Source organism: Lichenicola cladoniae, assembly GCF_013201075.1.
Lineage (GTDB): Bacteria > Pseudomonadota > Alphaproteobacteria > Acetobacterales > Acetobacteraceae > Lichenicola > Lichenicola cladoniae.
In genome coordinates, this window is sequence record NZ_CP053708.1 from 3,331,502 (window position 1) to 3,387,896 (window position 56,395).

Consider the following 56,395-nt stretch of genomic DNA (forward strand, 5'->3'; position numbering starts at 1 on the left):
AATTTGCGTATCCGCGCGACGGCAACGTCCACGGCCGAGGCCGGCTCCCGCTCGACAGCCTGTTCGCTCGCCTGGCTCATTAGGGATGGTCGCCGGTGTGCATCATGCCATCTTGACTAGCAGCCATCGCGATCCCGGACAAGTATGTTATGGGACAATATGATCGTCAAACGGGACAAACCAATTGCTCTCCCCTCCGATCGGCATATGTTGTCCCATAAAAAGAGATCGACATGCTTCAGACGTGGCGCTGGTTCGGACCGGATGATCCGGTGACCCTGAGCGATGCAAGGCAAGCCGGGGTCGAGGGCATCGTGACCGCGCTGCACCACATCTATGACGGTCGCGCCTGGAGCGTGTCCGACATCGAGCAGCGGATCGGCCTGCTGAAGGCGGCGGGATTCGACTGGTCGGTGTGCGAGTCGATCCCGGTGCATGCATCGATCAAGCTGGGTAGCGGATCGAGCCGCCGCTCCATCGATGCGTGGAAGGACAGCCTGGCCAATCTCGGTCGCGCCGGGGTACCGGTGGTCTGCTACAATTTCATGCCGGTGGTCGACTGGACACGGACGGATCTTCGCCATCCGACCAAGGCCGGCGGGCTGGCCCTCCGCTTCGACATGGCCGACTTCGTGGCGTACGACGTCCATGTTCTCGAACGGCCCGATGCCGGACAGGACTATGCCGCCCCCCTGCTCGACGAGGCCCAACGACGGATCTCGGCGATGGACGATGCCCGCATCGCGACGCTCGAACGGACCATCATCGCCGGCCTGCCCGGTGGCGAGGACAGCCACACGCGGGACGGCATCCGGGCCAGCATCGCGGCGTTTGCCGGCATCACCCCGGACGACATGCGCCGCAACCTCGTTGCGTTCCTCGAAGAAGTGGTTCCGGTGGCCGAGGATGTCGGCGTGAAGCTGGCCATCCACCCGGACGATCCACCATTCTCGTTGTTCGGACTGCCGCGGATCGTCTCGACGGCTGCGGACGCGCGATTCATCCTCGATGCGGTCGACCATGTCGCCAACGGTCTTACGCTTTGTGCCGGCTCCTACGCATCACGCGTAGACAACGACCCGGTGGCACTCGCGAACGAATTCGGTCCCCGCATCCACTTCGCGCACCTGCGCAATGTCGTGCGCGACGCAGATGGTTCGTTCATGGAGTCCGATCATCTGGGCGGCGACGTCGACATGGTCGGGCTGGTCTCCAGCCTCACCCGCGAGGAGCGGCGCCGCGCCCAGGCCGGCGACATGGCCCCGATCCCGATGCGTCCGGACCACGGCCATCTGCTGCTCGACGACATCGGCAAGGCCGTCAACCCGGGTTATTCCTGCATCGGCCGGATGAAGGGCCTGGCCGAGCTCAGGGGCGTCATGGCTGCGGTCGATCGCCTTCTGCCGGTATGATGGCGACGATGCAGCATAGTCAGGGCTCGCCGGGATGACGTGGTCGGCGCCGGACTATTCGAAATTCGAGGCCGAGCGTAACCGCCCGGTCCGCGATCTGCTGTCGCAACTCACCGGCGATCCCGCCAGCATCATCGATCTTGGCTGCGGGCCCGGCAACTCGACCGAACTGCTGGCCGCCCGCTTTCCAAATGCGACGGTGACCGGGATCGACAGTTCGCCGGACATGATCGACGCCGCAGCCAAGCGTCGCCCGGACATTCGTTTCGAGGTCAGGGATATCGGCGAACGACACGATGCGGACGGACGGTTCGACCTGATGTTCGCCAACGCGTCGTTGCAGTGGCTGCCCAATCATGCTGCGCTGCTGTCGGTGCTTGTCGACCAGCTTGCGCCCGGCGGCATGCTGGCCGTGCAGATGCCGGACAATCTCGACGAGCCGGCGCATCGCCTGATGCGCGAAACTGCGCTTGACGCAAGGTGGGCGGTGAAGCTGGCCGACGCTTCGAAAGCGCGCGACAGCCTGCATAGCGCGGAATGGTATCTCGAAACCCTTCGCGGCCTCGGCACCCAGGTCGATGTCTGGCGCACGACCTATCATCACGCGCTGGCGGGCGGGGCAGCCGATATCGTCGGCTGGTTCAAAAGCACCGGGCTCAGGCCATTCCTGCAACCGCTCGACGAAGACGAGCAGGCCGCCTTCCTGGCCCGCTACGAAACGGCGATCGCCCGTATCGTCCCGTCAGCCAGCGATGGAACCGTCCTGCTGAGGTTTCCGCGCCTCTTCTTCACCGCACGCCTGGAGACCCATCGATAATGCTACTAGGCCGGCGAGCCGACGCGGCTCTCGTGCGCTCCCGAAGAAGGAGCTCTCACTCGGCCTAGCGCATTCTCGAACGGTCTCCGCACCTGTTGCGGACAACAGTAAGAGGGTCTTCGGTGCGTCAGCCGCCGACGAGCTTGACGGAATCGCCGACCAGGCCGCGGGCGAATTCGTTGGCCGAGAATGGACGCAGATCCTCCGCTGTTTCGCCGACGCCGACCGCGTGCAAGGGCAGGCCAAACGTTTCCGCCAGCGCGACGACGATGCCGCCGCGGGCGCTGCCGTCGAGCTTGGTGACGACCAGTCCGGTCACGGCGACCAGTTCCTTGAACACGCGCACCTGCTCGATCGCGTTCTGGCCGGTGGTCGCGTCCAGCACCAAAATCACCGAGTGCGGCGCGGTCTCGTCGAACTTGCGCAGCACGCGGATGATCTTGGCGAGTTCCTCCATCAGCGCGCCCTTGTTGTGCAGCCGGCCGGCGGTGTCGATCAGCAGCAGGTCGGCATTCTCGGCGCGCGCCTTCTTGAGCGCCTCGAACGCCAGGCCGGCGGCATCGGCGTTCGGTGGTCCGGAAATCACCGGCGCACCGACGCGCTCGCCCCAGATCTGCAACTGCTCGACGGCGGCGGCCCGGAACGTGTCGCCGGCGACCAGGATGGTCTTCACCCCCTGGCGGCCGAACTGCAGCGCCATCTTGCCGATGGTGGTGGTCTTGCCGGTGCCGTTGACGCCGACCACCAGCACGACATGCGGCTTCAGCGCGGGGTTCGGCACGAACGGGATCGCCACCGGCTCGAGCACACGGGCGATTTCCGCCGACAGGGCCACGCGCACCTCCTCGTCGGTCACTTCGCGGCCGAACCGGGTGCGGCGGAATTCGTCGATGATGCGACCCGCGACAGCGGGCCCGAGATCGGCCGCGACCAGCAGCTCCTCGAGCTCGCCCAGCGCCTCCTCGTCCAGCTCCCGCTTGGCGAACACCGCGGTGAGGTTGCTGCCAAGCTTCTGCGTGCTGCGCGACAGGCCTTCCTTGAGCCGGTTGAAGAAACCCATCGCCATCGATCTAGATCCTTTCCGCCATCAGCACCTTGGCCGACGGCGCTATCGCCCGCGCCGCGATCACCTGACCGGGCTCGCCGGCAGGCTGCTCGAACCGCACCGGCGCGAAATGTTCCGAATGGCCGCCAGTTGGTGTTTCCAGCAGCACGCGCAACTCCCGCCCGGCGAAACCCTGGTGGAACGCCTCGGCGTTCGCCGCGCCGGCCTCGCGGAGCCGGCCCGCGCGCTCGCGGCGCACCGGAACCGGAACCGCCGGCATGCGCGCCGCCGGGGTACCGGGGCGCTCGCTATAAGGGAACACATGCAGATACGGCAGCGCGTGTGTACGGACGAAGCCGAGCGTCTCCTCGAACAGCGCATCGTCCTCGGTCGGGAAGCCGGCGATGAGGTCGGCGCCGAAGCCGATCCCCGGACGCAGCCTCCGCGCCTTATCCACCACGCGCGCCGCGTCGTCGGTCAGATGCCGGCGCTTCATCCGCTTGAGCACCAGGTCCGAGCCCGCCTGCAAAGACAGATGCAGATGCGGCATCAGCCGTTCCTCGTGCTCGATCAGCAGCCAGAGGTCGGCGTCGATCTCGACCGGATCGAGCGAGGAGAGCCGCAGCCGCTCCAGCTCCGGCACCAGCGCCAGCAACCGGCGGGCGAGCTGGCCCAGCGCTGGCCTGCCAGGCAGGTCGCCACCGTAGGAGGTGATGTCGACCCCGGTCAGCACGACTTCGCGGTAGCCGGAGCGCACCAGCGCCCGCACCTGCTCGACAACCGCGCCGATCGGCACCGAGCGCGACGGACCACGGCCGAACGGAATGATGCAGAAGGTGCAGCGATGGTCGCAGCCCTGCTGTACCTGGACGAAGGCGCGACTGCGCCCGACGAACTCGGTGACCAGGTGCGCCGCCGTCTCGCGTGCCGCCATGATGTCGGACACCGCATTGCCGGAACCGAGCGCCGCCTCGGTCCAACTTGCGGCCTGCAGCTTGTCCTCGTTGCCGAGCACGCGGACCACGCCGGGCAGCAGGCTCCAGGGAGCCGGATCGAGCTGCGCCGCGCAGCCGGTGACGACGATGCGGGCATCGGGACGATCGCGATGCGCGCGCCGGATCGCCTGCCGCGCCTGGCGTTCGGCCTCGGAGGTGACCGCGCAGGTGTTGACGATAATGACGTCGTCGAGGCCGCCGGCGTGGCTGCGCATCACCTCGCTCTCGTAGGTGTTCAGCCGGCAGCCGAAGGTCAGGAGTTCCGGGGGCGTGCTCATCGGTAATCGTCCAGCTCGACCAGTCCGGTGAAGGAGATCACCGCCGGCCCGGTCATCAGGATGCGTCCATCCCCGGTCCATTCGATGCCGAGCACACCGCCCTCCATCTCGACGGCGACACGGCGCTCGGTCACGCCGCGACGCACGGCGTTGACCACGGCGGCGCAGGCGCCTGATCCGCAGGCCAGGGTCAGGCCGGTGCCGCGTTCCCAGACCCGCAGGCTGATGCGCTCGCGCGACAGGATGCGGGCGAAGCCGATATTGGCACGCTCGGCGAACAGCGGGGCGGCCTCCAGCAGCGGGCCCACTGCCGCCGGGTCGGCCGGGTGGTCGAAGAAAGTGGCGTGCGGGTTGCCCATCGAGCAGCCGGCCGGGTCGTGGAGGAGCGGCAGGTGCAGCGTGTCGGCCTCGCGTGCCAGCGGGATGTCGCGCCAGTCCAGGCCCGGCCGGCCCATATCGACCTCGATCAGCCCGTCCTCGAGAACGCGGGCCGCGAGCAGGCCGCCATCGGTTCGGATGCGAAAGTCCGGTCCGGCGCCCTGCCCGGCCAGCAACGACGCCACGCAGCGGGTGGCGTTGCCGCAGGCGCCGGACTCGCTGCCGTCGGGGTTGAAGAACCGCACCCGGACGTCGTCCGAGCCATGGTCGGGTGCGGCGATCAGGACGAGCTGGTCGCAGCCGATCCCGGTATGCCGGTCGGCAAGCCGGGCGATCATCGCCGGCGTCAGTCCGAGCGACCCGGCGCGCTCGTCCAGCACGATGAAATCGTTCCCGGCGCCGTGCATCTTGTTGAAAGCGACTTGCATGGCCGCTCCTATAGAGGATCGTCTAGTCTGGCGCGACGACTTGAAAGGACCTGCGATGGACCAGAGCGTGATGGCAGCCCAGATGCACACGCAGGCGGGCCTGCAACTCGACCGGCGACCACTGCCGCCGGAGCTGTGGTCGGCGCTGCAGGCCCGGTTCGGCGACCGGCTGACCCGGACCGCCGCGGAACTGGATCGGCACGGGCACGAGGAAAGCTGGCATCCGGGAGTGCCGCCCGACGCGGTCGTGTTCGCCGAGAGCACCGCCGAAGTCGCCGAGCTCATGCGGCTGTGCGCGCAGCATCGCGTGCCGGTGGTGCCGTTCGGCGCCGGCACGTCGCTCGAGGGCCATGTCGCCGCGATGGCAGGCGGCATCAGCCTCGACCTGTCGCGCATGACCCGGATCATCGACGTGCGTCCCGAGGATGGCGACTGCAGCATCGAGGCCGGCGTCACCCGTGAGCAGCTCAATACCCACTTGCGCGATGTCGGCCTGTTCTTCTCGGTCGATCCCGGCGCCCCGGCGACGATCGGCGGCATGGCGGCGACCCGCGCGTCCGGCACCAATGCCGTGCGCTACGGCACCATCCGCGACGTGGTGCTGTCCCTGGTGGCGGTCATGGCGGACGGGCGGGTGGTGCGCACCGGCGGCCGGGCCCGCAAATCCGCCGCCGGCTACGACCTGACCCGCCTGCTGATCGGTTCGGAAGGCACGCTCGGCATCATCACCGAGCTGACCGTCAGGCTGTTCCCGATCCCCGAGAGCATCGCCTCGGCGGTGTGCACGTTTCCCAGCGTTCAGGCGGCGGTCGAATGCGTGATCGGGCTGATCCAGCTTGCGGTGCCACTGGCACGGATCGAGTTCCTGGATGCGGCGGCGATCGACGCGGTGAACCGCTATTCCAGCCTCGACAATGCGCTGGCGCCGACCCTGTTCCTGGAGTTCCACGGCAGCGAGGCCGAGGTCGCGGCGCAGGTCGCCACGGTGCGGGATGCCATCGCCAGTCACGGCGCCGGCGAACTGCACTGGGCGACGCGTGCGGAGGATCGGGCCCGGTTGTGGAAGGCTCGGCACGAGGCGCTTTGGGCGGTGAACGCGACACGGCCGGGAAGCCGGAGCTGGACCACCGACGTGTGCGTGCCGATCTCGCGCCTCGCCGAATGCATCGTCGACACCACTGCCGACATGCAGGAGCTGCCGTTCCGCGGCGCCATCGTCGGCCATGTCGGCGACGGCAACTTCCACTGCCTGCTGCCGCTCGACCCGACCTCGGATGCCGAACTCGAGGCGGCGGCCCGGTTCAACGACCGGCTGGTCCGGCGCGCCCTGGCGATGGAGGGGACCTGCACCGGCGAGCACGGGATCGGCCATGGCAAGCTCGGCTTCATGGCGCTGGAACATGGCGAGGGGCTGGCCGTGATGCGCGCGGTCAAGCATGCGCTCGACCCGGACGGCATCCTCAACCCGGGCAAGGTGCTGCCTGCGGGATAGAGGGTGGACCTTGCGGCTGGGACGCAGTGCCGGGACACTGCCGGCACGACTGGACCAGGAACCAATTCATGCCGCATCCGCTTCGCCTCGCAGCCGCCCTCTCGTTGATGTGCGGAATGATGGTCCCGGCCACGTTCGCCGCCGACCTGCCGGCACCGGGCGGCATGGCGATGACGGCTCCGCACCCGGACAGCGCAGCCGACCATGCCATGGAGGCGGGAATGGCCCGGATGCAGCACGACATGCAGACCGCGCCGACGACCGGTAATGCCGACCATGATTTCGTTGCCATGATGACGCCGCACCATTCCGGCGCGATCGACATGGCGAAGGTGGAACTGCGCTACGGCAAGGATCCGGAATTGCGCCGCCTGGCGCACGAGATCATCGGCGCGCAGGAGCGCGAGATCGCGCAGATGAACGCCTGGGCCGCCGCCCATCCGGGCCCGGTTCGGGCGACGAAGTGAGATCACGTTGCTGCCGTCTGCTCGGCGCGTGGTGCTTCACCGTCATGGGAGGACATTTCGCGATGTCGGCTGAACCACACTACGAGGTCCAGGGCCGCACAGTCACCCGGATCGAGGCCGACCTCGCAGCCGGCCACGTCACGTCCGAACATCTGGTGAGCCTGTATCTCGCACGGATCAAGGCCGTCGACGCAGCCGGTCCGACGCTGCATTCGGTCCTGGCGATCAATCCGGATGCGCTGGCCGAAGCCCGTGACAGCGACCTGCGGCGAAGCACCCGCGCGCCGCGTCCGCTTGAAGGTGTTCCGATCCTCATCAAGGATAATATCGACGTTGCCGGTCCGTTGCCCACGACCGCGGGCTCGCTGGCTTTGACGGAGAACGTCACCGGCCGCGATGCACCGCTGGTCCGGCGGCTGCGCGAGGCGGGTGCCGTCATCCTCGGCAAGACCAACCTGTCCGAATGGGCGAACATGCGCGGCAACCGCTCGATCAGCGGCTGGAGCGGTGTCGGCGGCCTGACCCGCAACCCCTATTCGTTGGATCGCTCGCCGTGCGGTTCCTCCTCCGGCAGCGGCGTGGCGGTGGCGGCATCGCTGGCGCCGATGGCGATCGGCACCGAGACCGATGGCTCGGTCACCTGCCCGGCCAACGTCAACGGCCTGGTCGGCCTGAAACCGACCGTCGGGCTGGTGTCGCGCACCCACATCATCCCGATCTCATCGAGCCAGGACACCGCCGGGCCGATGACCCGCACGGTGACGGATGCCGCGCGCCTGCTCACGGTGATCGCCGGCAGCGATCCCGACGATGCGGTGACCCTCGCCGCCGATGCGCATCGTACCGACTACATGGCCGCACTGGACGCGCATGCCCTCAAGGGCAGCCGGATCGGGGTGATGCGCTTTGCCGCCGGCTATCATTCCGAGCTCGACGCGTTGTTCGACCAGTCTCTCGACAGGATGCGGGCGGCCGGGGCCACCCTCGTCGAGATCAAGGATTTCCCCGGGCTGGACACCATCTCCGGCTTCGAGCTGACCGTGCTGCTCACTGAGCTGAAGGCCGGCCTCAACGCCTACCTGGCGACCACACCGCCCGCCGTCCGGTCGCGGACCCTGGCCGAGCTGATCGCCTTCAACGAGGCGCATCGCGACCGCGAGCTCGGCCTGTTCGGGCAGGAGCTGTTCATCAAGGCCGAAGCGACACAAGGGCTCGACGACCCGGCCTACCGCACCGCCCGCGACACGGCGCGCCGGCTGGCCGGGCCCGAGGGCATCGACCGGCTGCTCGCCGCCGACCACCTGGACGCGCTGGTGGCGCCGACCGGCGGTCCGGCCTGGACCGTCGATACGATAGACGGCGACCATGATGGCGGCAGCGCCAGCATGCTGCCGGCTGTTGCCGGCCTGCCACACCTGACCGTCCCGATGGGTCTGATCTCGGGGCTGCCGGTCGGGATGTCGTTCATCGGCAGCGCCTGGTCGGAAGCCCGGCTGCTCGCACTGGGCTATGCCTTCGAGCAGGCGCATCCGGTGCTGCCGAGCCCGCATTATCCGCACTCGATCGGCAGCAATCCGGCTGCAGCCGCCCTGCTCGCTCCCATTGCCGCGACGCCGCGATCAAAAATGTGAACGCGTCCCAGCATCGTTGCAGCAACTTGTGAACAGACCCATCGGGAAACATCGGATAGGCCAGTTCTCGCGGCAATGATCCATCGCGGCAAGGCGTCGCGGCGGTGCTACGAATGGCGGGGCGATGCAACAGATTCTGACATACCGGGAATGTCGTTACGTGGTCGGACCGGAAAACGATCGAGGCCGGGCCTGGATCATTTACCCGGACAACGGTCCGGAAGCCGGGGCCGAGCGCGGTACCGCGCGCAGCGAGGGCATGCGTGGCTCCTTCAAGGTTGCAGTCCATACGGCACAACATGCGATCGATCGCTGGCTCGAAGCTCCGGCGGCTGAATGACGGCCCAGTAGGCCGAGCCAGGCCATCGGACGACACTGAAACCGGGCTCTGAGCCCATCGCGAGCGCTGGCGGGATGGGGCCATGCTCCACTCGCAAGTCGGTTTTCCTGGCTATTCGAGCCAGGGCTCTTTATGTGCGCTCCTTCAACCCGATCGCATCCGCCCTCTCCCGAACCGCTTGTTCTGCGGGGCGGTCGGCCGCGCGTCCTGATGGATTGCCCTGTATGCCTTTTCCCGCGACCCACCCTACCCTCGCCAGCGCCCTGCTCGCGCGCGGCTATGAGGAGCCGACACCGGTCCAGCTCGCTGTGCTGCAACCGGAGACGGAGGGGCGCGATCTGCTCGTCTCTGCACAGACCGGTTCCGGCAAGACCGTCGCCTATGGCCTGGCTGCCGCCCCGACCCTCATGGGCGATGCCGACCGGTTGCCGCGCGCCACCGCGCCGCTCGCCCTGGTGATTGCCCCGACGCGCGAGCTGGCGATGCAGGTTCATAAGGAACTGGCATGGCTCTACGCCGACGCCGGCGCACGGATCGTCGCATGCATCGGCGGCATGGACGTGCGCCGCGAGGCCCGCGCGCTTGAAGGCGGTTGCCACATCGTCGTCGGAACGCCCGGCCGCCTCTGCGACCATCTGTCACGCGGCCGCCTCAACACCGGATCGCTGCGCGTCGTCGTGCTCGACGAGGCCGACGAGATGCTGGACCTCGGCTTCAAGGACGAGCTCGAGCAAATCCTGAGCGCCACGCCGACCGATCGGCGCACGCTGCTGTTCTCGGCCACCATCGCCCGGGAGATCGCCACTCTCGCACGCAAGTATCAGCGCGACGCGATGCGCATCGATACCGTGTCCGGCACCCGCCAGCACGCCGACATCGACTACCGCGCCGTGCTCGCGGCTCCGAACGAGGCCGAGCATGCGGTCGTGAACGTACTGCGCTGGTTCGAGAGCCCGACCGCGATGGTGTTCTGTTCCACCCGCGACATGGTTCGCCACATGCAGAGCAGCCTGCAGGAGCGTGGTTTCTCCGCCGTCGCCCTGTCCGGCGAACTCAGCCAGGCCGAACGGACCCGCGCCCTTGATGCGCTGCGCAGCGGCGGCGCCCGGGTTTGTGTCGCGACCGACGTTGCGGCCCGCGGCATCGACCTGCCCGACCTCGGGCTGGTCATCCATGCCGCCTTGCCGAGCGACAGCGCCACGTTGCTGCACCGGAGTGGCCGCACCGGCCGCGCCGGGCGCAAGGGCACCTGCGTCCTGGTGGTGCCGGCGATCCGCCGTCGCAAGGCCGAGCAGCTGCTGGCCGGCGCGCGCGTGCAGGCCCATTGGAGCGGCGCTCCGACCGCCGACGAGATCCGCACCCGCGACGGCGAGCGCTTGCTGGCCGACCCGATCCTGACCGAGGAGTTCACCCCCGAGGACCAGGCGCTCGGACAGGCCCTCCTGGCCGGACGCAGCCCCGAGGAAATCGCCGCGGCGCTGGTTCGGCTGTATCGCGCCAACCTGCCCGATCCGGAAGAAATCCGCGCGATGTCGGTCGGACCGGAGCGCCGGCCCCAGGCCGTGCATGGCTCCAACGAGCGCTATGAGCGTGCCGAGCGCCCGGCGCGTGCTCCGAGAGCCGACCGATCCGGCGATGACCGTCCACGTCCCGAACGCTCGAACGACGATCGCCCGCGTCCGGAGCGCTCGAACGACGACCGCTCGAACGAGCCGAGCGTCTGGTTCGGGATGCCGATCGGTCGCCAGGACAAGGCCGATCCGAAGTGGCTGGTGCCGCTGATCTGCCGTCTCGGTGGCGTGACCAAGCGCGATATCGGCTCGATCAAGATCTTCGACGGCGAGACCCGCTTCGAGATCACCCAGTCGATGGCCGAGCGCTTCACTGCCTGCATCGCCGCGACCGACGATGACGAGGTCACCATCTCGGCGTCGTCGGCACCGACCACCGGCACGTCTCCGCGTCCGCAGCGCGATGCGTCCGGCCCGGGCTACAACAAGGAAGCCTACAACAAGGGCGCGCCGCCGCGTCGCAGTTCTGCTGCTCCCGCCGATCGCCGACGCACCGCGCCCAAGCTCAACTCGTCGCGCAAGCGCGCTTCCTAGCGCGTTTCGCATCCGCCGCCTCCGCGGCGGATGCGGTCAGTGCCGGCCGCTGCCGTTAAAGAGTCGTCAGTCCTGTCAGGCTGGCGATCTGCAACGCAATCGTGATGCGCCCCATGAAGTTGGCTGGCATTGAACGTCCTCACCGCGGTAGAGCTCGTAGCTGCTTGATTATCTCAGTCCAATGAAACGACGCCGTTCATCCGACGCTAAGCACACAGATAAAATCTATAAGGACAAGATTTGTGTGCGTGCTGCTGGTTGAAGACGAATTCCTGATCAGGGAAATCATGTCTGAATGTCTGCAGGATGCTGGCTATGACGTCGTCGACGTCGAGAACGGTGATCGCGCAGTTGAACTGATCAAACATCCGCCGCGGAAGTTCTCGATCCTGATCACCGACTTCCATATGCCGGGAGATGCGGACGGTTCGAAGGTGGCGGCACAGCTTCGGCTCGCAATCCCGGGAATACCAGTCGTGATCGCATCGGGTCGACCCGAAGCATTGCAGGCGGCGTGGCAAACCGAGCTCGGGTACAAGCTGCTCAGGAAGCCTTATCTTCCGAGCGAGTTGGTCAAACTGGTGGAGACACTCGTAGGCCATCCCTCGGCCAAGAGCAGCGAGCAAGGCCGCATCACGTAGTGGTGACCTTGGCACTGATGTGCCCTAATGATGCTAATGTGATCATGTCGCGAGGGCCAACCCCCACGCTGACGTAGTGCGTGCGGCACGGGCTCACGATCGTCGATTTACGTCATCCGAGGTGGACGCTGACAGCTGGAATGGCCATCCGCATTCGAACGTCTCGTGCTTCGACCCTGCATACCCGCTCCACCAGGAGCAGGCATGTCCAGCAAACGCCGGCCCAAGTGACAGGCATCGTATCATGACACCCGACATCATCCCGGGTGCCGGGCAGCCGCTGTTCGCAGATGATCCCGGAGATGGTTCGTCCGGCCCGGCATTTCCGATCGTCGGCGTGGGCGCCTCGGCCGGCGGCATCGAGGCACTGGAAGGGTTGTTCCGAGGTATTCCGGAGCGCCCCGGCTTCGCGATGGTGATCGTCACCCACCTCAATCCGCAGCGCGGCAGCGTTCTGCACGAGATCATCGCCCGCTACACCAGCCTCGACGTCCGCGTCGCGGTCGATGGCGCGGATATCGAGATCGACAGCGTACACGTGCTTCCCGCAGACGCCATCCTCGGCATCAGGAACGGACGCCTCTCGGTGACCCGGCAGGACAACACGCATCGCGAGCGCAAGCCGATCGACGTGTTTTTCAGTGCTCTGGCGATCGATCATAACGAACTGGCCGCGGGTATCGTCCTGTCCGGCGGGGATGGCGACGGCACCATCGGGATCAAGGCGATCAAGGAACGCGGCGGTCTCACCCTGGCCCAGATCGCCGACGGCACCGGACCACAGCATCCGAGCATGCCGGAAAGCGCCATCTCGACCGGCATGATCGACTTCGCGATCCCGGTCGAGGAGATGGGCGCCAAGCTCGCGCACTTCGCCCGAAGCGTCGGCAATCCCGGCGGTGTCGAGCCACGCTCGCTTCATGGCGAGGAGGCGCTGCTCGAGGATGCGAGACACGAGATCTACGCCGTGCTGCGTAGCGAAATGGGCCACGATTTCGCCGGCTACAAGATCAAGACGTTCGCCCGGCGTGTACAGCGCCGCATGCAGATCGTGCAGCTCGATGCGATCGAGAGCTACCTCGAGCGCCTGCGCCGTGATCCGCAGGAGGTCGCCGCGCTGTTCCGCGACCTGCTGATCAACGTCACCAACTTCTTCCGCGACGGCGAGGCGTTCGAGGCGCTGGCCGAGCAGGTGATCCCGAAGCTGTTCGAGGGACGCAGCGACGACGACACCGTGCGCCTCTGGGTGCCGGGCTGTTCCACCGGCGAGGAAGTGTTTTCGCTGGCGATCCTGGTGTGCGAACACCTGGAGACACTGACCGTCGCGCCGCGTGTGCAGCTGTTCGCGACCGACATAGATGAGCACGCGCTGACCATCGCCCGTGCGGCGCGCTATCCGGCAGCCCTGCTGGACAACGTATCCGGCGAGCGGAAGGCGAAGTTCTTCGTGCTCGACGGCAGCAGCTACCTGCTGAACAAGTCGGTGCGCGACCTATGCGTGTTCTCGCCGCACAGCGTGATCCGGGATCCGCCGTTCTCGCAGATCGACCTGATCTCCTGCCGCAACCTGCTGATCTATTTCGGTGTCGAGGTCCAGAACCAGGTTCTGCCGACCTTCCATTACGCGTTGCGCCCGGGCGGCTACCTGTTCCTCGGGACCTCGGAAAACATCGGCCACTACGCCGACATGTTCGGCTCGGTGGACAAGAAGCAGCGGATTTTCCGCAGCCGCGCCGGCGGATCCGGCGCGGTCCGCCTGCCACTGGCAATCACCACGCCGCGCTGGGTCGGCCGGGGCGGCGAGATCGCGGCGCGTGCCGGAGCATCGGGCAGCATGGCGCTGCGCCAGGCGGTCGAGGCGCAGGTGCTCGAGCGGTTCTCGCCGGCGCATGTCGTGGTCAACCGCGACGGCGACGTCGTGTTCTACTCGGCCCGCACGGGCAAGTACCTTGAGGCGGCGGCCGGCCAGCCGACCCGGCAGATCCTGACCATGGCGCGCAAGGGCCTGCGGCTCGACCTGTATGCGGCGTTCCGCGAGGCGGTGGAGACATCGCGCTCGATCAGGCGCGAACGGCTCGCGGTCGAAGGCGATGACGGTCGGGTCCAGCGCGTCACCCTGACCGTCGATCCACTGCGCGACCGGGCCGATACCGACCCGCTTTTCCTGATCCTGTTCGAGGACGAGGGCCCGACCCAGACCTGGGAAGATGCGTTCGGTGGCCTGGGTCCGCTCGACGACGGTGCTGCGATCCAGCTCGAGCGGGAACTGCGCGACACCCGCGAGCGGCTGCAATCGATGATCGAGGAATACGAGACCGCGATCGAGGAGCTCAAATCCTCGAACGAGGAACTCGTCTCGGTCAACGAGGAGGTCCAGTCCAGCAACGAGGAACTGGAAGCCTCGAAGGAAGAGCTGCAGTCGCTCAACGAGGAGCTCCACACGGTCAATGCCCAGCTCACCGGGAAGATCGATGCGCTGGACCTCGCCAACAGCGACCTGCAGAACCTGTTCGACAGCGCCGACTTGGCCACGGTGTTCCTCGACTCCAAGCTGGTGATCCGCAGCTTCACCCCGTCGGTGACGCGGATGTTCAACATCCTGCCGGGCGACCGCGGCAGGCCGATCACCGATCTCGCCAGCCGGGTCCATTTGCCGGGCTTCATCGACGACCTCTCCTCGGTGCTCCGGGACGGAAAGGCGATCGAGCACCGGGTGGACCAGGATGGCGGCACCGGCAACTACCTGATGCGGCTGTCGGCCTATCGCGACCTCTACCAGAGCGTCGAAGGCGTCGTGGTGACGTTCGTCGACATCACCACGCTGGCACGCGCCGAGACGCGACAGGCGGTGCTGATAGCCGAGCTGCAGCACCGGACCCGAAACCTGCTGGCGATGGTGCAGGCGATCGCGGTGCAGACGCTGGGCAAGGGCGGCAGCATGGAAAGCTACATGCACCGGCTATCGGCACTCGGCCGGGTGCAGAGCCTCATCAGCAAGGCGACCAACGAGGATGTCGACCTGGGCGACATCGTCCGGCTCGAGCTCCAGGCTCATGTCGCCGACGACGATCGGATCACCGTCACCGGCCCACCGGTGACGCTGCGACTGGAGCAAGTACAAACTTTTGCGCTGGCCCTGCACGAACTCGCGACCAACGCGTTGAAACACGGAGCCTTGAAGGTCGAGACCGGCCGGTTGGCTGTCACATGGTCGATCAGCGACGAGCAGGCCGGAGGGCCCTACCTGGTGCTGGACTGGATCGAAACCGGCGTCACGATCCTGCCGGAAATTATCGAGCGGCGCGGCTACGGCCGGCAGCTGATCGAGCGGGCGCTGTCGTTCGCGCTTCGCGCCGATACAAGGTTCCTGTTCGGCGACGAAGGGGTTTCGTGCCGGATCGTCATGCCCCTGAAGGATCAACATGGCTGAAGCATCGATCGGCTCTTCAGGATGCCTGCAGAACCGCCGGGTGCTGGTGGTCGAGGATGACTTCCTGATCGGCGATGCCCTCTCTGAACTGCTCCAGGACGTCGGTGCCGACGTCATCGGGCCGATCGGCTGGGCCACCGAAGCCCTGGCGATGGCCAGCAGGCCCGGCCTGGTGATCGACATCGCATTGCTCGATGTCGACCTGCACGGCGAGCGATCGTACCCGATTGCCGACGCGTTGATCGGGCGGGCGATCCCGTTCATCTTCACCACCGGCTACCATTGCGACATCGTCGAGGCGCGATACCGGAGCTATCCGCGCTGCGAGAAACCGCTGAGCGGGCGGGCGCTGGTGGCGACCCTGGCCTCGATGCTCGACGGGCTGCCGACGGCCGCCCTGCTGCAGCCCCCTGCGCGTTTCGGAACAGTCCGACAGGAGACGGGTGACTACTGACTGATCAGGTTCCAGGCCTGGGCGCTGGCGGCCTGGCAGGCATTGCCGATGCCCTGGCTGCTGATCTGCTTGTCGAGATTGTCCATCATGTCGTTGATCGGCTTCCGGTCGAAGCGGTCGCCCTGCAGCGCGCGGCACTGTGCCAGGATCTGCGCCGTCATCGGCCCGGGCTTCACCTGCCGCCCCTCCTCGCACAGCGCTTTCGATGCCTCGGCATAGCGGTGCAGCCGCGCGAAGCTGTCGCATCCGGCCTCGTTCATCGTCGGCTGAAGTGGGGGCTGGGACTGGGACTGGGACTGGGACTGGGACTGGGCGTGGCTGAGTCGGATGGGCGCAAGAGACCCGATCACGGCCAGCGTCATCAACACCGCCCTGGGCCCGATCCTCGCCGACGCACGATATCGCTCGATCATCTGGTTCTCCTGCGGCAGGCCGCGGCCGATTGCCTCGGTTGGTCGCCGGCGGCACAATAGGTCAGCTTCCGCCGCGGATCATCAAGGAGCCGACATCATCGCCCTGATCCCGGTTACCGCGCGGATCGCCCTGAACGAGGACGAGCTGCATGAAACGTTCATGCGGTCCTCCGGCGCCGGCGGCCAGAACATCCAGAAGGTCGAGACCGCGGTCCAGCTTCGCTTCGATGCACGGCGGTCGCAGAACCTGCCCGACCCGGTCCGGGCGCGGCTCGAACAGCTCGCCGGGCAGCGACTGACCAACGATGGTGTTATCGTCATCACTGCGCAACGTCATCGCACGCGTGAACGTAACCGTGTAGACGCCCAGGAACGTCTGTTCGCGTTGATACGCGAAGCTGCCCTGCCGCCTCCCCCGAAACGCAGGCCGACCAGACCGACACGAGGCTCCAAGGAACGCCGCCTGGAAGGCAAGTCGCAGCGATCGGACACCAAGCGCATGCGCGGCCGGCCCGACGGCGACTGAACCAGGGCCCGATCACTCCTCTCTCAACCAAGGATCGACACCTTGTCCGATTACGTCAAACCCGCCCAGATCGTGGGCAGCATGATCGAGTCCGGCGTCATCAAGGCCCGGCTGCCGGCGGCCGACCTGCTGGTCCGCGCCATCCTCGCCGGCGCCTACCTGGCGTTCGTAACCTCGATGGCCTTCCTGGTCGCGGCACAGACCGGCCAGTTCATCGTCGGCGCCCTGCTGTTCCCGGCCGGGTTCGCACTCATCGTGGTGCTCGGCATGGAACTGCTGACCGGCAATCTCGGCGTGTTGCCGACCGCCCTGTTCGCGGGCCGCATCGGCTGGGGTGCCATGCTCCGCAACTGGGGCCTGGTGTTTCTCGGCAACCTGCTCGGCAGCCTGCTGTACGCGGTGCTGTTCTGGATCGCCGCGACCGATGCCGGCAACACCACCGGCGGGGCGATCGGCGACAAGCTGCGTGCCCTCGCGGTCACCAAGACCACCGCCTACGAGGCGTTCGGCATGGCCGGGATGCTCACCGTGTTCGTCAAGGCGATCCTGTGCAACTGGATGGTCAGCCTCGGCTCGGTGATGGGCCTCGCCTCGACCTCGACGTTCGGAAAGATCCTCGGCGCGTGGCTGCCGATCTTCATCTTCGTGAGCCAGGGCTTCGAACATAGCGTGGTCAACATGTTCGCCATTCCGGTCGGCATGATGTTCGGTGCGCATGTGACGATGGTGGACTGGTGGGTTTGGAACGAGATCCCGGTGACGATCGGCAACGCCGTCGGCGCCTTCGTCATGACCGGCGGGGCGCTCTATTTCACCTACGGACGCGGCATCGTCGCCTCGTCGCAGGATACGACCCAGGCCTCCGGCATGCGCGGCTGATGCGTCCCGTGCGACATGCGGGATCATTGCCGCATGCCGCACGACGCGGCGCTACAGCCAGGATGCGTTCGCCCAGCTAGCCGAAGATGCCGACACGCGTGGCATCCCGGAACAGCCCGGAAGTCGAGCAGATGATTCCCCTATGCGTCGTCTGGGCAATCGGCAACGGTCACACCCCGTCATCGACACCCAGGGGTTGAGATCGGCCTACGTTCGTTTGCCATGAACGAAACCGGACGTCGGACGCAATGCGCCGACCTCGATGCCGTTCCAGTTGCGCAGGACCGGACGCATGCAGGCATCCAGCACTGCATGCTGCGCCGGCGTCGCATCGACATGCCGCGCGACCAGCGCCGCGATCGCGACCTCGGCGGCGCGGGCTGCACCGTCCGCGCATTTGACCGCGATCCCCAGGCCCTGCTCCGGCAGCGACACGACGTGGATGCCCTCCGCTCCCATCTTGCTGAACACCGACAGGCCGAACGCCTGCATCAGTCGCGTATCGAAACGACCTTCGCCGGCGACCAGGACCGGGTTGGCCGCGACCGCCCGGCGCAGTCGGGTTGCTGCTTCGGCACGATCGGGATGCTGGCCCGTGCCGCTGCCGAAGCGTGCGAAGCCGAGCGCCAATGCCCGCAACGGGATTGCGTAGGTCGGGATCGAGCAGCCGTCGATCGCGCGGTTGTTCTCGTCCATGCGGGCGCCGGTCATATGCGCGGCCGCTTCCGTGACCTGGCGCATGACTGCATGCTCCGGACGCACGTAGCCCAACAGTGTATCGCCGTTGTCGCAGGCGAGGCAGACGAACCCGGCATGCTTGCCCGAGCAGTTGTTGTGCAGCGCGGACGGCTCCTGCCCGGCCTCGAACAATGCCCGCTGCCCGGCCCGGCTGGTCGGCCAGTGGATGCCGCATTCGAGACAATCCGGGTCCTGGCCCGCCTTGCGCAGCATCGAGGCGGCGGTGCGTGCGTGGACGGGCTCGCCGACATGCGATGCGCAGGCCAGGGCCAGTTCGGCATCGGACAGGCCGAGACGATCCGCGGCACCGGTCTCCACCAGCGGCAGGGCGAGCAGGGCCTTGACGGCGGACCGCGTGAACACCGGCGCCTCGATATCGCCGGCCCGGAACAGGATCACGCCATCGGCATCCACCACGACGGCGCTGCCCATGTGCGACGATTCCACGCGCCCGCCGCGGGTCACCTCAACCAGATGCGCGTCCAATGCTGCCTCCCTGCCGATTTGGCCGAATCGCTCGATGAAACCGCGTCGATGCTGCGGCTCTTTACAGCGGACACGACGTCGCGACAGGAGAATATGACCATGCCCAAGGCCTTGTTCGTGGAGATCGAAGCGAAGTCCGGCAGCGAGGCCGAGACCGTCGACTTCCTGAAAGCCGCCCTGGACACCGCCAGGAACGAGCCCGACACGCGCGACTGGTACGCGCTTCGATTCGACGACCGAAATTTTGCGATCTTCGACACCTTCGATGGCCAGCTCGGCCGGCTCAAGCATATGGCGGGCGAGATCGGGCGCAGCCTGGTGTTCAAGAGCTTCACCAGCCTCAACGGCCTGCCGGACATGTCGTCGTCCGAGATCGTCGCCGCCAAGCTGGCGAACGGCACCACGCAGGCGAAGCTGGCGCTCTATGTCCCGATCGAGACCAGGCTCGGCCAGGGACGCGATTTCGGGGAGTTCCTCGTCGCTGCAAAAGCGCTGGCCGATGCGGAAGCCGGCACGCTCGCCTGGTACGCCCTGAGGATCGGGCCGAACAGCTTCGCGATCGTCGATTTCTTCGGCGACGAGGCAGCGCGGGATGCGCACCTGCAGGGAAAGATCGCCGCCGGCCTCGGAGAGCAGGTCGGCCGGTATCTCGATGCCATGCCCGAAATCCGCAAAGCCGAAGTGCTGGCCAGCAAGCAGTCGGGCTGGGAAAGCCTCGCGTCAGCCGAGAAGCAGATGCATCCCGAACAGCCTGTCCGGATCGGTCCAGAACGCGTCTGAGCGCCACCCGGCCCTGGCGGCCAGGCTGATGAAGCCTTCGCGGGTGTGCTTGTAGCTATCCTCGGTGTGGATGGTTTCGCCGGACGAGAAACGGATCGTGCGGCCCGCCAGCCGCACCGTCTGCGCCGTCAGGCTCTGCAGGTGCATCTCGATCCGCCCATCCTGCTCGTTCCAGATCGCGCGATGAGCAAATGCGTCCGGCTTGAAGTCGGCCTCTGCGACGCGGTTAACGTGGTTGAGGATGTTGCGATTGAACGCTGCGGTTACGCCCTGTGCATCGTCGTAGGCCGGGATCAGGCGCGCCGGATGCTTGCGCAGATCGGTGCCGATGACGAAGCAGGACCGTTGTTCGACCGAAAGGGTCTGCCGGGCCTGTTCGAGGAAGCGGACCACCATGTCCGGCCTGAAGTTGCCGATCGTCGAGCCGGGAAAGAAACCCATCGCCGGGAACGCCGCAACGCTAGCCGGCAGCACCAGGGGCTGCAGGAAGTCGGCAACGACGGGTGCCAGGGTCAGGCGGGGATGGCTTGCCTGCATGCGGACCGCAATCGCGGCCAGCGCGCCGGGTGCGATGTCGATCGGTACGTAAGCTTCAAAACGCGAGCCCTCCGCGTCAAGTAGCCGGACGCCCTTGCTCTCGTCGGATGCGCCGTATTCGACCAGGGTAGCGCCTCCGCTGGAGGATCGCGGCGCATGGGCCGCGATCTCGCCGGCATGCCGGTCGAGCAACGCCACTTCGGCGCGTGTCACGTAATACTCGGGAAGCTGGGTGATCCGGTTGAACAGGTCGCAACCGGCCTCGTCGTAGAAGAGCTTGGCGGGCAGGGTTTTCTGCCGGCTGCCGAGGCCGGAAAGGATCTCGTCCAGGACCGAGACACCCGGGCCGGGCAAAGGCTGTGTGATGTCGTCGAGCATGCAGGCGATTCCCTGTGTCAGGCCGCGGCAATCGGCGAATAATGGCCTAAAGGTCGCGTGCCAGACGCAGCCCGGTGACCTGCCATCTCTTCTCGGGCTGGAAGAAGTTGCGGTAGCTGGCGCGATGGTGCCCGGGCGGAGTGGCCGAGGAACTGCCACGCAGCACCATCTGGTTGATCATGAACTTGCCGTTGTATTCGCCGATCGCCCCTTCCTGTGCCCGGAACCGCGGATAGGCCAGGTAGGCGCTGTTGGTCCATTGCCAGACATGACCGAAGAACTCCGGCAACTCATCGGATGCCGCCTCAAGTTCGCACTCGGTGGGCAGCCTGGCATCGGCCCAGCGCGCAAAGGCGTCGGCCTCGTACCAGCTCACATGCCGGACCGGTTGCGACGGATCGACCGGCGCCAGCCCCGCCGGCGATACGGTCAGCCAGCCGCCCTCCCCGTCCGGGCGCCAATGCATCGGCGCATCCAGGGCATCGCGCTTTGCCTGTTCCCAGCCATCGGACATCCACAGCTTCGACGTCCGGTAGCCGCCGTCGTGCATGAATTCGAGCCACTCCGAGTTCCGCACCAGCCGGTTGGCCAGCGCGTGCGGATGCAGCACCTGGTGATGACGCGGGAACTCGTTGTCGAAACCGAAGCCGTCGCCGGTATGGCCGATGCCCACCAGGCCACCGACACGCTCGAGGAAGCGGGTCGGACCGGCCGCGTTCGGCAACGGCTCCCAGCCCGGCAGCACCGCGAGACCCCCGTTGATCCAGGCCAATGGATTCTGTGCGAAGGCATGCAGCATGTCGGTGACTAGCAGTTCCTGGTGCTGCTGTTCGTGATGCAGCCCGAGCGTGACCAGTTCGTCCAGCCGGTCCGCAGTGTCGGGATCGGCGAGCAACGTCCGCATCGCATCGTCGACATGCGCACGGTAGCGGGCGACCTCGGATGCGTTCGGCCGGGTGACGAGGCCGCGGGTCGCGCGCGGATGCCGGGCCCCGACAGCTTCATAATACGAGTTGAACAGGAAGCTGAAGCTCGGGTCGTAGGGCACATAGCCCGGTGATTGTGGGTTGAGCACGAACTGCTCGAAGAACCAGGTCGTGTGCGCGCGGTGCCATTTGGCAGGGCTCGTATCGGCCATCGACTGGATCACCTGATCCTCCGGCGACAGAGCGGCGCTTAACGCTTCCGTATGGTCCCTGACCCTGGTGAACGCGTCGGCCAGCGCAGTGTTGCGACTGGTGTCGGTCGTCATGAAAGTCTGTGCCATTGGTCGCCCCGCCCCGCCCCGATGAGGTCCCAAGCCGGCTCTGCCCGACTGGTTCCCGCAGCGTGATACCGGTCCCGAACCGGCGCCCCGGGATTCCCGGAGGTATCGCGCTGCTCTAACAATGGGTCACCTTCCCCGGAACACAATGATCCGGCCCGTTAAGCTTGGACATCACCCGTGAACCAGCCCCGTCACCACCCAGCCCCGGACAGCAGGCCGCTGTTGCTGTCCCGCCGCTTTGCGCCGCTGTTCTGGTGCCAGTTCATGGCCGCGTTCGGTGACAACCTCCTGCGCAACGCGCTCGGGCTGCTGGCCTTGTGGATGCCCGGTGCGGGCGGCCATGGCTGGATGGTGGCGGCCGCTGCCGGTGCGTTCGTGGCGCCGTCGATCCTGTTCTCCGGCCTGGGCGGCGAACTGGCGGATGGCAGCGACAAGGCGCTGCTGGTCCGGCGCCTGAAGCTCGCCGACGTGCCGGTAGCGCTGGCGGCACTGGTCGCCCTGGCGCTCGGATCGGTGCCGCTGCTGTTCGCCTGCCTGATCGCTGCCGGCATCCTGTCCGCCCTGTTCGGACCGGTGAAATACGGGATCCTGCCGGACCAGTTCGAACCGGGCCGGCTGCCCGGCGCCAATGCGCTGATCGAGGCCGCGACGTTCGGTGCGATCCTGGCCGGGGCACTCGCCAGCGGCCTGATGCTCGATACCGCAGGAGGGCTCGAGGCACCGGCGCGGATCGCGGTCGGGCTGGCCCTGGTCGCGGCCACCCTGCTGGCATGGGCCTCGTCGCGGCTGATCCCGCATACGCCGCGCGAGGCTCCGGCACTGCGTCCCAATCCCAACATCGTCGGCTCCACCATCTCGCTGCTGCGCGGGCTCGGCAACCGGCCGATCCGTCGCGCGTCGCTGGCCAATGCCTGGTTCTGGATGGTGGGAAGCACGGTGCTGTCGCTGATGCCGGGGCTGGTGCACGGCCGGATGGATGGCAGCCCGGCCCTGGTCTCGCTCTGCCTATGCGTGTTTGCCGCGGGCATCGCCGTCGGCTCCGGCCTCGCCTCTTTCCTGAGCGGCGGGCGCATCATCCTGCTGATCGCGGTTCCCGGCGCGCTGCTGACCGGGCTTGCCCTGCTCGACCTCGGTCTCGTGTCAGTGACCGGCGTGCATCATGTCGATCCGGCGCTCGGGCATGTGCTGGCGGACCTGTTTCTCGCAGCGGCCGGCGGCGGCCTAATGGCAGTGCCGACGCTGGCCGCGGTCCAGGCCTATGCCGCACCGGACCGCCGGGCCCGTGCGGTCGCCGGCCAGAATGTGCTGTCCGCCCTCGGCATGGCCCTGACCGCGCTGCTGCTGATCGCCGGGCAGAAAGCCGGGATGACCGAGCCCGCCCTGCTGGGGATCGCCGGCGTGGCCAGCGTCCTGGCCGGGCTCGTGATGCTGGTCCGGCTGAGCCCGAACCCGGCGGCCGAGTTCGTCTGGCTGCTGTTCCGGCTGTTCTACCGGGTCGAGCTTCGGGGTGCGGAGAACCTTCCCGGAAAGCGGCTGTCGATCGACGGTGCGACACATGCCCCGGTCATCGTCACGCCGAACCATGTCAGCTGGCTCGATGCAGCCCTGATGTTCGCGGTCATGGACCGGCCGCTGTTCGCGATCGACGGCGGCGTCAGCCGGCTCTGGTGGGTGCGACCGTTCCTGCGCGTCGTGGAAGCGGTGCCGGTCGATGCCGCTCACCCGCTATCGATGCGCCGGATGATCGAGCAGATCCGGTCCGGACGCCCCGCGGTGATTTTCCCGGAAGGCCGCATCACCACCACCGGTGCGATCATGCGGGTGCAGGACGGCGCCGCGATGGCCGCCGACAAGGCCGGTGCGACGATCGTGCCGGTCCGGATCGAAGGCCTGGAGGCGACGATATTCTCGCGGCTGAACCGGGCGCAGGTGCGTCGCCGCTGGTTCCCGCATGTGCGGCTGACGGTGCTGCCGGCGCGGCGGCTGGAGATCCGCCCGGGCCTGACCGGCCGGATGCGCCGGGAGGCGGCGGGCCGGGCACTACAGGACACGCTGTCCGACATGCTGCTGGCAACCACCGAAACCGGCCTCACCCTGTTCGAGGCGGTGGCGCGTGCCGCACGCATCCATGGCATGAGCCGGATCGCGGTGCAGGATCCGATTCGCGGCACGCTCAGCTATCGCAAGCTGCTGGCCGGTGCCGCCGTGTTGGGGCGCAAGCTCGAACCCTATGCGAGTACGGACCGGCGCATCGGGCTGATGCTGCCGAATGCCAATGCCGCCGCGGCCTCGATCCTGGGGCTCGCCTCCGCCGGTATCGTGCCGGTGCTGCTGAACCCACGCGCCGGCCTTGCCGCCTTGCAGGCGGCGATCGACGCAACCGGTTTCACCACGCTGGCCACCTCCCGCCGGCTGGTCGACAAGGCAAGGATCGGACCGGTGATCGAGGCGCTCTCGGGACGGGTCGACATCCTCTACCTGGAGGATCTTCCGGTCGGGTTTCCGGACCGGCTGCGCGGCCTGCTGCAACGCGGCCGGCCGCTGGTGGCGGGCGGCGACCCGGATGCGGCCGCAATCGTGCTGATGACGTCGGGCACCTCCGGCACGCCCAAGGGCGTGGTGCTCAGCCACCGCAACATCCTCGCCAACATCGCCCAGGTCGGATCGCGGATCGATTTCGGCCCCGCCGACAAGGTGCTGAACGTACTGCCGGTGTTCCACGCCTTCGGCCTTACCGGCGGCATGATGCTGCCGCTGGTGCACGGCATCCCGGTGTATCTCTACCCGTCGCCGCTCGACTACCGCACCATCCCGGCGATCGCCTCGGCGATCGGCGCCACCGCGATGTTCGGCACCAACAGCTTTCTGTCCGGCTATGCCCGCACCGCGCATGCGACCGATTTCCGCACGTTGCGGCTGGTGGTGGCCGGTGCCGAACCGGTCACCGCCTGGACCCGGCGGATCTGGAACGAGAAGTTCGGCCTGCGTATCCTCGAAGGCTACGGCGTGACCGAGACGGCGCCGGTGCTGGCGCTGAACACGCCGCTCTCCAGCCGCGACGGCACGGTGGGCCGGTTCCTGCCGGGACTGCGAACCAGGCTGGTGCCGGTGGATGGCATCGAGCAGGCCGGACGGCTGCTGGTCTCCGGGCCGAACGTCATGCTGGGCTATCTGCAGCCGGACGCGCCGGGACGGCTGCAGACACCGGCCGATGGCTGGCACGATACCGGCGACATCGTGTCGATCGCACCGGCCGACGGGCATGTCACGATACGCGGCCGTGCCGCCCGCTTTGCCAAGGTCGCCGGCGAGATGGTGTCGCTGGCGCAGATCGAGCGTATCGCCAGCGAATTGTGGCCGGACGCGGTGTCGGTGGCCGTGGTGTTGGCGGACCCACGCAAGGGCGAGCGCATTTTGCTGGTGACCGACCGGCCGGATGCGACGCGCGCGGAGTTCCTGCATCAGGCCAGGCTGGCACACCTTCCCGACATCGCGTTGCCATCGGAACTCCGTATCGCCCCGGCGCTGCCGCTGCTGGGCTCCGGCAAGCCCGACATCATCGCTGCGACGAAGCTGGCGACCGCAGGCCAGCTCGGCGAGCGCGTCGCGTAAGGCGACGCGCCCGGTCGAGCCGGCCCTTGAGTGTCGTCAGGCCACCGGTGACGGATTGCGCTCGGCGAACCCGGCCTGGTGCCAGTAGGGATACGGCTTCGGACGGACGCTGGCAGCGTCGAGGGTCGCCACCTGGGCTGCCGTCAGGTTCCAGCCGACCGCGCCGAGGTTGGCGCGAAGCTGCTCCTCGTTGCGGGCGCCGACGATGACGTTGGCAACCGTCGGCCGCTGCAGCAGCCAGTTGAGCGCCACCTGCGGCACCGTCTTGCCGACCTCCTCGCCGACCTGCTCCAACGCATCGACGACCTGGTAGAGAAATTCGTCCTCGACCTGCGGACCCTTGTCGCTGGTCTTGTGCAGGCGCGAGCCGGCGGGGATCGGACGGTTGCGGCCGATCTTTCCGGTCAGGCGACCCCAGCCGAGCGGACTCCACACCACGGCGCTCACGCCCTGGTCGAGACCGAGCGGCATCAGCTCCTGCTCGTAGTCGCGGCCGATCAGCGAGTAGTACGCCTGGTGCGCAACATGGCGCGGCAGGTTGTAGCGCTCGGCGGTCGCCAGCGACTTCATCAGGTGCCATCCGGAGAAGTTGGAGCAGCCGATGTAGCGGATCTTGCCGGCGCGGATGAGGTCGTCGAGCGCCGAAAGCGTTTCCTCCTGCGGGGTCATCGCGTCGAACCCGTGCAGCTGGAACAGGTCGATGTAATCAGTCTGCAGCCGGCGCAGTGCCTTCTCGACGGCATCGACCAGGTGGAAGCGCGAGCTGCCGACCTCGTTGGCGCCCTCGCCCGAGCGGAAGGTCGCCTTGGTCGAGATCAGGACCTTGTCGCGACGGCCCTTGATCGCCTCGCCCAGCACCTCTTCCGCCGCACCGGCCGAGTAGATGTCGGCGCTGTCGAACATGGTCAGGCCGGCCTCCAGGCAGATATCGACGAGACGCGACGCCTCTGCGACATCCGACGAGCCCCAGGCCTCGAAGAATTCGCCCTTGCCGCCGAACGTGCCGGTTCCGAAGCTGAGCACGGGAACCCGGAAGCCGGATCGGCCGAGTTGTCTGTAGTCCATGATCGTCGTCTCCTGTTCGAGCAGGCGCCGACACAACACCCCGGACGCCCGCGATGCAACACGACGCCGGACGCGCCGAAGCGTGATCGCGTCGGCTTGAACCCGGATCAACGAAGCCGGCGTTGATCGCTGATCGTCAATGTGGAGAGCGATCATGCGCGCGTTGTGCTGGAACGGACGGAACGACATCCGATGCGAGACGGTACCCGATCCATCGATCGAGGATCGGCGCGACGTCATCATAAAGGTCACGAGCTGTGCGATCTGCGGATCCGACCTGCACCTGATGGACGGCCAGATGCCGACGATGGAACAGGGCGACATACTCGGGCACGAGTTCATGGGCGAAGTGGTGGAAGTCGGCAGTCCCGACCATGTGCTCAAGAAGGGCGATCGGGTGATTGTGCCCTTCAACATCAATTGCGGCGAATGCCGCATGTGCAAAATGCAGAATTATGCCTCCTGCCTGCGGTCGAACCGTAACGCGGCGATGGCCGCGAAGGTCCAGGGCTACGCGACCGCCGGGCTGTTCGGCTATTCGCACCTCACCGGCGGCTACTCGGGCGGCCAGGCCGAATACGTGCGCGTGCCGATGGCAGACGTGGCGCCGATGAAGGTGCCGGAAGGCATGTCGGACGAGCAGGCGCTGTTCCTGACCGACATCCTGCCGACCGGTTGGCAGGCGCTCGACTACTGCGACCTCAAGGGCGGCGAGACGGTCGCCATCTGGGGCGCCGGGCCGGTCGGCCTGTTCGCCATCAAGTCCGCTGCCGTCATGAAGGCCGGCCGCATCATCGCCATCGAATCGGTGCCCGAGCGCATGTCGCTCGCACGCATCGCCGGCGCCACCGACGTCATCGATCCATCGACCGAGGACGTAATGGAACGGCTCCGGGAACTCACCAACGGCGAGGGTCCCGATGCGGTTGTCGACTGCGTAGGCATGGAGGCTTCCGGACATCATGGTCTGCTCGGCGCGCTCAGCAAGGTGCAGGAGAAGCTCACCTCGACGCAGCGTCCGTATGCGCTGGAACAGATGATCCAGGCGGTGCGGCCGAGTGGCATCGTGTCGGTTCCCGGCGTGTATGCGGGTCCGGTACCGATCAACATGGCGGCCGTCGTGCAGAAGGGCCTGACCATGCGCAGCGGCCAGACCCACGTGAAGCGCTATATCGAACCGCTGGCAAAGCTGATCCAGCACGGCACGATCGACCCGACCTTCCTCATCACTCACCGAAGCGGCAGCCTCGATGACGGTCCTGAACTGTACAAGACCTTTCGTGACAAGCAGGATGGCTGCGTCAAGGTGGTGTTCCACCTGGGTTGACCATGCGGACCCTCCATCCCGGGGCATTTTCGAGCGCGGCACCCTGTCCGGGTGCCGCCTTCGAGCGCACGACACAGCGAACGGGAAACCACCCGCTGCCGCTTGACCTCGATCGCCTCGACGCGACACCGTAACCGTTCAAACGGCGCAATGAGCCGGGGCATGGAGGCGGAATGACGTTACGCAGATCGACCGGGAAGACCCTCATTCCATTCCTGGCTGCCCTCCTGTTGCCGGCTGCGGCCCTGGCAGCAGCGCCCGATCCCCTGCTGGTCGCCACCGGCAACGACATTCCCGCCCATGTCGACATGCCCAGATCCGGCTTCGACTACCTCAAGCGCGACGTGATGATCCCGATGCGTGACGGGGTGACGCTACATACGGTCATCGTCATCCCGAAGAACGCCCATGACGCGCCGATCCTGCTGACCCGCACCCCGTATGACGCCACCAAGCGCGCCACCCGCAGCAACAGCCCGTCGATGCTGGCCACACTACCGCAAGGCGACGACGTGTTCGTGGCCGGCGGCTACATCCGCGTGTTCCAGGACGTGCGCGGCAAGTACGGCTCGAACGGCGACTACGTCATGACGCGGCCGCCGATCGGGCCGCTGAACCCGTCCAATACCGACGACACCACCGATGCCTGGGACACGATCGACTGGCTGGTGAAGAACCTGCCGGAAAGCAACGGCCGGGTCGGCATGACCGGCTCCTCCTACGAGGGCTGGACCGTGGTGATGGCGTTGCTGCATCCGCACCCGGCCCTGAAGGTCGCATCGCCCGAGAGCCCGATGGTCGATGGCTGGATGGGCGACGACTGGTTCCATTACGGCGCCTTCCGGCAGTCGAGCTTGGACTACCTGCCCAGCCAGATGACGGTGAAGGGCGAGGGCGATGAAATTCCCCGCCCCGGCTACGACGACTACGCCAACTTTCTGAAGGCCGGGTCCGCCGGCGAATTCGCCAGGGCGGCCGGGCTCGAGCAGTTTCCGTTCTGGCGCCGGATGGCGGCGCACCCGGCCTACGACGCGTTCTGGCAGGGGCAGGCGCTCGATCACATGGTGGCGGCGAACCCGTCGGATGTGCCGACCCTATGGGAGCAGGGCCTGTGGGACCAAGAGGATATGTGGGGTGCGATCCATAGCTGGATGGCGCTGAAGGCGAAGGGCCACGAGGGCAACAACGTCCTGATCATGGGGCCCTGGCGGCACAGCCAGGTGAACTATGACGGCTCCAGCCTGGGCCGGCTGAACTGGGACGGCGACACCGCCCTCCAGTATCGCCGGGACATCCTGCGGCCGTTCTTCGACCAGTATCTGAAACCGGGCGCGCCCAAGGCCAACGTGCCGGCCGCCTTCATCTACAATACCGGCGAAAACCATTGGGACCGGTTCGCACAATGGCCGCTGGCCTGCGACAGCGGCTGCACCTCACCGATGACGCCGCTGTTCCTGCAGTCCGGCTTCTCGCTCTCGTTCGAGCATCCGGCAGCAAATGCCGGCTCGGACAGCTACGTCTCCGATCCCGCCAAGCCCGTGCCCTACCTGTCGCAGCCGGTCGCTTTCGCCGATGGCGCACGCTGGAAACCCTGGCTGACCAGCGACCAGCGCAACGCCGCGAACCGGCCGGACGTGCTGGCCTACGAAACCACGCCGCTGACCAAGGAGGTACGCATCTCCGGCCAGCCGGCAGCGGACATGTTCGCCGCCACCACCGGCACCGATGCCGACTGGGTGGTGAAGCTGATCGACGTGTTTCCGGACACGGTGCCCTCAGACCCCACCATGGGCGGCTACCAGCTGCCGATCGCCATGGACATCTTTCGCGGGCGCTACCGGGAGAGCTTCGCCAAGCCGGCGCCGATCCCGGCCGGCCAGGTCGAGCGTTATCGCTTCACCCTGCCGCCGACCAACCACGTGTTCCTGCCCGGCCACCGGATCATGGTGCAGATCCAGTCGAGCTGGTTTCCGCTCTATGACCGCAATCCGCAGCATTATGTGGACAACATCTTCTACGCCAAGCCCGCCGACTACATGACCGCGACGCAGCGGATCATGCATCAGGGTGCCGAGGCGAGCGCCGTGTGGCTGCCGGTGGTGCCGACCCCCTGAGACCAGGCAGCTTGGCCGATCTGACGGAAGCGGTAATACTTCGTCGGATCGGCCCTCCCGTGCGACCCTGAGCGGATCTGGAATTCACCATGGACGATCTCGAACGGCTGAAATCCGGTGTTCCGGGTCTCGACCTGATCCTGGGTGGCGGCATGGTCGTCGGCTCCTCCTACATCGTCCAGGGCCGCCCCGGCTCGGGGAAGACCATCCTTGCCAACCAGATCGCTTTCCATCAGGCGGAGCAGGGCCACAAAATCCTGTTCGCAACTTTTCTGGCCGAGAGCCACGAACGGCTGTTCCAGTTCCTGTCCACGCTCAGCTTCTTCGACCCCGGGCACGTGGGCACCAATATCCAGTTCGTCAGCGCACTCGACGCGATCGAGACGGATGGTCTTGCCGAAGTGGTCACTCTGCTGCGCCGGGAGATCGGCCGGCAGAAGTCCACACTGCTGATCGTCGACGGCATGACCAACATCCAGCCACGCGACGGGGGGCTGCTCGACGGCAAACGCTTCATCGCCGGGCTCCAGGCCCATGCAAGCTTTGCCGGATGTACCGTGCTGTTCCTGACCAACTCCCGGATCGGGGAAGACAGTCCCGAACTCACCATGGTCGATGGCATCATCGAGATGGGCGAGGATCTGATCGGCAGCCGCTCGGTGCGCCGCATCCAGCTCCGCAAGACCCGTGGCAGCGCCGCATTGTCCGGCCTGCACGAGCTCGAGATCACCTCGGATGGGATCACCATCCATCCACGGCTCGAAGCGGTTTTTAACTACCCCTCCATCGCGGACTCGGTCGTCGGCGGGACGGGAAGGCTCGAAAGCGGCATCCCTACGCTGGATGAGATGGTGGGAGGCGGGCTGCCGCGCGCGTCGTCCACCCTGATGCTGGGCCCGTCCGGCTGCGGCAAGACGACCATGGGCCTGGCGTTCTTGCAAAGCTGCACGCCTCAGGAACCGGGCATTCTGTTCGGTCTCTACGAGACGCCCTCGCGTCTGATGCTGAAGGCACGGTCGGTTGGCATGGCATTGCAGCCGCTGGTCGAGAGCGGAGCCCTGCATCTGGTCTGGCAGCCGCCCACGGAGCGGCTGCTGGATGCGCTCGGTCATCGGCTGCTCGACGCGGTCCGGACCACCGGGGCCAAGCGGGTGTTCATCGACAGCCTGAGTGCCATCGCACGCTCGGCGACGATCCCCGGCCGGAGCGTCGCCTTCTTCACCAGCCTGATGAACGAACTCCGGGCTCGCGATGTCCTGGTGCTGGCAAGCTGGGAGATGCGCGAGTTGTTCGGCGGCGATCTGCAGACACCGACGCCGGAGCTGTCGGGTGTGATGGACAATCTGCTCCTGATGCGGTTCCTGGAACTCCGGGCTGAACTCCGGCGGGTGGTATCCGTTCTGAAGGTTCGTGACAGCGCGTACGATCCCTCGTTACGCGAACTGGTCATAACCGACACGGGGGTTGCTCTGACCAAGACACTCGATCAAGTAGCCGCCATCATGTCGGGATCTGCTCAGCCTCCTGGCCATCGCTGATCCTGGTGCTGTCAGGGCATGACGACCATACTGGTGGTGGATGACGAGTTCCTTGTGGGGGACGTTGTCGCCTTCGCACTCGAGGATGAGGGTTATCGCGTCGCCCGCGCCGGCAACGGCAGCAAAGCGTTTGACCTACTAGGCAAGGTGCATCCGGACCTGATCATCACCGACTACATGATGCCGGTGATGAATGGACTGGAACTTGCCGACGCAGTCCGCGCAAGCCTCGGCAGCGACGCACCCCCGATAATACTCATGAGCGGTGCGCAGGCCCATATCGGCCGTGCCAGGGGTGATCTGTTCGCCGCTGTCTTCGACAAGCCCTTCAAGATCAGCGATATCCTTGCCAGCGTCCAGGCGATTGTCGGTCCCCCAAGCCTGTCATGACGGTGCCGCAGCCCATGGCGCCTTGATGAGAGCGTCGTGCAGGAAATCCATCGTTACCGTCACCCGCGCCGGCCGCAATGATGCAGGTGGTGTCACCAGGCTGAGTGGCACGGTCGGCAAGGCCCAATCCGGCAGGACCTCGATCAGCCGGCCTTCCTGAAGCTCGCTCCAGATCAGGAAGTCCGGCAGTGCTGCCAGGCCTATCCCGGACAGGAGCGCCGGCTTGATGGAGTCGCCGTTATTGGATCGAAGCGGGCCCGAAAGATGCACTGTCACCTGCTCCCCCTCCTGTGCGGTAAAAGCCCAACGATTGGCGGTCGGCTGATACGCGTAGCCGAAGCATGGCCGGTCCTGTAGCTCGAGCGGATGCGCCGGAAGCCCGTGCATCGCGACATAGAGCGGCGAGGCGACCAGCATGAGCCGGACGTTGCAGATCCGCCGAGCGCGGAGCGACGAATTCTCCAGGCGCGCGATCCGCAACGCGAAATCGAACCCTCCACCGACCAGGTCCACCACCTCGTCACCAAGGTGCAGGTCGATCGAGATCTGCGGATACTGGAGCAGCAGGCCGGGTAGCAACGGCGCCACCTGCTGCTGCCCGAACGACATCGGCACCGCCATTCGCACCAGCCCCTTCGGCTGCGCCGTCCGGTCCAGCATGTCGGCCTCGAGCGCCTCGGCATCGGTCAGCAGACGCAGCGCCCGCGTGGCGATCTCGTCGCCGAGCGTTGTCAGGGCGAGCCGCCGCGAGGTGCGACTCAGCAACGCACCGCCGATCCGTTGCTCCAGCCGTGCGACCGCCTTGGAGACGGTCGCGGTCGAAAGGCCGAGTTCGGCCGCGGCTACGGCAAACGAGCCGGTCTCGGCGACCCGGGCAAAAATCGCCCAGGCTTCGAGGTCAGGGAGAGTGCTCATGGCTCACATTCAGAAACGATGTCTTTCGAAGGTTTCTGTTTTTAACGGATCGTGCAAGGCTCATCTTGCTGGTCGAGGGGTGCCATGGGGTATCCTTGAGGAACACGACGATGATCGAGCTTAGACCTTTCCGGACGCTTGGCGGTGCCAACCATGGTTGGCTCAATGCGAAGCATCACTTCTCCTTCGCCAGCTACCACGACCCGGAGCGCAACCAGTGGGGCGCGCTGCGCGTCTGGAACGATGACGAGATCGCCGGTGGCAGCGGCTTCCCGGCCCATCCGCACCGGGACATGGAGATCATCACCTATATCCGCGAAGGAGCGATCACCCACAAGGACAGCCTGGGCAACAGCGGCCGGACCGAGGCGGGCGACGTTCAGGTGATGAGTGCGGGCAGCGGCATCCGGCACTCGGAAGCCAACGACGAGCCCGGCCTGACCCGCATCTTCCAGATCTGGATCATGCCCGACCGCCAGGGTGGCGAGCCGAGCTGGGGTGCGCGGCCGTTTCCCCGCGATGCCCGCGCCGGACGCTTCGTGACGCTCGCGAGCGGGTTCGAGCAGGATGCGGACGCGTTGCCGATCCGGGCCGACGCCCGCGTATCCGGCGCCACCCTCAAGGCAGGAGAGAGCGTGGAGTATGCGGCCGAGGGCACCCGCCACATCTACCTGGTGCCCGCCACCGGGACGATCGAGGTGAACGGGGTCCGTGCGGAAGCGCGGGACGGCGTCGCGGTCCAGGGCGAGGCCAGCCTCAGGATCACCGCGATCGACGATGCCGAAATCATCCTCGTGGACGCCTCCTGACATCATTTCCGATCCCCTGACAACACACCAAGGAGCAACGAGCATGAGCAAGATCCTGGTTCTCTACTATTCGAGCTATGGCCATATCGAGACGATGGCCGGAGCGATCGCCGAGGGCGCGCGGACCGCCGGTGCCGACGTCGACATCAAGCGCGTGCCCGAGCTGGTGCCGGAAGAGGTCGCAAAGTCGAGCCACTTCAAGCTGGACCAGAGCGCCCCGATCGCCGAGCCGGACGAGCTGGTGAATTACGATGCGATCATCGTCGGCACCGGCACCCGCTACGGCCGGATGTCGGCGCAGATGGCGAACTTCTTCGACCGCACCGGCGGGCTTTGGGCCAAGGGCGCGTTGATCGGCAAGGTCGGCGCCGCCTTCACCTCGACCGCCAGCCAGCATGGCGGCCAGGAGACCACGCTGCTCTCGATCCTGACCAACCTCATGCACCATGGCCTGGTCGTCACCGGCCTGCCCTATTCGTTCCAGGGCCAGCTCAGGCTCGACGAGGTCAGCGGCGGCACCCCTTACGGTGCCAGCACACTCGCCGGTGCCGACGGTTCCAGGCAGGTGAGCCAGAACGAGCTCGATGGCGCACGCTTCCTCGGCGCCCACGTCGCGGCACTTGCCACCAAGCTGGCGGCCTGAAACACGTTGCATTTCTCAATCGATCGGACAGACCAGATGAAGACCACTCTGATTACTGCGACCGCCGCCCTGGCACTCACCTTCGGGCTGGGAACGGCATTCGCACAGAGCGCATCGCATGAGCCCTCCGCCGTGAAGTCGGGCACCTACAGCGTGGAGCCGGGCCATACCCAGGTCGGTTTCAGCCTGCTGCATCTCGGCTTCAGTTATTATTCGGGTGTGTTCTCGAACGTGTCCGGCACGCTCACCCTGGACGCATCGAATCCGACGGCGTCGAAGCTCGACGTCACCATCCCGATCGAGTCGGTCGCGACCACCAGCAGCAAGCTGGACGCCGAGTTGAAGGGTGCGGACTGGTTCGACGCCGCGAAATATCCGACCGCCACCTTCACCTCGACCAGCGTCGTCACGATGGGCAAGGATGGCGCCAAGATCACCGGCAACCTGACGCTGCATGGCGTGACCAGGCCGGAGACACTGACCGCACACTTCGTCGGCGCCGGCATCAATCCGCTCGACAAGAAGTATACGGTCGGCTTCGAGGCAACCGGCACCATCAAGCGGAGCGAGTTCGGGGTGAAGACCTACGTGCCGCTGGTCGGCGACGCCGTGCGCCTCACCATCGCCGGCGCCTTCGAACTGCCGGGCTGACCCCTCCCGCCGACCGGTATCATGTCGGCCCGGATGGCAACGTCCGGGCCGGTGTGGCCGATCATCCTCACCGTAACCCGAACCTGCGCCGACATGGTTCCTGGAGCGCATCTTTCCGGATGATGAAGCGTTCGCCTGGCGACACGTTCAGGTTTGGAAGAAGAAACCGATGATCACGATCCTCATCATTATTCTGATCGTCCTGGCCCTTGGCGGCGGCGGCTACGGCTTCCGGTCGGGCTGGTATGGCGGCTCGCGCGGCACGGGGTTCAACGGGCTGGGCCTGCTCCCGTTGCTGCTTATCATCGTGGTGATCGTGCTGCTGTTCGGTGGTTTTAATGGCCGCTGATCGACAACCAGGAGAATGCTCATGAAGTCACTCGTCCTCGGCGCCACGCTCTTGGCATTCACCCTTGGCGGCGTGGCGTCAGCAGCACCGTGTCGCGACACGCATGGCAAGTTCGTGACCTGTCCATCGGTCAAGCCGAAGGCGTGCCGCGACGCGAAGGGTAAGTTTGCGAGCTGCACCACCGCGATGGCGACGACGCCGAAATAGCGATGTCGCGATCGACCGGACGACCCGAAAGACCCGCCCACCGGCGGGTCTTTTGCGTTGGGGCATCCGGTCCCGCACGGGATGAACGAACCGCTGTTTTTTGAGACGCGGGGGACGGTGGCCGCATGGCCCGGCAGACAGCGCGTAATTCCTTGCGAAGTCGTCATGATCGCATTATCGGTCGCCGTTCCACTTCGGCGACTCTCCTGTCATATGACCGATCCGTTCTTATTCACCGCGACGGTCCTGGCGCTGCTTGCCGTGCCGGGCCCGACCAACAGCCTGGTCGCGACCAGTGGAGCCGTCGCCGGCATCGGGCGATCGCTGAAGCTGGTACCGGCCGAAGTTGCCGGCTACCTGATCGCGGTCATGGTGCTGGGCCTGCTGCTGCGGCCGATCATGACGGAGTTCCCCGGGCTGGCGATGGTCCTGCGCGGAGCCGTCGGCATTTATCTGCTGGGACTTGCGGTCAAGCTGTGGCGGCAGGGCCAACGATTGACCGACCGGGACGCCGGCCCGCCCGCAGCCGAAGCGATCGGGATGACCCAGATCTTCGTCACCACGCTGCTCAATCCCAAGGCGATCGTCTTCGCGCTCGGAATCATCCCGTTCGGAACCCGCCACCTGCCACTCTACCTGGCGGGATTCGCGGTGCTGATCGCCATCGTCGCGGCAGGCTGGAGCGTGGCCGGTGCGACGCTTGGCGGCGCGGCACATCGTCGTGGCCGAGGTCGTGTCGTGCCTCGGATCGGTGCCGCGACGATCGGCGCGTTCGCCATCGTCATGATGCTGGGTCCGATCGTGGCACGGATGGCGCGGTAACATCTCCGCCGGCCTGCAGGTCGTCGTTGCGGTAACACTCGATTGGACGATCCCATACGCCTGGACCAAGGTTTGCTCGACATGCGAATTCCGATCGGGCTTGCCAAAGGTCTGCCCACCACACGCCTGCACGCCTCGGGAACCAGCCCGGCAAGGTCCGGTCCGCGGTGGAGCGGCCTCCATCACGTGCGAGTATGGCATCTTCGTCTGGCGTTTGCCGTCACCGCGATCGTCGCTGCGGTCCTGGTGGTCGTGGGCAGCGTCGCCGCGCTGGCGTTGAACCAGGTGCTGGCGGATCGGCGCGGCTCGGTTGGCCGCTGGATGCTTCGGTTCGGCGCACGGCTGGTGCTTCGGGTGGCGACGCTGACCGGTCTGCTCCGGTGCGACCTGCCGGCACTCGCGGAACTGTCCGGCCCGCACCGGCGCACCGGACTGCTGCTGGTCGCGAACCATCCATCGCGGCTCGACGCGCTGTTCATGATCGCGTCCGTGCCCGGGCTCGTCTGCGTTACAAAGGCGTCGATCTGGGACCGCACGCTGGTCGGCGCGGCCATCCGGATGTCCGGCTACCCACGGGCCGGCGACAACCGGCACCTCGCCACCGCCGCCACGGCGCTGCTCGAAGGCCGTCCGGTCCTGGTGTTTCCGGAAGGAACCCGGAGCCCGCCCGGCGGCCCCGGCCGCTTCCACCCGGGGTTCGCGTGTCTGGCGCGACAGGCACAGGTGCCGATCCAGGCGGTCATGATCGAAACCGACCCCGATTTTCTTGGGCAGAACCAGCCCCTCCTGCGCGTGCCGGCACGGCCCGTACGCATCGTCCTGCATGCCGGAGCGCGCTTCGATCCGCCGGGTAACCGGCCGGGCGATATGCGGCGGCTGGCCCTCGCGGTCGAACGGGCTTTCCATGACACGCCGGCCAGTCCGCTTCTGGAGATGGCGGCGTGACCGCATCACCGACCCACCTGGTACTGATCCCGTCCTACAATACCGGGGCCCGCCTGATCGAGACGGTTCGCGAGGCCACGGCTCACTGGTCCAGTGTCTGGGTGGTGATCGACGGCAGTACCGACGGCAGCGAACGGGGGCTGGACGACGCGGCCGCTCGGCTTCCGGGCCTGCGCGTGCTCGCACTCGACCAGAACCGGGGCAAGGGCGCGGCGATCCTGCACGGGCTGAAGCTGGCGGCGACCGCCGGCTTCACCCACGTGCTGACCATGGATGCCGACGGGCAGCATCCGGCGAACCATATCGGCCGCTTCATGGCAGCATCCCGTGCCGATCCGGCCGCGATGATCCTGGGACGCCCGGTATTCGACGAGCATGCGCCGGCGCTGCGGGTACAGGGACGACGTATTTCCAACTGGTGGGCCAATGTCGAGACTCCCGGTTGCTCGATCGAAGACTCGCTGTTCGGCTTTCGCGTCTATCCGATCGCCGATCTCGTCGCCGTCATGGACGGTACGCGCTGGATGCGTCGTTTTGATTTCGATCCGGAGGCAGCGGTACGCCTGTGCTGGCGCGGCCTACGCTCCATCAATCTAGCGGCGCCGGTACGTTATCTGCGCGCAGATGAGGGCGGGGTCTCGCATTTTCATTATGGAAGGGACAATCTTCTGCTGGCCTGGATGCATCTTCGTCTCGTGCTCGGAGCGTTGTCACGTCTCATGAGACGCCCGCGCGGCTCCGGAATACACTGATTGCGACACGAAACCCGACATGCTCGAAATCGGTGATCAACCAACGCCTGATTATATATTCGACGACGAAGATTACGATCGTGGCAGGCAGGCAGCTATCGGGCACCACGACCCACCACCAGCGGATCGGCAGCCATCCGGTTAACCCGGCACCGAGCAGGCCCACCGACAAGCAGAGCTCAGCCGCGAAGAACAGGCACCAGGCCAGAGTGACGCACCACGTGTAGGCGACGATGTCCGGGCGCAGGGAGCCGTGGATCCGGCGCGCCATTTCCGTTGCCAGCGGTTCATGGTCCGGCCGCATCGACCGTGCGAACAGCAGCAGCAGGCTCGCCTGTATCACCGCGTGGAACAACGCTGCGTCGAGCAGGAGCACCAGCCTCGGCGGCGCCTGCGCGACGGCAAGCCAGAGCAGGATCGCCGGCAGCATCCATAGCCGGGTGCGGACCCAGCGTTCGAACGGTGCCTGAGTCGAGCCGGACCAGGCAGTGAACAGGAAAAAGAGGCCGGCCAGCTGCAGCAGGGCCAGCGCCTCGACTGCTAGCTGCGCGTAGCCGAACGCCATCGCCAGGTGGGCTGATGCGGGGGCTGCGACGAGGCAGGTTGCTCCAGCGAAACGTCGGCTCGCAATCATCCAGCCCTCGTAAGGCATTTCCAAGGCAAAGCGGTAATTCGCACCGCATACCATGTCTTTCCGAATGCCGGAATAATTGCTAGGTTCATGACGGTTCAAAGACGTGAGATAGCCTTGGATACGTCCTTCCCGACTGACCGACAGAGTTCATTCGAGCGCGAGTTGGCGGAGCTTACCGTACAGACGCTGCAGCTTGAGATCGGTGCGGACGAGATCGACGCCATCGCTCCCCTGTTCGGAGAGGGACTGGGGCTCGACTCGATCGACGCGCTGGAGCTGTCCCTGGCCATATCCCGCCGTTATGGCGTCGAACTGAAGTCCGACGACGAACGCAACGGGGAAATCTTTTCGTCTCTTCGAAACCTCAGCGCGCATATCGCTGCCAGCCGGACCTGCTGAGCCGCAATGACCGGCATCAAGCTCGTTGCCCGACCGGAGACCGTGCTGTTCCGCACCCACGCCGGCCCTTTGACCGGGTATGACCTGCTGCGGGCAGCGCATCGGCTGGCGGTCTCTATTCCGGCTGGTCCCGTCATCAATCTTTGCCGTGACCGGAGCCGTTTTACCGTTGCCCTGCTGGCCGCATTGCTACGCAATGAGACCAGCCTGCTGGTCAGCGACCGGTCACCGGAGCGATTGCGCTGGCTGCTGAACGAGCATCCGGGCGCGATCATCGTGACCGACACAGGGGAATTCGAAAGCAGGTTTCCGCACCACAGGCTCTCCGAAATTCCTTGCGATTTCCCGGGAAACGAGAACAATCCAGAAATCCCGTTGGATCGTTTGGTCGCGATCGTGTTCACGTCCGGCAGCACCGGCGCCCCGGTCGCGCACGAAAAGCGCTGGGGCGAACTCGTGCAACGCAGCCGGGCCGCCATCGCGCAGTTCGGCCTGCTGCAGGAGGACCAGCCGGAAACGATCGTGGGGACCATACCGCCGCAGCATATGTACGGGTTCGAGACCACGGTCCTGCTGCCGCTGCATACCGGCGTCGCCAGCATGTCGGTCGATGGGTTCTACCCGGCCGACATTCGACAGGCGCTGACCGCCGCACCGGCGCCGCGGGTCCTGGTGACCACGCCGCTGCAGCTGCGGGCGCTGGTCGAAAGCGGAATCACGCTGTCGCCGCTGCGCATGGTCATTTCCGCGACCGCGCCGCTCGCCGTCGAGCTCGCGTCGCAGGCAGAGACACGCTGGAACAGTCGCGTGCAGGAAATCTACGGTGCCACCGAGATCGGCTCGATCGCCAGCCGGCGTACGGTATCCGGCGACATCTGGACGCTCTATCCGGGCATTGCCTTCCGTCCCGGCAGCGACGGCCGCACCGAAGTGGTGGCGCCGCCGGCCACGCCGCATCCGATCAGCGACATGATCGAGACCACCGGCCTCGATGGGGCCGATCTCGGTGGCTTCCGGTTGCTCGGTCGTCCCGGCGACCTGCTCAAGTTCGGTGGCAAGCGTGCTTCCCTGGCCGGGCTGAACGCCATCCTCAACAGCATCCCGGGGATCCTCGACGGCGTGTTCCATGCGCCGGACGATACCGGCCTGCGCCTCGCCCGGCGGATGCAGGTGTTCGTGGTGTCGCCCACGCGGTCGGCGGACGACCTGCTCGCCGAGCTGCGGTCGCGAATCGACCCGGCTTTCCTGCCGCGTCGCGTGGTGATGCTGGACGCCCTGCCCCGCAACGAAGTCGGCAAGATCACGCGCGAGGCGCTGGTCGGGCTGCACGAGGCGGCGGCACAACCGGCTTGCTCCCAGGCATCATGAGCGGCCGCGAGCTCGGCTCGTTCGTGATCGCCGCCGATCATCCATGCCTGCCTGGACATTTCCCTGGCCGTCCCCTGGTTCCGGGCGTCGTGCTGCTGGACGAGGTGTTCGCGCTGGTCGCGGCCGATCCCGGGATGACGGGCCGCGTCGTCGGTGGCCTTGCCAACGCGAAGTTCCTCAACCCGGTCAGGGCGGACCAGCGCGTCATGGTGCGGATCGACCGGACGGTGCCGAACCGGCTCGGCTTCAGCTGCAGCGTCGCGGAGGCCGAGGTACTGACCGGCGTTCTCCTGCTGGGTGAGCCGGCGTGAGCCAGGCGATCGTGTCCGGCTGGATGCGCCCGGAACGCGGTGGGCCATCGCTGTGCCGCCTGATGCTGTGGGTGACGCTGCGATTCGGCTGGCCGGTCGGGCAGGCGCTGTTGCCGTTGATCACCGCTTATTTCCTGGCCACCGGATCGGACGCGCGTGCGGCGTCGCGCAGCTATCTCGGCCGCGCTCTCGGGCGCCGGCCTAACCTCTTTGACGTGGCGCGGCACTTCCACAGTTTCGCCAGCACCACCCTCGATCGCGTGTTCCTGCTGTCCGACCGGAGCGACCGATACCGGATCACCATCGAGGGCAAGGACGTGCTCGCGCAGGCCCTGTCGCTGGGCCGCGGCTGCATCCTGCTCGGAGCCCATGTCGGTTCGTTCGAGGTTCTGCGCAGCATCGGACGGCACTCGCCGATGACGGTGAAGGTGCTGATGTTCCGGGGCAATGCCGGCGCCGCGAGCGCGCTGCTGGAACAGCTCGATCCGGGCTTCCTGGACAGCGTGATCGAGATCGGCACGCCGGGCGCCATGCTGCAGGTCGGCGAGAGCCTGGCGCGTGGCGAACTGGTCGGCATGCTGGGCGACCGTGCGCCGCGCGGCGAGAAGACCATCCCGGTCGAGTTCCTGGGCGCTCCGGCGCTGCTTCCCGCGGGGCCCTTGCTGGTCGCGGCGATGCTGCACGCGCCGGTGGTGCTGTTCCATGGCGTGCGCACCGGTCGGCGCCGGTACGTGGTCGGATTCGAGCCGTTCGCCGACGAGATCGTGCTGCCGCGCGGCCGGCGCGACGCCGCGTTGCAGGGCTGGGTCCAGCTCTATGCCGGCCGGATCGAGGCGCTGTGTCGCGCCTATCCGTTCAGCTGGTTCAATTTCCATGATGTCTGGGCGCCGATCCCGTCGAGTACGCGACCATGAGGCACGTCCTGTTCGCGGTCGCTCTGCTGCTTGCCGGCGCTTCGGCCCCTGCCCTGGCGGACGATCTTGCCGACAGCGTGCTGCAGCGGCTGGCGCAGGTCACCTCGCGGCACGCCACGTTCCACGAGGAGAAGCATCTGGCGGCCCTCACCACCGTGCTCCGCTCATCCGGCACTTTGGCGTATGCGCAGCCAGCCTATCTCGAAAAGATCACCCTCGAGCCGAAGCCGGAACGGCTGGTGATCAACGGCGCCTCGCTCAGCATCACCGAGGGCAGTGCAGCTCCGCGAACGTTCGACATCGACAGCCATCCCGCCCTGCGCGCCCTGGTCGATACCATCCGTGCGCCGCTCGACGGCGACGTCGAGACGCTGCGCCGCAGCTACACGATCCAGGCGCAGGGCGATCTCGGGGCGTGGCGGCTGACGCTGCTGCCGAGCCATCCGGAGCTCGCACGCTTCGTGCGCAGCGTCATGCTCGACGGCGCCAACAACGGCCTGCGCACCATCCGCATCGAGCGGCCGAATGGCGACGTACAGACGACGACCATCGACCCGGTGCCGTGAGCGCCGGGTCCGGCCGGCGCCCCTGGCCGATCGCGGTGATGCTGGCCCTGTCAGGGCTGATCGCGATCCTGGTGTTCCGCGCCGTGCCGCTGCGCACCGACATGGCGGACTTCCTGCCGCAAGGCCGCACCGAGGCCGCGCGCTTCATGCTCGACGAGTTGCACGGCGGGGCGGCGTCGAGCCTGATCCTGGTCGGCATCGAGAACGCGCCGGCGGCCACGCTCGCCCGGATCAGCAGCGCCGTGACCGGCACGCTGCAAGGCTCGGGCCTGTTCAGCCTGGCCAGCAATGGCACGCAGGCGCTGGACGGTCCGGACCAGGCGCTGTTGTTTCGCAACCGCTACCTGCTCTCGCCGGCCGCGGTGCCCGGCGCATTCACCGCACCTGCCCTGAATGCCGACCTGTCGGCGCTGCTCGACCAGATGCAATCCTCGGCCGAACCGCTGGCACAGGCCTATGGCCTGGCCGATCCGACCGGGGCATTCCTGGGGCTGGTCCGCGCATGGGGTAGCGGCACGCGGCTGCGCACCGAGAACGGCGTCTGGTTCGCAGCCGGCCGCGATCGGGCGATGATCCTGCTGCGAACCCGCGCCGGCGGGATGGATATCGCGGCACAGACCGAGGTCGACCGGACCATCCGCACCGCGTTCGCGGCGGCATCGCCCGGGCAGGCCAGGCTGCTGGCATCCGGCCCGGCCGTGTTCGCACGTGCCGCCGCGCATTCGATCCGCGGCGATATCGAGATGCTGTCGATCGTGTCGACGGTGCTGGTCGCACTGGTGCTGGTCTGGCGATTCCGGTCGCCGTGGGTGCTGGCCACGATCGCGATCCCGGTGCTGCTGTCGCTGAGTGCGGCGATGCTGGTGGTGCAGGCGGTGTTCGGCTTCGTGCATGGGGTGGCGTTCGGGTTCGGCATGACCATGCTGGGGGTGACGCTGGATTATCCGGTGCTGCTGATCGGCCATCGCGACCGGGGCGAGGCCGCGACCGGCACGTTGCGCCGGATCGGCCCGACCCTCAGGCTTGCAGTGCTCACTGCAGCGCTCGGCCTGACCGGGATGATTTTCTCGGGCTTTCCGGGGCTGGCGCAGCTCGGCCTGTTCTCGGCGGTCGGAATCGTCACGGCGGCCGCGGTGACGCTGTGGCTGCTGCCGAGGCTGATCGTGGCTGCCGACCTGGCACCACTACCACCCGGTGATCCGGGCCGGCTGCTCCGTGTGGAGGCGCTGCGCCGCGGCCGGGCCTGGGCGATCGTTCCGGTGGCGGGCGCCGTCGCCCTTCTGGTCCTGAGACCGCCGCATGGCGAGACCGACCTGGCGGCGATGAGCCCGGTGCCGAAAGCCGACCGGATGCTCGACGCCGAGCTGCGCGCCGACCTGGGTGCGCCGGATGCCGGACAGGTGGTGATCGTGCGTGCCCCGACCGCCGACGCCGTGCTGGTCCGCGAGGAGACGCTGATCCCGGTCCTGGACCGGCTGCAAGCGAAGGGCGCGATCGGCGGCACGGAGCTGGCGGCACGGATCATCCCGAGCCTCGCCACCCAGCGCCGCCGCCAGCAGGCGCTTCCCGATTCTGCGAGCCTGCGGGCGCGGTTGACCGAGGCACAGGCGGGGCTGCCGTTCCAACCGGACGCATTCGCGCCGTTCCTGGCCGACATCGAACGCTCCCGGTCGATGCAGCCGATGATGCAAGCCAGCCTCGACACGCCGATGCTGGCCGCCCGGCTGCAGCCGCTGCTGTTCGCCCGCGACGGCGGCTGGGTCGGGCTGGTCCTGCCGACCGGAGTGGCCGATCCGGCGGCGCTCGCCGGCGCCATGCACGGACAGGAGGGCGTGATGCTGCTCGACATGCATCGCGAAGCCAGCGCCCTGGTGCTGGCGGACACGCGGCGGGCCTGGCACTGGCTGGCCTATGGCGGGATGCTGGCATTCGCCGCGCTGGCGTTCGGACTGCGCGACCTGCGCCGGCTGGCCCGGGTGCTCGGCGCGGTCTCGGCTGCCCTGCTGGTCACCCTGGCGGCGCTGTCGGCGAGCGGGGTCGGGCTGTCGCTGATCCACATCGTCTCGCTGCAGTTCGTGGCGGGGATCGGGCTCGACTACGCGCTGTTCTTCGCCCGGCCCCAGCTCGACCGGGCCGAGCGCGCCCGCACCTTGCGGACGCTGGTGACCTGCAACACCATGACGCTGCTGACCTTCGGCCTGCTGGCGTTCTGCCGAACGCCGATCCTGCACGATATCGGCTTCACCGTTGCCATCGGGGCGATCCTGGCCATGGGCTTCAGCTTCCTGCTTGCCGCACCACCCCGCACCCGGTCGGATCCCGCCTGAATGCAGCCGCTCGAGATCACCGCCGGAACCGCGATCAGCGCCATGGGTCGCGGCGTCGACGCGACACTGGACGCGCTCCGCACCCGCCGCTCCGGTCTGCGGCCGACCGATTTCGGCGGTATTGCCGAGGGCCATATCGGCCGGGTCGATGGCGTAGAGGCGCATGCGCTGCCGGCCGCCCTGGCCAAATACGACTGCCGCAACAACCGGCTCGCGGACATGGCCCTAAATACGGATGGCTTTTCCTCGGCCGTTGCCGAGGCGCGCGCGCATTACGGCGCCGATCGCGTGGCGGTGGTGCTCGGCACCAGCACGTCCGGCATCCTTTCCGGCGAGGATGCCTATCGCGATCGCGACCCGGACACCGGCCGGCTGCCGGCCGGCTTCGACCACGAGCACACGCAAGACCTGTTCTCGCTGGCGCGCTACGTCCGCGCGGTTCTCGACCTGCGTGGTCCGGCTTTCGTGGTATCGACCGCCTGCGCGTCGGCTTCCAAAAGCTTCATCGACGCACACCATCTGATCGAGGCCGGCGTGTGCGACGCGGCCGTGGTCGGCGGTGCCGACAGCCTGTGCCGCATGACGATGCGCGGCTTCGCGGCGCTGGAACTGATCTCGCCCTCGCCCTGCCGCCCGTGCGACGCGGCCCGCACCGGCATTTCCATCGGCGAAGCGGCTGGTTTCGCACTGCTGGAGAGATCCGGCGCAAGACCGGCCGGTTCGCAATCCGGGATCCGTGCCAGCATGCTCGGCCATGGCGCCAGCAGCGACGGGCACCACATGTCGTCGCCGCATCCGCGCGGGGAAGGCGCGATCCTGGCGATGCGGCAGGCGCTCGCCCGCGCCGGACTGGAGCCGGGCGCGATCGACTACATCAACCTGCACGGCACCGGCACGCGCGCCAACGATGCGATGGAGGATGTCGCGGTGACGGAGCTGTTCGGGGCTGCCACGGACTGCTCGTCGACCAAGGGCTGGACCGGCCACACGCTCGGCGCATCCGGGATCCTGGAAACGATGATTGCCGCCCTGTGCATCACCCACGGCTTCAAGCCGGGCTGTCTCGGCGTGTCCCAAGTCGACCCGGCATTCCGGTCCAAGGTCCTGTTCGATAACCTGGAAGGGCCGGTGCACCGGGTCATGAGCAACTCGTTCGGCTTCGGCGGCATCAACTGCAGCCTGATCTTCGGGCCGGCCGCATGATGCGGGTGTTCGTGTCCGGCGTGTCGGTCTGGGGGCCGGGCCTTGCCGGCTGGGAGATGGCGCGGACGGTGCTGCGCGGCGCGCAGCCCTGGACCGAAGAGGAGACGATGCCACCGGCGCCGTCGATTCTGGCCGCCAACGAGCGCCGGCGCACGAGCCCGGTGGTTCGGCTGGCGCTTGCCGTGGCGCAGGAGGCGACAGCCATGTCCGGGCATGAGCCGGCAAGCCTGCACAGCGTGTTCGGCAGCTCGAACGGCGACGGCGTGGTGGTCAACGACATCCTGCAGGCACTGGCCGAACCCGGCCGCGACGTGTCGCCGACGCAGTTCCACAACTCGGTGCACAACGCCGCCGCCGGCTACTGGACCATCGGCGCCGGCACCCGTCAGCCGGCGAGCTGCCTCGGCTGCCACGATGCGACCATGGGGTTATCCCTGCTGAAGGCCGCCGCCGAGGTGCATGTCGAGCAGGTGTCGGTGTTGCTGTGCGTCTATGACCGGCCGCTGCCCGAGCCGATGGCGGAGAAGCGCCCGACCACCAGCGCCTTCGCCTGCGCTCTGGTGCTGACCCCGGAGCAGGAACCGGGCAGCATCGCCTCGCTCGCCGTACGCTATCGCCCCGATCTTGCCGATCCAGCTCTCGAGGCTCCGAGACGGGAGGCGTTGCAGGCGCTTTATGTCGGTAACGCCGCTGCCCGCGCGCTGCGGCTGCTGGAGAGCCTGGCGACGCAGCGTCCCGACCGGATCGAGCTGTCCTGCCTCGACCAGAGTATCGAAATCATCGTGACGCCATGCTCGACCGCGCCGGCATCCTGAGCCTGATCCCGCACGGGGGCGCAAGCTGCCTGCTGGACCGGGTCGAGGCGTGGTCGCCCGGCATGGTTCGCTGCACGACCCTGGCACATCTCGATCCCGGCAACGTGCTGCGCCGGGCCGGCCGCCTCGGCACGATCTGCGGCGTCGAGATGGGGCTGCAGGCCGCAGCCCTGCATGGTGCGATGTGCGGCGGCAAGGCCCCGAGCCGGCCGGGCTACCTGGCGTCGCTCCGCGCGGTGCAGTTCGCAACCGGGCGGCTCGACGATCCCGGCCACGGCATGCTGACCGTCACCGCGATTCTCGAGCACGGCGACGAACGTGCGCTGGCCTACGGTTTCGACGTGCAGTCGGCTACCGGGGCATCGCTGGTCAGCGGCCGCGCGATCGTGGTCCTGCAGGCCGGATCATGAGGCGCGCGCTGGTGACCGGCGGATCGAGCCCGCTCGGCCACGCGATCTGCGAGCGCTTCGCCGGCGACGGGCTGCACGTGATCGTCCATGCGAATACGTCCCTGGCCCGGGCGGACGAAGTCGTTGCCGGGATCCGGGCCGCGGGCGGTTCGGCCGAGGCGTTCGGCTGCGACCTGACCGACATCGCCGGCACCGAGATCGCGCTGGCGCCGGTACTGGCGGCCGGCGTACCGCACGTGATCGTTCATAATGCGGGCACGCACGACGATGTGCCGCTTGCCGGCATGTCCGAGCAGCAATGGCGCCAGGTGCTGGCGGTGTCGCTGGACGGGTTCTTTGCGATCACCCGGCCGCTGCTGCTGCCGATGATGGCCACCCGGTCGGGCCGGATCATCGCGATCTCGTCGGTGTCCGCGCTGATGGGCAACCGCGGCCAGGTCAATTACGCCGCCGCCAAGGCGGGGCTGATCGGGGCGGTGAAATCGCTGGCGCGCGAGGTCGCCAGCCGCGGCATCACCGTGAACACGGTGGCGCCGGGGGTCATCGCGTCGCCCGCGGTGAGCGCGGTGATGGATGCGAAACAGATCGCGCAGATCGTGCCGATGAAGCGGGCCGGACGGCCGGAAGAGGTGGCCGATCTGGTCGCGTTCCTGGCCTCCGACCAGGCCGGCTATATCACCGGACAGACCATTTCGATCAACGGCGGAATGGCGTAGCCGGCCGCTGCCTGATATCGTTTCATCGATGTCCGGACCTCGAAGGACCGATCGATGAGCCACATGACCCAGCATCGGGAGAACCTGCCTTCCATGCAGGTCGAGCCGTGCGACGTGCTGGTGATCGGTGGCGGACCGGCCGGTGCGACGGCGGCGGCGCTGCTGGCGGAACAAGGCCGCGACGTGGTCATGCTGGAAAAGGATGCGCATCCCCGCTTCCATATCGGCGAAAGCCTGCTGCCGCGTAACGTGCCGATTCTGGAACGTCTCGGCGTTGCCGATGCCGTGCACGAGGTCGGGGTGTTCAAGCGCGGCGCCGAGTTCGTGTCCGATGCATGCGGGCGTACGGTCGCGTTCCCGTTCGCGCTCGGGCTGAACAAGGACTATGTGCACAGCTACCAAGTGAAGCGCGCCGATTTCGACACGATCCTGTTCCGGAACGCCGAGCAGAAAGGCGCCCGTGCGTTTGAAAATGCGCGCGTGACCGACATTGGATTCGCCGAGAACGGGTGCGGCACGCGTGTGACGGTGCAGGGTCCCGATGGCGAGACCAGGGTATTCGCGCCTCGCTTCGTGCTCGACGCCTCCGGGCGCGACACGTTCCTGGCCAGCCGTTTCGGGGCCAAGGAAAGCGACAAGCAGAACTCCACTGCGGCGGTGTTCGCGCATTATCGGGGTGCCGCGTTCCGCACCGGCGACACCGAGGGCTACATCACCGTGCATCTGGTCGATGATGGCTGGTTCTGGATGATCCCGTTGCCGGGCGACATCATGAGCGTCGGCTTCGTCGGCAACCAGTCAGCCTTCAGGAACCGCATCGGCAGCCCGCAGGACCTGCTGATGGCGCGGATCGAGGCCAGTCCGAGCGTCAGTGCGCGCATGCGGAACGCCGAACGCGTGTCCGAGGTCAGCACCACCGGCAACTACTCGTATCGGGCCGGCGCATCCTGGGGGGAAGGATATGTCATGATCGGCGACTCGTTCGCCTTCCTGGACCCGGTTTTTTCCTCCGGCGTGCTGCTGGCGATGACGGCGGCGGAACGTGGCGTCGACGTCGCGACAGCCTGGCTCGATAACCCGAAGGCGGGCCGCCTGGCTGCGCGCCGGATGGAGCGGCGCACGCGTCGCGAGTTGAACAACATCGCGTGGCTGATCTATCGTATCAACACGCCCGTCATGCGCGAAATGTTCATGAACCCGCAGAACATGTTCCGCATGCGCGACGGCCTGATCTCGATCCTCGCCGGCAATCTGGGTGGCGGGATACGGGCACGGTTGCCTGTGCTCGCGTTCAAGACCGCCTTCACCGCCCTGTCGTTTAAACATCGCGCCCGCGCACGCCGCGATGCACCGGTGCCGGTCGCCGCCGAATAGATCAGCCGTTCGGCGATGGCGGCGTTGCAAGGCCCGCCGCGACCCGCGCACTTTGAGCATCGATGTATGCATAGAATTGCCGGTAGAAGGCCGGGAAATCATTCGGTGACCGCGCGAGTACCGGATGATGGACCCGCCACCAGTCCAGCGGCTTCCGCTCGGCCTGGATGCGTGCGTAGAGCGACGCGAAATAGGCGAGGTTCGTCCTGAGGTCGTGATAACGCGGCTGGCTCTGGAACCGATCGAAATTGGGCCGGTAGGAGCCAAGGATCGGATCGTCGTAGAAGATCAGTTGCAGGCTGGTATTGTAGATATCGTTGTCCCGCCGGGGACCTTCGGACTCGGTGATAGAGCCCGGCTGCGTGGCAAGCCAGTCGCTCCGCATCAGGGTCCGCCGTGCACCGGCGTCATGGAACAGCGCCGCCAGGTCGGTCAGGGGCAGTTCGTTGGTCCGCTGCATCAGGTTGACGTATTCGTTCTTCGGGACCGGGAAACTGAATGCCGAGATCAGAAGCGGACGGTTTATCTTCCACTCGTTCCACACCCCGGCCGCCGCCAGCGCATTATGGGTCAGGTGGGTGCAATTATCCTTCAGCACGTTCCATACGAACGGTGTCCGGCCATCGCGATAGACCGCGTTGCGGTCATTGAGAAACCCGACCATCCGCGTCATCTGGTCCTGAGTCAGCGGAACCCGCGAGCAGTATCGCCCCCGCCCGAAATCGACCGCATAATCGGTCGAGACCGACATCTCGTACATCCAGTCGCGACGCGAGATCGCCGCCGGCTTGCCCTCGAAGACCCGGTCATGGAACACGACGCCGTCGAGAATGCCGAGCGCTTCCGCCTGCTTCTGGGTTTCGGTATAGACCGCGCGCGTCAGGCGCTGGCCGGGCTTCAGGGTGCCGTCGAAAAAGAACGCACTGCGTTCGGTGGCGATCCAGTTGGCGTTGCGGTAATGCGCGTTGACACTCAGCCCGACCCCGTCGGGATGATCCGCGATGCTGGTGTCGCACATTTTCAGGACCGGATAATGCGCGTCGTGCTCCAGGCAGACGCCACTCAGGAACAGGACCGAGTGCCCGCCGGGGCCGCCGCTGATGTCGGGCCCGAACCCGGGCTTCTTGCGGATCTGCGACACCGCGCACAACTCGGCATAAAGTGGAAACATCGACTGGTACAACGGCTTCGCCGTGATCGGTCCCGGCGTATCGAAGTTCGATGCGCTGCAGGCCGACAGAAAGGACAGGGCAAGCGCACCCGCCAGCCGAGTTCTCATCGCGCGCCGCATCGTCTCCGGCCGGGTCATGCCGGCTGTCGTCGTCGCTTGAGCCGGCAGACCGCCTCTATCTCCACCAGCAGCTCCGGCCGGCAGATATCCGCCTCCAGCCAGACCATCCGGTCCGGCGCAGCCATCGTCTCGAGGCGCTCCGCGACGGCAGCGCGATCGAGGCCGCGGCGCAGGTAGATCTTGAGTTGTCGCACCTCGTCCATCTCGAAGCCCTGGGCGCCGCACTCGCCGAAGATGGCGTGCAGGTTGCGCATGACCTCGTCGGTCTGCGCCGCCACGTCGCCGGGATGCAGGCTTTCGTGCGACACGATGCTTGCGGTGCCGGACACCAGCAGGACCGGCTGGCCGGCCTCCGGATCGGCGATCGTGGCCCGGGCGAACAGGGGCGGAGCCGCGCCGTAGGCTTGCGGATAATGGTAGGCGCTGACCTGCCGAGGATTCTCGATGCGCAGAGAACCGGTCGAGGAAGCCAGGAAATAGACGCGCAGCTTCGAGCCGCCGGTCCCGAGCGCCGAGGCGGCCGGGGCCGATCGCGGGTCGATGCCGGCGGCGGCGAAGGCGGTTCCCCGGCCGGCATTGAAAAGCCGGTATCGTTCCTCGCCTGCCTGCAGCGCGGTGATGTCCGGAACGTAGTTGTACAGCCGGATCAGGTTCGGGCATCCGGCCCGGCCGATGACGCTGAACAGGCACGTATACAGGTCACGCGTGATCGCTTCGATTTCGGGTCCGGCCTCGACCGAGATCGCGCCGAACAGCAATCCATCACCCGCCGCCAGCGAGAAACCCTGTTCCTCGTATAGGGTCACAGGACCGGTGCACGTCCAGGCCTCGAAGCAGGACGGCCGGTCGGTGGCCAGCGACCGGAGCGGCAAGTCGAGGCGGACGGCGCGCAGCCCGACCGGCAGCTCATGTCCGAAGGCGATCACGCCGAGAAGCGGATCGGCCACGCCGGCCAGATCGGCCTCGCTCAGGAACTGCACTGCAAACATGGCGCTCACCCCGGATGGCCGCGGCGGGAGCGCCAACCGTCCCACTGCTGTAACAGACTTCGTCACCCTTGGCGCCACGGGGGACGGGCGGAACGGCCTGCAAACACCATGTAGGGAGACTGCAGGCCGGAACGGGGCGATGCCGGGGGTTTTGCACGATGGCCGATCCTTGTGTGCTGGTTGGAAGAGCTGGCGGAGACCCGGACCGCCAAGCCCTGCTCGAGCGTTGGCTGGAGCTGACCAGAACGCGCCTGCCGGCACTCGCGACGCAGCATGGATGGCCGATCCAGCTCGACCACTGCTTCATGCGCGTGTGCCTGGACGTATCGCTCGGTGCCCGGTGGGACAGCGTCGTGCCGCGTCCGGCGATCCGCACGCTGAGCACGGCGCAACTTGCCAAGGCCATCGCGCAGGCGGAGGCGATCATCGCCGACCCGGCATCGCTGCCGGATCTGAACCGGGCCAGCTTGCGGATGCGGCACAAGGCCTAAGCCCACCTACCGCGTCAGCAGCAGGCCCGCCAACGCCAGCAGCAATGCCGGTGGCATCACCAGCGCACCCCGCGCCAGGAACTGGCCGAACGACACGCCGAGCCCTTCGCGCCGGAGGGCGGTCAGCCACAGGATGGTGGCGAGCGAGCCGGTGATCGACAAGTTCGGTCCGAGATCCACCCCGATCAGCATCGCGTTCACCACCGGCAGCGGCAGGTGGCCCTGCACCACCGCCTGGCCGGCGATCAGCCCGGCCGGCAGGTTGTTCATCACGTTGCCGATCAATCCTGTCGCGATCCCGGCGACCCATGCGGTCAGCCCGGTATCGGACTGCGACGCATGGTGCAGCGCCCGCGTCAGGGTCCCGAGCACGCCGGTCGTGTCGAGGCCTTCCACCAGCACGAACAGTCCGGCGACCAGCGGCAGCACCGTCCATGAGACCCCGCGCAACGTCGCCCACGGTGCCTCACGCTTGACCAGCAGGACAACGGCGGCGGTGCCGATGCCGGCGAGACAGGTCGGCAGGCCGAGCGGGGCGTCGAGTGCGGACGCCGCCAGCAGCACGCCTGCCGTGACCACGATGCCGGCCAAGGCCACCATGCCGCCCGGCGGCAGGTGCGGCTGCGCGATCTCCGAGGTGATCGGCTGGGATAGCCGCCGCCGTTCCACCAGCAGCATCACCACGAAGGTCACGGCGATGGCCAGCACCGACGGAAACAGGAACGTGCCGAGCCAGCGCAGCAGCGGTGGCAGATGATGCCCGTAGAGCACCAGGTTGGCCGGGTTCGAGATCGGCAGCACGAACGAGGCGGCATTGGCGATGAACGCGCATGCCAGCAGGTAGGGCATCGGTTCGGCCTTCGCGGCGCGGGCCGCCGCAAGCACCGCCGGTGTGAGGACCACCGCCGTCGCATCGTTGGACAGGAACACCGTCACCATGATGCCGACTGCATAGACCAGCACGAACAGCCGGCGCGCGCTGCCGCGGGACCGGCGCACCGCGATGGAGGCGAGCCAGTCGAACAAGGTTTCCCGCCGCGCGACCTCGGACAGCAGCATCATGCCGATCAGGAACAGATAGACGTCCGTCCCGCGGCCGATCGCCTTCAGCGCGCCGCCCATTGGCAGCAAACCCGACACCACCAGAAGCAGCGCGCCGGCGATCGCCCAAATGAACTCCGGCAGCTTCCACGGCCGGACGATCACCCCCGCGGTGGCCACGAAGGCGATAATCCACACGGCGAGATGCGCGCCGTTCAAAGCATCCGGCATCATCCGGCCTCCATGCCGCTCGGGTCGCCGCTCTCCGTGTCGGCATCCGGCAGGGTTTCAGGCATGAGCAGCAGAAACACCAGCAATGCACCGACGGCGATCGCGGCAAGGCTGAGGAAGCCGACCGGGTAGCCGAATGCCTGCACCACGTACCCGCCGACCACGTTGCTCAGCGCGCCGCCGACCCCCACCGCGAGGGCGACCAATCCCTGCATGAGATTGAACCGGCCGGTCCCGCTGGTGAGATCGGACGCCATGATGACCGCGATCACCCCGAATATGCCGGCCGCGACGCCGTCGAGCAGCTGGATCGCGACGACGCCGTAGGCCGTGGTGGTGAAGGAGAACAGGACGCCACGGATCGGTAGAACCGCAAAGGCCAGCAGGAAGATCCGCTTGCGGCCGATCCCCGCCTTCATCGCCCGGCCCACCGCCCAGGCCACGCCCACCATCACCAATTGTGCGCAGATGATGCAGGCGCTCAGCGCCACGGTATCCTCGCCCGGATGGTCGTGGGCCAGCACCTGGCCCGCGAACGGCAGCATCGCCGCGTTCCCGAAATGGAACAGCGTGACCGAGACCAGGAAGACGATCACCTCGCGCCGACGCAGCAACGCGCGGAACGGGACCGGCTTCCCGGCATTGCCCTGGCTCTCGCCGCCGCGCGCGAGATCATGGTCGATCTCGGCCGGCTTGATCAGGGTCACGGCGATCGCGCTGGCGACCGCGAAGCCGCAGACCAGATAGAAGATCCAGTTCAGGCCAAGATAATGCCCAAACCCGCCGGCGAGGCCGGCGGCGGCGAACGAGCCGGCATGGTTGAAGCTCTCGTTGCGGCTGATCCGGGCCGGCATCAGTCGCCGCCCGACGATGCCGAGCGAAAGCGCCGCGATCGCCGGCGGAATGATCGCCGACGCGGCACCCAGCATCGCCTGCGCCGCCAGCACCGGCCAGAAGCCGCGGAACATCACGATCGCCAGGCAGCCGAGCCCGACGATGATGCCGGAGACGGCGATCATGAGCCGCTTCCAGCGCGATCCGTCGACGATCAGCCCGGCCGGGATCTGACAGATCGCGGCCGCGACCGAGCTGGCAGCCAGGGCGATGCCGATCGGCCCCGGCTGCCAGTGACGCGACCCGGCGAGGAACACCGAGAGGTAGGGACCGACGCCATCGCGGACGTCGGCCATCAGCAGGTTGACGCTGTCGAGACCGAGCAGGCTGCGAGGCGATGGTCGTGAAGTCTGCATCGGCCCCGGCCCCTACTGAGGGGGGTTGGGAGCGTTGTCGGGGCCGGGCGCAGCATCGAGCGCGGGACCGGGGGGCGGCGGAACCGGGCCCCCCGGCGCATCCGGACCACGCGGCGGACGCGGCGGGCGCGGCAGGGCGATCCGGGTCAGATGCGCGTCATCCGGACCGATCGCCTCTGCGGCGATCACGTGCCCGAGCGCATTCTGCAATCCGCTGCCCTGCACGGTGATCGTCTTTCCCGCCGTGAGCTGCGTGGCCAGGCGACTGGCCTCCGGCGGCGGCAGGTGCACCATGGTGCCGTCCTCGAGCAGGACCCCGTTCAGGTCGCCGCGCGGGCCATGCAGCTGCATCTTGATTACGCCCTTCGCCTGCATCGGCTGGTCGTCGCCCGGCTCATGGCGCGGCGGGGGCGGCGGACGACGTCCGGCCACGGACGGGCCTTCGTCGGTGACCGTCTTGCCGCCGGCGTCATTGGTCACCGACATCGCCTGCACCAGCTTCAGCACGCGTGCCTTCAATCCGTGGATCGTCACCGCCTCGCCCGGCCGCACGATCGCCACGACCTGCAACCCGAGATCGGGACGGAAATGGACCTCGGTGCCGTCGTCGAGGATCAGCCCGTCCACGTCGCCGCGCGGGGTCAGGTCGTACTGCGCAACCTTGCCGTGAATGGTCGGCAACTGGCTGGTGTCGTAGGTGCCGCTCGCGTCCTGCGCCACGGCAACGGCCCCGGCGCCCGCCAAGATGGTCGCGGTCAGCAGCAGGACCTGTTTCGTACGTCGTATCATCGAGAGTCTCCATCGCTTCGGATCGGGTGATCCTTGCAGTGTCAATCGCAAGCGATGTGCCAGCCTCCAAGCTACTGAAATATATAGGTTTCCGGTCATGACGATCCGGCCGGATCGTCCGCTTGCCCGACGCCCTCCGTCCGGTTTCCGGACGGCTCCCCGCCTTGGCGTCGCAGCTTCGCGTGCAGCAACTGCCGGTGGATGCCGAGCTGCCGCGCGGCCTCGGCGCGGTTACCTCCGGACCGGGCCAGGGCCCTTCGGATCATCTCGGCTTCGAGCCGTGCGACCGCGGTTTCCAGGTCGCCTGCAAGCCAATCGACCGGTTCGGCCGTTGGCGTCGGCACCTGCCCGAGGAACCGCAGATCCTCGGCTTCGATCACCGGACGCCGCACCAGCGCGATCACCCGCTGCATCGCGTTCTGCAGTTCGCGCACGTTGCCCGGCCAGGGATGCGCCAGCAGCAGCGATGCCGCCTGCCGGGACAGGCGATGCGGCGTTCGCGCGCTGGAATCGACACCGAGGAAATGTTCCGCCAGCGGCAGGATGTCGGACAGCCGGTCGCGCAGCGGCGGCAAGATCATCGGCACCACCCGCAGCCGGTAGAACAAATCCTCGCGGAAGCTGCCCTGCCGGACCGCCGCCTCCAGGTCGCGATGCGATGCGGCGACGATGCGGACATCCACCGGGACCGGCTTGCCGCCGACCGGCTGCACCACCCGCTCCTGCACCACGCGCAGCAGCTTGGCCTGCATCGCCGGCGCCATGTCGCCGATCTCGTCGAGGAACAGCGTGCCGCCATCAGCCTCGCGGAACGACCCGGCCCGGTCGGTCACCGCCCCGGTAAAGGCCCCGCGGACGTGGCCGAACAACTGGCTCTCCAGCAGGTCTGACGGGATCGCGGCGCAGTTGATCGCGATGAAGGCACGGTTGCGCCGGCGTCCATGACGATGGATGGCACGGGCCACCACCTCCTTGCCGGTTCCCGTCTCGCCGGCGATCAGCACCGTCGCGTCGCTGTCGGCCAGCAGGCCGATGGTCTTCTGGATGTCGCGCATGCCGGGAGAAGCGCCGATCAGTTCCTCCCTCGCCTGCTGCACCGGGGCAGTGGCCGGGCCGAAGCTTGCAGCCGGCAGCATGCGTTCGAGCAGGGCCGCCAGGTCCGCACGGCCGAGCGGCTTAGTCAGGTGATCGACGGCACCCAGGCGCATCGCCTCGATCGT

General features: G+C 67.1%; 55 protein-coding genes (2 of these 55 cut by a window edge). 38 read left to right on the forward strand and 17 right to left on the reverse strand.

The window, feature by feature from the left end; all coding sequences use genetic code 11:
* Window positions 1-80, reverse strand: the beginning of a protein-coding gene (locus HN018_RS15125) for a FadR/GntR family transcriptional regulator (protein ID WP_171833275.1). The gene continues 643 nt to the left of window position 1, outside the view; only the first 80 of its 723 coding nucleotides appear in the window; its start codon is at window positions 78-80; the stop codon falls past the left edge of the window.
* A gap of 153 nt (window positions 81-233) precedes the next feature.
* Between HN018_RS15125 and uxuA the strand changes: the two genes are divergently transcribed.
* Window positions 234-1,412: a mannonate dehydratase gene (gene uxuA / locus HN018_RS15130; RefSeq protein ID WP_171833274.1), complete on the forward strand. Its 1,179-nt coding sequence runs from the start codon at window positions 234-236 to the stop codon at window positions 1,410-1,412.
* Between the two features lie 34 nt (window positions 1,413-1,446).
* Entirely contained in the window at window positions 1,447-2,229 is a 783-nt protein-coding gene (gene tam, locus HN018_RS15135; RefSeq protein ID WP_171833273.1) for a trans-aconitate 2-methyltransferase, read from the forward strand.
* A 127-nt stretch (window positions 2,230-2,356) separates the two neighbouring features.
* Here tam and ftsY read toward each other — a convergent pair whose 3' ends face one another.
* The 3 genes from ftsY to dapF are packed head-to-tail and all read right to left on the reverse strand — an operon-like array spanning window position 2,357 to window position 5,353.
* Entirely contained in the window at window positions 2,357-3,295 is a 939-nt protein-coding gene (gene ftsY / locus HN018_RS15140) for a signal recognition particle-docking protein FtsY (RefSeq protein ID WP_171833272.1), read from the reverse strand.
* 4 nt (window positions 3,296-3,299) lie between these two features.
* The gene (gene mtaB, locus HN018_RS15145) at window positions 3,300-4,547 is read right to left on the reverse strand and encodes a tRNA (N(6)-L-threonylcarbamoyladenosine(37)-C(2))-methylthiotransferase MtaB (RefSeq protein WP_171833271.1); all 1,248 of its coding nucleotides are present in this window, start codon (window positions 4,545-4,547) and stop codon (window positions 3,300-3,302) included.
* Entirely contained in the window at window positions 4,544-5,353 is an 810-nt protein-coding gene (gene dapF / locus HN018_RS15150; protein WP_171833270.1) for a diaminopimelate epimerase, read from the reverse strand. The genes mtaB and dapF overlap by 4 nt, the downstream gene beginning before the upstream one ends.
* 82 nt (window positions 5,354-5,435) lie before the next feature.
* On the opposite strand from dapF, the gene HN018_RS15155 reads away from it, so the two are divergent.
* The 8 genes from HN018_RS15155 (at window position 5,436) to HN018_RS15190 (ending at window position 15,913) form a co-directional block, all read left to right on the forward strand.
* Window positions 5,436-6,845, forward strand: coding sequence for an FAD-binding oxidoreductase (locus HN018_RS15155; RefSeq protein ID WP_171833550.1), 1,410 nt, complete (start codon window positions 5,436-5,438; stop codon window positions 6,843-6,845).
* 68 nt (window positions 6,846-6,913) lie between these two features.
* Window positions 6,914-7,312, forward strand: coding sequence for a CopM family metallochaperone (copM, locus tag HN018_RS15160; RefSeq protein WP_171833269.1), 399 nt, complete (start codon window positions 6,914-6,916; stop codon window positions 7,310-7,312).
* A gap of 62 nt (window positions 7,313-7,374) precedes the next feature.
* Window positions 7,375-8,943 carry an amidase gene (locus HN018_RS15165; RefSeq protein WP_171833268.1) on the forward strand — a complete coding sequence of 523 codons (1,569 nt, stop codon included), beginning with the start codon at window positions 7,375-7,377 and terminating at the stop codon, window positions 8,941-8,943.
* A gap of 124 nt (window positions 8,944-9,067) precedes the next feature.
* Window positions 9,068-9,283 carry a hypothetical protein gene (locus HN018_RS15170; RefSeq protein WP_171833267.1) on the forward strand — a complete coding sequence of 72 codons (216 nt, stop codon included), beginning with the start codon at window positions 9,068-9,070 and terminating at the stop codon, window positions 9,281-9,283.
* 224 nt (window positions 9,284-9,507) lie between these two features.
* Window positions 9,508-11,388 carry a DEAD/DEAH box helicase gene (locus HN018_RS15175; protein ID WP_171833266.1) on the forward strand — a complete coding sequence of 627 codons (1,881 nt, stop codon included), beginning with the start codon at window positions 9,508-9,510 and terminating at the stop codon, window positions 11,386-11,388.
* Window positions 11,389-11,630: 242 nt separating this feature from the next.
* Window positions 11,631-12,029 carry a response regulator gene (locus HN018_RS15180; protein ID WP_171833265.1) on the forward strand — a complete coding sequence of 133 codons (399 nt, stop codon included), beginning with the start codon at window positions 11,631-11,633 and terminating at the stop codon, window positions 12,027-12,029.
* A gap of 244 nt (window positions 12,030-12,273) precedes the next feature.
* Entirely contained in the window at window positions 12,274-15,459 is a 3,186-nt protein-coding gene (locus tag HN018_RS15185) for a CheR family methyltransferase (protein ID WP_171833264.1), read from the forward strand.
* On the forward strand, window positions 15,452-15,913 hold the full coding sequence (locus HN018_RS15190) for a response regulator (RefSeq protein WP_204259541.1): 462 nt from the start codon (window positions 15,452-15,454) through the stop codon (window positions 15,911-15,913). Before HN018_RS15185 ends, HN018_RS15190 begins: the two co-directional genes overlap by 8 nt.
* Here HN018_RS15190 and HN018_RS15195 read toward each other — a convergent pair.
* The gene (locus HN018_RS15195; protein ID WP_171833263.1) at window positions 15,907-16,173 is read right to left on the reverse strand and encodes a hypothetical protein; all 267 of its coding nucleotides are present in this window, start codon (window positions 16,171-16,173) and stop codon (window positions 15,907-15,909) included. The genes HN018_RS15190 and HN018_RS15195 overlap by 7 nt on opposite strands.
* A 67-nt stretch (window positions 16,174-16,240) precedes the next feature.
* Here HN018_RS15195 and arfB point away from each other — a divergent pair, with 67 nt between their 5' ends.
* The gene (arfB, locus tag HN018_RS15200) at window positions 16,241-16,852 is read left to right on the forward strand and encodes an alternative ribosome rescue aminoacyl-tRNA hydrolase ArfB (protein ID WP_338033979.1); all 612 of its coding nucleotides are present in this window, start codon (window positions 16,241-16,243) and stop codon (window positions 16,850-16,852) included.
* A 42-nt stretch (window positions 16,853-16,894) separates the two neighbouring features.
* Window positions 16,895-17,731 carry a formate/nitrite transporter family protein gene (locus tag HN018_RS15205; protein WP_239478716.1) on the forward strand — a complete coding sequence of 279 codons (837 nt, stop codon included), beginning with the start codon at window positions 16,895-16,897 and terminating at the stop codon, window positions 17,729-17,731.
* 207 nt (window positions 17,732-17,938) lie between these two features.
* On the opposite strand, the gene HN018_RS15210 is transcribed toward HN018_RS15205, so the two are convergent.
* A complete protein-coding gene (locus tag HN018_RS15210; protein ID WP_239478717.1) occupies window positions 17,939-18,955 on the reverse strand; it encodes an asparaginase in 1,017 nt (338 codons plus the stop codon).
* A 99-nt stretch (window positions 18,956-19,054) separates the two neighbouring features.
* Here HN018_RS15210 and HN018_RS15215 point away from each other — a divergent pair, with 99 nt between their 5' ends.
* Window positions 19,055-19,735 (forward strand): putative quinol monooxygenase, encoded by a 681-nt coding sequence (locus HN018_RS15215; RefSeq protein WP_239478718.1) that lies wholly within the window; start codon window positions 19,055-19,057, stop codon window positions 19,733-19,735.
* Here the strand turns inward: HN018_RS15215 and egtD are convergent.
* Both egtD and egtB read right to left on the reverse strand, forming a co-directional pair.
* On the reverse strand, window positions 19,676-20,650 hold the full coding sequence (gene egtD / locus HN018_RS15220; protein ID WP_171833261.1) for an L-histidine N(alpha)-methyltransferase: 975 nt from the start codon (window positions 20,648-20,650) through the stop codon (window positions 19,676-19,678). The two genes, HN018_RS15215 and egtD, sit on opposite strands and share 60 nt — an antisense overlap.
* A 46-nt stretch (window positions 20,651-20,696) precedes the next feature.
* Window positions 20,697-21,917 (reverse strand): ergothioneine biosynthesis protein EgtB, encoded by a 1,221-nt coding sequence (egtB, locus tag HN018_RS15225; RefSeq protein WP_171833260.1) that lies wholly within the window; start codon window positions 21,915-21,917, stop codon window positions 20,697-20,699.
* A 177-nt stretch (window positions 21,918-22,094) separates the two neighbouring features.
* Here egtB and HN018_RS15230 point away from each other — a divergent pair, with 177 nt between their 5' ends.
* Entirely contained in the window at window positions 22,095-25,529 is a 3,435-nt protein-coding gene (locus tag HN018_RS15230) for an MFS transporter (RefSeq protein WP_239478719.1), read from the forward strand.
* Between the two features lie 36 nt (window positions 25,530-25,565).
* Here HN018_RS15230 and HN018_RS15235 read toward each other — a convergent pair whose 3' ends face one another.
* Window positions 25,566-26,594: an aldo/keto reductase gene (locus HN018_RS15235; protein WP_171833259.1), complete on the reverse strand. Its 1,029-nt coding sequence runs from the start codon at window positions 26,592-26,594 to the stop codon at window positions 25,566-25,568.
* Window positions 26,595-26,748: 154 nt separating this feature from the next.
* Here HN018_RS15235 and HN018_RS15240 point away from each other — a divergent pair, with 154 nt between their 5' ends.
* The 4 genes from HN018_RS15240 (at window position 26,749) to HN018_RS15255 (ending at window position 31,963) form a co-directional block, all read left to right on the forward strand.
* Window positions 26,749-27,921, forward strand: coding sequence for a zinc-dependent alcohol dehydrogenase (locus HN018_RS15240; protein WP_171833258.1), 1,173 nt, complete (start codon window positions 26,749-26,751; stop codon window positions 27,919-27,921).
* 173 nt (window positions 27,922-28,094) lie between these two features.
* The gene (locus HN018_RS15245; RefSeq protein ID WP_171833257.1) at window positions 28,095-30,035 is read left to right on the forward strand and encodes a CocE/NonD family hydrolase; all 1,941 of its coding nucleotides are present in this window, start codon (window positions 28,095-28,097) and stop codon (window positions 30,033-30,035) included.
* Window positions 30,036-30,124: 89 nt separating this feature from the next.
* Window positions 30,125-31,573 (forward strand): ATPase domain-containing protein, encoded by a 1,449-nt coding sequence (locus HN018_RS15250; protein ID WP_171833256.1) that lies wholly within the window; start codon window positions 30,125-30,127, stop codon window positions 31,571-31,573.
* Between the two features lie 33 nt (window positions 31,574-31,606).
* Entirely contained in the window at window positions 31,607-31,963 is a 357-nt protein-coding gene (locus HN018_RS15255) for a response regulator (protein ID WP_239478720.1), read from the forward strand.
* Here HN018_RS15255 and HN018_RS15260 read toward each other — a convergent pair.
* A complete protein-coding gene (locus tag HN018_RS15260) occupies window positions 31,958-32,878 on the reverse strand; it encodes a LysR family transcriptional regulator (RefSeq protein WP_171833254.1) in 921 nt (306 codons plus the stop codon). The genes HN018_RS15255 and HN018_RS15260 overlap by 6 nt on opposite strands.
* Before the next feature lie 110 nt (window positions 32,879-32,988).
* Here HN018_RS15260 and HN018_RS15265 point away from each other — a divergent pair, with 110 nt between their 5' ends.
* From HN018_RS15265 to HN018_RS15300, 8 genes are all read left to right on the forward strand, one after another.
* Window positions 32,989-33,687 (forward strand): pirin family protein, encoded by a 699-nt coding sequence (locus tag HN018_RS15265; RefSeq protein WP_171833253.1) that lies wholly within the window; start codon window positions 32,989-32,991, stop codon window positions 33,685-33,687.
* 43 nt (window positions 33,688-33,730) lie between these two features.
* Window positions 33,731-34,330 carry an NAD(P)H:quinone oxidoreductase gene (gene wrbA, locus HN018_RS15270; protein WP_171833252.1) on the forward strand — a complete coding sequence of 200 codons (600 nt, stop codon included), beginning with the start codon at window positions 33,731-33,733 and terminating at the stop codon, window positions 34,328-34,330.
* 36 nt (window positions 34,331-34,366) lie between these two features.
* Window positions 34,367-34,981 carry a YceI family protein gene (locus tag HN018_RS15275; RefSeq protein WP_171833251.1) on the forward strand — a complete coding sequence of 205 codons (615 nt, stop codon included), beginning with the start codon at window positions 34,367-34,369 and terminating at the stop codon, window positions 34,979-34,981.
* Window positions 34,982-35,150: 169 nt separating this feature from the next.
* Complete coding sequence (locus HN018_RS15280) at window positions 35,151-35,330, forward strand: hypothetical protein (protein WP_171833250.1); 180 nt, start codon at window positions 35,151-35,153, stop codon at window positions 35,328-35,330.
* Window positions 35,331-35,351: 21 nt separating this feature from the next.
* Window positions 35,352-35,537 carry a hypothetical protein gene (locus HN018_RS15285; protein ID WP_171833249.1) on the forward strand — a complete coding sequence of 62 codons (186 nt, stop codon included), beginning with the start codon at window positions 35,352-35,354 and terminating at the stop codon, window positions 35,535-35,537.
* Window positions 35,538-35,750: 213 nt separating this feature from the next.
* A complete protein-coding gene (locus HN018_RS15290) occupies window positions 35,751-36,359 on the forward strand; it encodes a LysE family translocator (protein WP_171833248.1) in 609 nt (202 codons plus the stop codon).
* An 81-nt stretch (window positions 36,360-36,440) separates the two neighbouring features.
* Entirely contained in the window at window positions 36,441-37,304 is an 864-nt protein-coding gene (locus HN018_RS15295; RefSeq protein ID WP_171833247.1) for a lysophospholipid acyltransferase family protein, read from the forward strand.
* Complete coding sequence (locus HN018_RS15300; protein WP_171833246.1) at window positions 37,301-38,056, forward strand: glycosyltransferase family 2 protein; 756 nt, start codon at window positions 37,301-37,303, stop codon at window positions 38,054-38,056. Before HN018_RS15295 ends, HN018_RS15300 begins: the two co-directional genes overlap by 4 nt.
* Here HN018_RS15300 and HN018_RS15305 read toward each other — a convergent pair.
* Window positions 38,022-38,690 carry a COG4648 family protein gene (locus HN018_RS15305; protein WP_171833245.1) on the reverse strand — a complete coding sequence of 223 codons (669 nt, stop codon included), beginning with the start codon at window positions 38,688-38,690 and terminating at the stop codon, window positions 38,022-38,024. The genes HN018_RS15300 and HN018_RS15305 overlap by 35 nt on opposite strands.
* A gap of 87 nt (window positions 38,691-38,777) precedes the next feature.
* Between HN018_RS15305 and HN018_RS15310 the strand changes: the two genes are divergently transcribed.
* The 11 genes from HN018_RS15310 to HN018_RS15360 are packed head-to-tail and all read left to right on the forward strand — an operon-like array spanning window position 38,778 to window position 49,093.
* Window positions 38,778-39,089 carry a phosphopantetheine-binding protein gene (locus HN018_RS15310; RefSeq protein WP_171833244.1) on the forward strand — a complete coding sequence of 104 codons (312 nt, stop codon included), beginning with the start codon at window positions 38,778-38,780 and terminating at the stop codon, window positions 39,087-39,089.
* Window positions 39,090-39,095: 6 nt separating this feature from the next.
* On the forward strand, window positions 39,096-40,457 hold the full coding sequence (locus HN018_RS15315) for an AMP-binding protein (protein WP_171833243.1): 1,362 nt from the start codon (window positions 39,096-39,098) through the stop codon (window positions 40,455-40,457).
* Window positions 40,454-40,768, forward strand: a complete 315-nt coding sequence (locus HN018_RS15320; RefSeq protein ID WP_171833242.1) for a hypothetical protein — start codon at window positions 40,454-40,456, stop codon at window positions 40,766-40,768. The genes HN018_RS15315 and HN018_RS15320 overlap by 4 nt, the downstream gene beginning before the upstream one ends.
* Window positions 40,765-41,682 (forward strand): LpxL/LpxP family acyltransferase, encoded by a 918-nt coding sequence (locus HN018_RS15325; protein WP_171833241.1) that lies wholly within the window; start codon window positions 40,765-40,767, stop codon window positions 41,680-41,682. Before HN018_RS15320 ends, HN018_RS15325 begins: the two co-directional genes overlap by 4 nt.
* Window positions 41,679-42,248, forward strand: a complete 570-nt coding sequence (locus tag HN018_RS15330) for a LolA-related protein (RefSeq protein WP_171833240.1) — start codon at window positions 41,679-41,681, stop codon at window positions 42,246-42,248. Before HN018_RS15325 ends, HN018_RS15330 begins: the two co-directional genes overlap by 4 nt.
* Window positions 42,245-44,575 (forward strand): MMPL family transporter, encoded by a 2,331-nt coding sequence (locus tag HN018_RS15335; RefSeq protein WP_239478722.1) that lies wholly within the window; start codon window positions 42,245-42,247, stop codon window positions 44,573-44,575. Before HN018_RS15330 ends, HN018_RS15335 begins: the two co-directional genes overlap by 4 nt.
* Window positions 44,576-45,778, forward strand: coding sequence for a beta-ketoacyl-[acyl-carrier-protein] synthase family protein (locus HN018_RS15340; RefSeq protein WP_171833239.1), 1,203 nt, complete (start codon window positions 44,576-44,578; stop codon window positions 45,776-45,778).
* Window positions 45,775-46,593: a beta-ketoacyl synthase chain length factor gene (locus HN018_RS15345; RefSeq protein WP_171833238.1), complete on the forward strand. Its 819-nt coding sequence runs from the start codon at window positions 45,775-45,777 to the stop codon at window positions 46,591-46,593. The genes HN018_RS15340 and HN018_RS15345 overlap by 4 nt, the downstream gene beginning before the upstream one ends.
* Entirely contained in the window at window positions 46,569-47,003 is a 435-nt protein-coding gene (locus HN018_RS15350; RefSeq protein WP_171833237.1) for a phosphotransferase, read from the forward strand. Before HN018_RS15345 ends, HN018_RS15350 begins: the two co-directional genes overlap by 25 nt.
* The gene (gene fabG / locus HN018_RS15355; protein ID WP_171833236.1) at window positions 47,000-47,719 is read left to right on the forward strand and encodes a 3-oxoacyl-ACP reductase FabG; all 720 of its coding nucleotides are present in this window, start codon (window positions 47,000-47,002) and stop codon (window positions 47,717-47,719) included. The genes HN018_RS15350 and fabG overlap by 4 nt, the downstream gene beginning before the upstream one ends.
* Window positions 47,720-47,773: 54 nt before the next feature.
* Window positions 47,774-49,093 carry an FAD-dependent oxidoreductase gene (locus tag HN018_RS15360; protein WP_239478724.1) on the forward strand — a complete coding sequence of 440 codons (1,320 nt, stop codon included), beginning with the start codon at window positions 47,774-47,776 and terminating at the stop codon, window positions 49,091-49,093.
* A gap of 1 nt (window position 49,094) precedes the next feature.
* Here HN018_RS15360 and HN018_RS15365 read toward each other — a convergent pair whose 3' ends face one another.
* Together HN018_RS15365 and HN018_RS15370 are read right to left on the reverse strand one after the other, a co-directional pair.
* Window positions 49,095-50,402 (reverse strand): hypothetical protein, encoded by a 1,308-nt coding sequence (locus tag HN018_RS15365; RefSeq protein WP_171833235.1) that lies wholly within the window; start codon window positions 50,400-50,402, stop codon window positions 49,095-49,097.
* Window positions 50,399-51,373 carry a chorismate transformation enzyme, FkbO/Hyg5 family gene (locus HN018_RS15370; RefSeq protein ID WP_338034025.1) on the reverse strand — a complete coding sequence of 325 codons (975 nt, stop codon included), beginning with the start codon at window positions 51,371-51,373 and terminating at the stop codon, window positions 50,399-50,401. Before HN018_RS15370 ends, HN018_RS15365 begins: the two co-directional genes overlap by 4 nt.
* Window positions 51,374-51,531: 158 nt before the next feature.
* Between HN018_RS15370 and HN018_RS15375 the strand changes: the two genes are divergently transcribed.
* On the forward strand, window positions 51,532-51,864 hold the full coding sequence (locus tag HN018_RS15375; protein ID WP_171833233.1) for a GCN5-related N-acetyltransferase: 333 nt from the start codon (window positions 51,532-51,534) through the stop codon (window positions 51,862-51,864).
* Window positions 51,865-51,870: 6 nt separating this feature from the next.
* On the opposite strand, the gene HN018_RS15380 is transcribed toward HN018_RS15375, so the two are convergent.
* From HN018_RS15380 to HN018_RS15395, 4 genes are all read right to left on the reverse strand, one after another.
* Window positions 51,871-53,139 (reverse strand): arsenic transporter, encoded by a 1,269-nt coding sequence (locus tag HN018_RS15380; RefSeq protein ID WP_239478726.1) that lies wholly within the window; start codon window positions 53,137-53,139, stop codon window positions 51,871-51,873.
* Window positions 53,136-54,386 (reverse strand): MFS transporter, encoded by a 1,251-nt coding sequence (locus tag HN018_RS15385; RefSeq protein WP_171833232.1) that lies wholly within the window; start codon window positions 54,384-54,386, stop codon window positions 53,136-53,138. Before HN018_RS15385 ends, HN018_RS15380 begins: the two co-directional genes overlap by 4 nt.
* A 12-nt stretch (window positions 54,387-54,398) precedes the next feature.
* Window positions 54,399-55,175 carry a hypothetical protein gene (locus HN018_RS15390; protein WP_171833231.1) on the reverse strand — a complete coding sequence of 259 codons (777 nt, stop codon included), beginning with the start codon at window positions 55,173-55,175 and terminating at the stop codon, window positions 54,399-54,401.
* 95 nt (window positions 55,176-55,270) lie between these two features.
* Window positions 55,271-56,395 carry the 3' portion of a sigma-54-dependent transcriptional regulator gene (locus tag HN018_RS15395; RefSeq protein ID WP_239478727.1) on the reverse strand. Its footprint extends 294 nt past the window's final position, so 1,125 of the gene's 1,419 nt are visible here — the last part of the coding sequence; the start codon falls outside the window, past its right edge; the stop codon is at window positions 55,271-55,273.

Bases quoted from the DNA above. Each gene is read 5' to 3' on its own strand.
- uxuA (WP_171833274.1), top strand. From the start codon at position 234: ATGCTTCAGACGTGGCGCTGGTTCGGACCGGATGATCCGGTGACCCTG.
- tam (WP_171833273.1), top strand. From the start codon at position 1,447: ATGACGTGGTCGGCGCCGGACTATTCGAAATTCGAGGCCGAGCGTAAC.
- ftsY (WP_171833272.1), bottom strand. From the start codon at position 3,295: ATGGCGATGGGTTTCTTCAACCGGCTCAAGGAAGGCCTGTCGCGCAGC.
- mtaB (WP_171833271.1), bottom strand. From the start codon at position 4,547: ATGAGCACGCCCCCGGAACTCCTGACCTTCGGCTGCCGGCTGAACACC.
- dapF (WP_171833270.1), bottom strand. From the start codon at position 5,353: ATGCAAGTCGCTTTCAACAAGATGCACGGCGCCGGGAACGATTTCATC.
- HN018_RS15155 (WP_171833550.1), top strand. From the start codon at position 5,436: ATGCACACGCAGGCGGGCCTGCAACTCGACCGGCGACCACTGCCGCCG.
- copM (WP_171833269.1), top strand. From the start codon at position 6,914: ATGCCGCATCCGCTTCGCCTCGCAGCCGCCCTCTCGTTGATGTGCGGA.
- HN018_RS15165 (WP_171833268.1), top strand. From the start codon at position 7,375: ATGTCGGCTGAACCACACTACGAGGTCCAGGGCCGCACAGTCACCCGG.
- HN018_RS15170 (WP_171833267.1), top strand. From the start codon at position 9,068: ATGCAACAGATTCTGACATACCGGGAATGTCGTTACGTGGTCGGACCG.
- HN018_RS15175 (WP_171833266.1), top strand. From the start codon at position 9,508: ATGCCTTTTCCCGCGACCCACCCTACCCTCGCCAGCGCCCTGCTCGCG.
- HN018_RS15185 (WP_171833264.1), top strand. From the start codon at position 12,274: ATGACACCCGACATCATCCCGGGTGCCGGGCAGCCGCTGTTCGCAGAT.
- HN018_RS15190 (WP_204259541.1), top strand. From the start codon at position 15,452: ATGGCTGAAGCATCGATCGGCTCTTCAGGATGCCTGCAGAACCGCCGG.
- HN018_RS15195 (WP_171833263.1), bottom strand. From the start codon at position 16,173: ATGAACGAGGCCGGATGCGACAGCTTCGCGCGGCTGCACCGCTATGCC.
- arfB (WP_338033979.1), top strand. From the start codon at position 16,241: ATGGGCGCAAGAGACCCGATCACGGCCAGCGTCATCAACACCGCCCTG.
- HN018_RS15215 (WP_239478718.1), top strand. From the start codon at position 19,055: ATGCCCAAGGCCTTGTTCGTGGAGATCGAAGCGAAGTCCGGCAGCGAG.
- egtD (WP_171833261.1), bottom strand. From the start codon at position 20,650: ATGCTCGACGACATCACACAGCCTTTGCCCGGCCCGGGTGTCTCGGTC.
- egtB (WP_171833260.1), bottom strand. From the start codon at position 21,917: ATGGCACAGACTTTCATGACGACCGACACCAGTCGCAACACTGCGCTG.
- HN018_RS15235 (WP_171833259.1), bottom strand. From the start codon at position 26,594: ATGGACTACAGACAACTCGGCCGATCCGGCTTCCGGGTTCCCGTGCTC.
- HN018_RS15240 (WP_171833258.1), top strand. From the start codon at position 26,749: ATGCGCGCGTTGTGCTGGAACGGACGGAACGACATCCGATGCGAGACG.
- HN018_RS15245 (WP_171833257.1), top strand. From the start codon at position 28,095: ATGACGTTACGCAGATCGACCGGGAAGACCCTCATTCCATTCCTGGCT.
- HN018_RS15250 (WP_171833256.1), top strand. From the start codon at position 30,125: ATGGACGATCTCGAACGGCTGAAATCCGGTGTTCCGGGTCTCGACCTG.
- HN018_RS15260 (WP_171833254.1), bottom strand. From the start codon at position 32,878: ATGAGCACTCTCCCTGACCTCGAAGCCTGGGCGATTTTTGCCCGGGTC.
- HN018_RS15265 (WP_171833253.1), top strand. From the start codon at position 32,989: ATGATCGAGCTTAGACCTTTCCGGACGCTTGGCGGTGCCAACCATGGT.
- wrbA (WP_171833252.1), top strand. From the start codon at position 33,731: ATGAGCAAGATCCTGGTTCTCTACTATTCGAGCTATGGCCATATCGAG.
- HN018_RS15275 (WP_171833251.1), top strand. From the start codon at position 34,367: ATGAAGACCACTCTGATTACTGCGACCGCCGCCCTGGCACTCACCTTC.
- HN018_RS15280 (WP_171833250.1), top strand. From the start codon at position 35,151: ATGATCACGATCCTCATCATTATTCTGATCGTCCTGGCCCTTGGCGGC.
- HN018_RS15285 (WP_171833249.1), top strand. From the start codon at position 35,352: ATGAAGTCACTCGTCCTCGGCGCCACGCTCTTGGCATTCACCCTTGGC.
- HN018_RS15290 (WP_171833248.1), top strand. From the start codon at position 35,751: ATGACCGATCCGTTCTTATTCACCGCGACGGTCCTGGCGCTGCTTGCC.
- HN018_RS15295 (WP_171833247.1), top strand. From the start codon at position 36,441: ATGCGAATTCCGATCGGGCTTGCCAAAGGTCTGCCCACCACACGCCTG.
- HN018_RS15305 (WP_171833245.1), bottom strand. From the start codon at position 38,690: ATGATTGCGAGCCGACGTTTCGCTGGAGCAACCTGCCTCGTCGCAGCC.
- HN018_RS15310 (WP_171833244.1), top strand. From the start codon at position 38,778: ATGACGGTTCAAAGACGTGAGATAGCCTTGGATACGTCCTTCCCGACT.
- HN018_RS15315 (WP_171833243.1), top strand. From the start codon at position 39,096: ATGACCGGCATCAAGCTCGTTGCCCGACCGGAGACCGTGCTGTTCCGC.
- HN018_RS15320 (WP_171833242.1), top strand. From the start codon at position 40,454: ATGAGCGGCCGCGAGCTCGGCTCGTTCGTGATCGCCGCCGATCATCCA.
- HN018_RS15330 (WP_171833240.1), top strand. From the start codon at position 41,679: ATGAGGCACGTCCTGTTCGCGGTCGCTCTGCTGCTTGCCGGCGCTTCG.
- HN018_RS15340 (WP_171833239.1), top strand. From the start codon at position 44,576: ATGCAGCCGCTCGAGATCACCGCCGGAACCGCGATCAGCGCCATGGGT.
- HN018_RS15345 (WP_171833238.1), top strand. From the start codon at position 45,775: ATGATGCGGGTGTTCGTGTCCGGCGTGTCGGTCTGGGGGCCGGGCCTT.
- HN018_RS15350 (WP_171833237.1), top strand. From the start codon at position 46,569: ATGCTCGACCGCGCCGGCATCCTGAGCCTGATCCCGCACGGGGGCGCA.
- fabG (WP_171833236.1), top strand. From the start codon at position 47,000: ATGAGGCGCGCGCTGGTGACCGGCGGATCGAGCCCGCTCGGCCACGCG.
- HN018_RS15360 (WP_239478724.1), top strand. From the start codon at position 47,774: ATGAGCCACATGACCCAGCATCGGGAGAACCTGCCTTCCATGCAGGTC.
- HN018_RS15365 (WP_171833235.1), bottom strand. From the start codon at position 50,402: ATGACCCGGCCGGAGACGATGCGGCGCGCGATGAGAACTCGGCTGGCG.
- HN018_RS15370 (WP_338034025.1), bottom strand. From the start codon at position 51,373: ATGTTTGCAGTGCAGTTCCTGAGCGAGGCCGATCTGGCCGGCGTGGCC.
- HN018_RS15375 (WP_171833233.1), top strand. From the start codon at position 51,532: ATGGCCGATCCTTGTGTGCTGGTTGGAAGAGCTGGCGGAGACCCGGAC.
- HN018_RS15380 (WP_239478726.1), bottom strand. From the start codon at position 53,139: ATGATGCCGGATGCTTTGAACGGCGCGCATCTCGCCGTGTGGATTATC.
- HN018_RS15385 (WP_171833232.1), bottom strand. From the start codon at position 54,386: ATGCAGACTTCACGACCATCGCCTCGCAGCCTGCTCGGTCTCGACAGC.
- HN018_RS15390 (WP_171833231.1), bottom strand. From the start codon at position 55,175: ATGATACGACGTACGAAACAGGTCCTGCTGCTGACCGCGACCATCTTG.